Origin of the sequence: Streptomyces sichuanensis, assembly GCF_020328095.1 — a bacterium.
GTDB classification, from domain to species: domain Bacteria; phylum Actinomycetota; class Actinomycetes; order Streptomycetales; family Streptomycetaceae; genus Streptomyces; species Streptomyces cinnamoneus.
Map to the genome: position 1 here is coordinate 1 of NZ_JAIXMK010000054.1, position 57545 is coordinate 57545.

Here is a 57545-nt window from a genome sequence, read left to right on the forward strand (position 1 = left end):
CCCCCGGTGCCGCCACCGCCGCGGGCCCAGCCCCGGCAGCCGCCGGGCACGCCCGGCCGGGCCGCCCCCGCGTCCTGGCCGCGGTGGCCGGCACGCTGCGCGGCACCTCCCTGACCTGGCTCTGCCCGGGCGCGGTCGGCCTCATCGCGCTGTGGCTGTCCTGGCACGACCCCGACACCAGCATCCAGCTGTTCACCCTGCTGGTCCTGCCCATCGGCACCCTGGTGCTGGCCCTGGTGGCCTGGGGCGCCGCCGGTCAGGGCTGGCGTGCGGTCGCCTCCCGCACCACCGGTGCGGCCCGGCCGGCCCTGGCGCTCACGGGCGTCACGACCGGCATCGCCGCCCTGATGTCGGTGGTCATCGCCCTCGTCTACCTGGCGGCGGGCATTCCGGCCGGTCACGCCTGGCCCCTCGCGCTCACCGGCGCGGTGGTCGGGGCCATGCTCACCTCGTTCACCCTCTGGCTGAGCATCCGCACCTCCCAGTCGGTCGCGGTGGTCGTCGGGATCATCGGCATCCTCTTCGGCGTCCTCGTCGGCGGCACCGGCCTGCAGCAGACGCTCTGGCCGCTCATCCCCTACTCCTGGGCCAACTACCTCGACCTGCACCGCATGGCGCTGACGCTCCCCGTCGGCATCGCGGCCACGGCCCTGTTCACCTTCGGCATCACTCACGCGGCACGAAAGGCAGCGGAGAACTCATGACCCTTGCCACCCGCACGCCCCGGGCCCGCACGCTGATCACGGCCGTCGCCGGGCTGACCCTGACCCTGCTCATGACGGGCTGCTCCCAGGAGCGGGACGCCGTCCTGAAGTGGCCGGACGCGACGAGCAACCCCCAGCCGGTCACCGCCGACCAGTTCGGCGCCGCCTGGCCGCTCAAGCCCGACAAGGGAAAGGTGACCTGCAACACGACCCCCTACAGCGGCTTCGCCATCACCTTCACGGCACCCGACGGCAAGGTCTACGCCCTCAACAACGTCGCCCACGACGAGAAGGGCTACCCCAGCGCCGACACCATCAAGGGCTCCTCGGGGAAGATGTGGCGGCTGCGGACGTTCGGGATGCAGGTCTGCAGCGTCGACCGCGCCAAGCACGTGCAGTCCTCGCCCTCCCCCACCCCTTGAGCCCGGTTGCCGTACGCGATCAACCGCCTGCGCACGGCGACCGGGCCCAGGATGCAAAAGACCCCCTCCATCCTGCATTTCCGCAGGTCGGAGGGGGTTTTCCTTGTGGAGCCTAGGGGAGTCGAACCCCTGACATCTGCCATGCAAAGACAGCGCTCTACCAACTGAGCTAAGGCCCCGTCGGGCACCAGGGTACCCGGTGCCGGGGGTGTTTCCCGACCGGGTATCGCCGGGACCTGCCACTCTCCGTAGGATGCACCGCAAGATTCGCTGCAGCGAAGCGAAGGGGAGAGCTAGATGGACGCAGCACAGCAGGAAGCCACCGCCCGCGCACGAGAGCTGCAGAGGAGCTGGTACGGGGAGCCGTTGGGGGCGCTCTTCCGTCGTCTCATCGACGATCTCGGCCTCAACCAGGCCCGGCTCGCCTCTGTCCTCGGCCTCTCGGCCCCCATGCTCTCGCAGCTGATGAGCGGTCAGCGGGCGAAGATCGGCAACCCGGCGGTGGTGCAGCGGGTGCAGGCGCTCCAGGAGCTCTCCAGCCAGGTCGCCGACGGCAGCGTGAGCGCCGCCGAGGCCGCCGAGCGCATGGAGGAGGTCAAGAAGAGCTCCGGCGGCTCGGTCCTCAACTCCACGCAGACCACGGCCAGCAGCGGGGCCCCGACCGTGCGCCGCGTGGTCCGCGAGATCCAGTCTCTGCTGCGGTCGGTCGCGGGCGCCGGGGACATCATCGACGCCGCCGGGACGCTCGCTCCCAGCCATCCCGAACTGGCCGAGTTCCTCCGGGTGTACGGCGCCGGACGGACCGCCGAGGCGGTCGCGCACTACGAGGCGCACCAGAGCTGACCGTGCCGGGGTGGGGCCGGTGCCGACGGGGGCGGGGGCGACGCGCGCGACATGGGTGAGGTCTTCGCGGGGCGGTACGAGCTGGTGGACCCGATCGGGCGGGGCGGGGCGGGAGCCGTCTGGCGCGCCTGGGACCAGCGCCGGCGGCGCTATGTGGCGGCGAAGGTGCTGCAGCAGAGCGACGCCCACACGCTGCTGAGGTTCGTCCGCGAGCAGGCGCTGCGCATCGACCATCCCCATGTGCTGGCGCCGATGAGCTGGGCGGCGGACGACGACAAGGTGCTGTTCACCATGGAGATGGTGGGCGGCGGATCACTCGCCCATCTCATCGGTGACTACGGGCCGTTGCCGCCGCATTTCGTGTGCGTCCTGCTGGACCAGCTGCTCTCCGGTCTCGCGGCGGTGCACGCGGAAGGCGTGGTGCACCGGGACATCAAACCGGCCAACCTGCTTTTGGAGGCGACCGGTACGGGCCGGCCGCATTTACGCCTCTCCGATTTCGGGATCGCCATGCGCAAGGGCGAGCCACGACTGACGGACACCAACTTCGTTATGGGTACGCCCGGTTACTTCGCGCCCGAGCAATTGTCGGGCGAAGAGCCCGACTTCCCCGCGGACCTCTTCGCCGTCGGACTGGTGGCGCTGTATCTGCTCACGGGACGGAAACCGGACGCCGAGGCGCTCGTGGAGCTGTTCCGGGAGCAGGGCGTGCCGCACGCGCCGGTGGAGGTGCCCGAGCCCCTGTGGGAGGTGGTCGCGAGCCTGCTGCACCCGGACCCGTACACCCGCTTCCGTACGGCGACGGGGGCCCGGAAGGCCCTGGCCGCGGCCGTGGAGCTGCTGGACGACGAGCCGGCCGACCAGGAGCCCATCGAGGTCTTCGACCAGCTGGGGCCGCTGCCCCCGGGCTTCGGCCCGGACGGGCCCGAGCCCCACCCGCAGGCACGACCGCAGACCGCACCGCGGCCCGCATCACAGCCGGCGCCACGACCGGGACCGGAGGGGCCGCCGGAGGCCGGGGCCGTCCCGCTCGCGCCGCCCAGGCCGAACTATCCGCCCACGCGCCCCTACACGCCCCCTGAGCCCTTTCCGCAGCCCTTCCCGCGGCCTGTGCCGCCCCTGCCCGGCCGACGGCCCGTCACCGGCCCCGCCGCGGCCCGCGGGCGTGCCGGTCCGCCCGCCACAGTGGTGGTGCCGGTGCTGATCCTCGCGATGCTGCTGCTGACCCTGGGTGTGTGGGCGCTCACGCAGGGCTGAAGTTCACGTTCGCAATCATTTTATTTGCGATTGCAAGCAAATGGAGAAGGTCCCGGCCGCCGTGGCGACCGGGACCTTCTCCCAGCTCTTGTTACGGGCTCGACTCACACACCCGAACCTGCGGGCACGGAGTCGGTCGCCTCCGTCCACAGGTCCTGCTCGGCGCGATCCGCCTGGATCTGCCGGTACACGAGGAGCCCGCCGATGGCGGCCAGTGCGACCAGGAGCAGCTTCTTCACCGCGCGACCTCGTCTTTCCTTGACGTAAGGGGACCTCAGGGGGCCGATGATACACACCGGCCGATACCGATCGGTGACCTGCGTCCGCCTCCCCCGCCGGGCCGCGCCGGGCGCCGAACTCCCAAAAGCGATCGGCCCGGACGGAGAATTCCGTCCGGGCCGATCGTGCGAGTGGGGCTAACAGGACTTGAACCTGTGGCCTCTTCCTTATCAGGGAAGCGCTCTAACCGTCTGAGCTATAGCCCCTCGCGACACCGAAAGATTAGCGCACTTGGGGCCCAGTCCCAAAATCGTCCGGGCCCCAGGGCGGATCGGGGCGCTATTCGTCCTCGGCGAGCGTCAGCTCGACACCGCCCACGAAGCCGGCGGCGAGGTTGTAGACGAAGGCTCCCAGCGTCGCCAGAGCCGTGGCCAGCACCACGTCGATCACCGCGATGACCGTGGTGAAGAGCAGCACGTGCGGCAGCGACAGGAACGACTCCAGGTCGAAGCCGCCGCCGCTCTCGCCGGAGGCCGTGGTGGCATCGCTGATGGTGCCGCCGACCGCGGAGAAGACGCCCATGGCGTCCATGACGCCCCACAGCACCGCCGCGGCCACGATCGTGCACACGCCCAGCGCGACCGAGAGCAGGAAGCTGACCTTCATCACCGACCACGGGTCGGCCCTGGACACGCGCAGCCTCGCCTTGCGCGTACGCGGCGCCGTACGGGCCGCGGGGGACGCCGCGCGGGCCGGGTCCTCCCCGGCGGGCCGCACGGCCGTCCTGGCGGCCTTGCCGCCCTTGGGCTCCTCGGTCCCCTCGGCGGCCTTGGCCGCCTTCAGGCCCTTGGCGTCCTTGGCGGCCTCGTTCCTGGCGGCCTGGACGGCCTTGGCAGCCTTGTCGGCCTTCTCGGACTTCTCGGACTTCTCGGCCTTGGCAGCCGTGGCCGCCTTGGCAGCCTTGTCTTCCTTCGCCGTCTCGGCGGCCTTGCCGCCGTTCAGGCCCTTGCCACCCTCGGCGCCCTCGGCACCGTCGGCGGACTCCGGCGCGGACGCCTTCCCGGAACCGGAAGCGGAACCGGAACCGGAACCGGAACCGGAAGGAGTATCAGATGCGGAACGCTGCGCCGGAGGCTCGTACGCCTTCGGCGGGTGGTACGGCTGCGGTTCTCGGGTCTCCGTCATGGTCCTCCCCCTGCCGGCGGGCCCGGCACCCTCGGTCCCGGAGCCCGCGCCGTCCGCGTCGCCGGAGGCCGGGCCACGGGCCCCCGCCTTCTCTGATGCGGGCCTGGCGGAACCTCTCCGCCCGGCGCCCGCACCGCCGGTGGCGGTGCCCGTGGCTCGACTCACGACTTACTCCTCGGTGTCCTCGGCCGTGGGCTCCGCACCCCCGACCACCTCGGACCCGTCGCCCTCGGCTGCGTCGCCCAACTCCTCGACACCCTCAGCCTCGCGACCGGCCTCGGCGTTCCGGGCGATGCCCACGACGGCATCGCGCTTGCCCAGGTTGATCAGTTGGACGCCCATGGTGTCACGGCCCGTCTCCCTGACTTCGTTGACCCGGGTACGGATCACGCCGCCGCTCAGCGTGATGGCGAGGATCTCGTCCGTCTCCTCGACCACCAGGGCGCCGACCAGCGATCCGCGGTCCTCCACGATCTTGGCGGCCTTGATGCCGAGGCCGCCACGGCCCTGGACGCGGTACTCGTCGACGTTCGACCGCTTCGCGTAGCCACCGTCGGTGGCGGTGAAGACGAAAGTACCGGGACGGACCACATTCATCGAGAGGAGCTCGTCACCCTCGCGGAAGCTCATGCCCTTGACACCGGACGTCGCCCGGCCCATGGGACGCAGCGCCTCGTCGGTCGCGGTGAAGCGGATCGACTGGGCCTTCTTGCTGATGAGCAGCAGGTCGTCCTCGGCGGAGACCAGCTCCGCGCCGATCAGCTCGTCCTCGACGCCGCCGTCGGTCTCCCGGAGGTTGATGGCGATGACGCCGCCCGAGCGCGGGGAGTCGTAGTCCTTCAGCGGGGTCTTCTTCACCAGGCCCGACTTCGTGGCGAGCACCAGGTAGGGCGCCGCCTCGTAGTCGCGGACGGCGAGGATCTGGGCGATCTTCTCGTCCGGCTGGAAGGCCAGCAGGTTGGCCACGTGCTGGCCGCGCGCGTCCCGGCCGGCGTCCGGCAGCTCGTACGCCTTGGCCCGGTAGACCCGGCCCTTGTTGGTGAAGAACAGCAGCCAGTGGTGCGTGGTGGAGACGAAGAAGTGGTCGACGATGTCGTCCTGCTTCAGCTTCGTGCCCCGCACGCCCTTGCCGCCGCGCTTCTGCGAACGGTAGTCCTCGGTCTTGGTGCGCTTGACGTAGCCACCGTTGGTGATGGTGACGACGATGTCCTCCTCGGCGATGAGGTCCTCGATGGACATGTCACCGTCGAAGGGGATCAGCTGGGAGCGCCGGTCGTCGCCGAACTTCTCGACGATCGCCGCCAGCTCCTCACTGATGATCATGCGCTGCCGCTCGGGCGAGGCGAGGATGGCGTTGTACTCGTTGATCTTCGCCTGGAGCTCGTCGTGCTCGGCGGTGATCTTCTGGTGCTCCAGGGCCGCCAGGCGGCGCAGCTGCATCTCCAGGATCGCGTTGGCCTGGAGCTCGTCGATCTGCAGCAGCCCCATCAGGCCCGCACGGGCGACGTCGACGGTGTCGCTGCGCCGGATCAGCGCGATGACCTCGTCGATGGCGTCGAGGGCCTTGAGCAGGCCGCGCAGGATGTGGGCGCGCTCCTCGGCCTTGCGCAGCCGGAAGCGGGTGCGCCGGACGATGACCTCTACCTGGTGGGTGACCCAGTTGCGGATGAAGGCGTCCAGCGACAGAGTGCGCGGCACGCCGTCCACCAGCGCCAGCATGTTGGCGCCGAAGTTCGTCTGCAGGTCGGTGTGCTTGTAGAGGTTGTTGAGGACGACCTTGGCGACCGCGTCCCGCTTGAGGACGATCACCAGGCGCTGGCCCGTGCGCGAGGAGGTCTCGTCGCGGACGTCGGCGATGCCGCCGATCCTGCCGTCCTTGACCAGGTCGGCGATCTTCTGGGCGAGGTTGTCCGGGTTGACCTGGTAGGGCAGCTCGGTGACCACCAGGCACTGGCGGTTCTGGATCTCCTCGACCTCGACCACGGCGCGCATGGTGATCGAGCCGCGGCCGGTGCGGTACGCCTCCTCGATGCCCTTGCGGCCCACCACGAGGGCGCCGGTCGGGAAGTCGGGGCCCTTGATCCGCTCCATGAGCGCGTCGAGGAGCTCCTCGGGCGTCGCCTCCGGGTTGGCCAGGTACCACTGGGCGCCCTCGGCCACCTCGCGCAGGTTGTGCGGCGGGATGTTGGTGGCCATGCCGACCGCGATGCCCGCCGAACCGTTGATCAGCAGGTTCGGGAAGCGGGCCGGCAGGACCGTCGGCTCCTGGTTGCGGCCGTCGTAGTTGTCCTGGAAGTCGACGGTCTCCTCGTCGATGTCCCGGAGCATCTCCATGGACAGCGGCATCATCTTGCACTCGGTGTACCGCATGGCGGCGGCCGGGTCGTTGCCCGGGGAACCGAAGTTGCCGTTGGAGTCCACCAGCGGCATGCGCATCGACCAGGGCTGGGCCAGGCGCACCAGCGCGTCGTAGATCGAGGCGTCACCGTGCGGGTGGTACGTACCCATGACGTCGCCGACGACGCGGGCGCACTTGTAGAAGCCCTTCTCGGGGCGGTAGCCGCCGTCGTACATCGCGTAGAGCACGCGGCGGTGCACCGGCTTGAGGCCGTCCCGCACGTCGGGCAGCGCACGCGAGACGATGACGCTCATCGCGTAGTCGAGGTACGAGCGCTGCATCTCCGTTTCGAGCCCGACGGGCTCGACGCGCATGCCGACGCCCTCCAGGGGCGCGGGCGCACCCTCGGGCGTCACTTCGGGCACGGGAGCAGTGGGAGTCTCGGGAGTCTCGTCGGCCATTGCTGTTCAAAGTCCTTTCGCGCTGCGGCTGTTTCTCGTGGGCCGACAGGCTCAGATGTCGAGGAAGCGGACGTCCTTGGCGTTGCGCTGGATGAAGGAGCGCCGTGCCTCGACGTCCTCACCCATGAGCACCGAGAACAGGTCGTCCGCCTGCGCGGCGTCGTCCAGGGTGACCTGGCCGAGCACGCGGTGGTCGACGTCCATCGTGGTGACGCGCAGCTCCTCGGCGTTCATCTCGCCGAGACCCTTGAAGCGCTGGACCGAGTCGTCCTTGATCCGCTTGCCGTTCTCCCGGCCGAGCTGGATCAGGGCGTCGCGCTCACGGTCGGAGTACGCGTACTCGATCTCGTCGCGACCCCACTTGATCTTGTACAGCGGGGGGCGGGAGAGGTAGACGTGCCCGGCCTCGACCAGCGGCCGCATGAAGCGGAAGAGGAAGGTGAGCAGCAGGGTGTTGATGTGCTGACCGTCGACGTCGGCGTCCGCCATCAGGATGATCTTGTGATAGCGGAGCTTCGCGATGTCGAAGTCCTCGTGCACACCGGTGCCGAAGGCGGAGATCAGCGCCTGGACCTCGGTGTTCTGCAGGATCTTGTCGACGCGCGCCTTCTCGACGTTGAGGATCTTGCCTCGGATCGGGAGGATCGCCTGGTACTGCGGGTTCCGGCCGGACTTGGCCGAGCCGCCGGCGGAGTCACCCTCGACGATGAAGATCTCGCACTTGGTCGGGTCGTTCGACTGGCAGTCGCTGAGCTTGCCCGGCAGCGACGCCGTCTCCAGCAGGCCCTTGCGGCGGGTCAGGTCGCGCGCCTTACGGGCGGCCACGCGGGCGGTCGCCGCCTGGATGCCCTTGCGGATGATGTCCGCGGCCTCGTTCGGGTTGCGGTCCAGCCAGTCCGTGAGGTGCTCGTGGACGACCTTCTGCACGAAGGTCTTGGCCTCGGTGTTGCCCAGCTTGGTCTTCGTCTGGCCCTCGAACTGCGGCTCACCGAGCTTGACGGAGATGATCGCCGTCAGACCCTCGCGGATGTCCTCACCCGTGAGGTTGTCGTCCTTCTCGCGAAGCAGCTTCTTGTCGCGGGCGTAACGATTGATCAGACCCGTCAGCGCGGCGCGGAAGCCCTCCTCGTGGGTACCGCCCTCGTGCGTGTGGATCGTGTTGGCGAAGCTGTACACACCCTCGCTGTACTGGCTGTTCCACTGCATCGCGATCTCGACCGAGAGCATGCGCTCCTTGTCCTCGGCGTCGACGTCGATGACGGTCGGGTGGATCAGCTCGCCCTTGCGCGAGTTGAGGTACTTCACGAAGTCGACGATGCCGCCCTCGTAGTGGTAGTCCACCGTGAGGGGCTTGCCCTCCTCGTCGACGTGGTCGGCGCGGAGGTCCGTCAGCGAGATGCGCAGGCCCTTGTTGAGGAAGGCCATCTCCTGGAAGCGCCGCGAGAGCGTCTCGAAGGAGTACTCGGTGGTCTCGAAGATGTCGCCGTCGGCCCAGAAGGTGACGGAGGTGCCGGTCTCGTCCGTCGCCTCGTTCTGCTGCAGCGGGGCGGTCGGGACGCCGAGCTTGTAGTCCTGGGTCCAGCGGAAGCCGTCGGTCTTGACCTCGACCGCAACGCGCGTGGACAGGGCGTTCACGACCGAGACGCCGACGCCGTGCAGACCGCCGGAGACGGCGTAGCCGCCGCCGCCGAACTTGCCGCCCGCGTGCAGCACGGTGAGGACGACCTCGACGGCGGGCTTGCCCTCGGAGGGCACGATGCCGACCGGGATGCCACGGCCGTTGTCGATGACGCGCACGCCGCCGTCGGGCAGGATCGTCACATCGATGGTGTCGGCGTGGCCGGCCAGGGCCTCGTCGACGGAGTTGTCCACGACCTCGTACACGAGGTGGTGGAGGCCGCGCTCGCCGGTGGAGCCGATGTACATGCCGGGCCGCTTGCGGACCGCGTCCAGGCCCTCCAGAACGGTGATCGCACTGGCGTCGTACGACGTCTCACCCGCAGCGGCGCCGGTGGCGGCGTCCACTGCCTCGGAGGGGTTGGTGTTCTCGTTGGGGTTGCCGGAATCGGCCACGAAGCGCCCTTTCTGGCACAGCACAGACCTTCCCTGCTGCGGCGGGGGTTTCCGGGGCAGGCAGGAGGCTGCGTCGTTCAGCGGTTGTCCACGAGTCCCGCGATCCGGCGGGATTACTACCAGTGTACCGGTGGCGCTGACATGAATGGGGGTTTGGCGGTGCCTGAGTCCTCACGTGCCGCCCTGAACCGGCATCAGCCGACTCCCTATATGCGGCCAGGGGCTCCAAGAGGCTCACAGCGGCACTCAGCGCTTCGAGCTGTCAACCGCCCGCAACCGTGAGCGCAGTCTCAGCCGTCGGCAGGCGTCACTGGGGTCACCGGACCGCCGGTCCGGGGGCCGGTCCGGCCCCGGCCGGGGCGTCCCTGGGCCGCCGGATCACCCGTAGGTGTCGCCCGGTCCCCGGCTGCCGGGCGCCCGCAGGTGCCCGTAGCGACGCCCGGGGCCACCGGGACCCAGCACCTTGATCGTCTTGACGGTGCCCTGGCCGAGATCGTCGTTCAGCCGGGCCACCAGCGTGGGCGCCAGCAGGCGCAGCTGCGTCGCCCAGGCCGTCGAGTCGCACTGCACGGTGAGCACCCGGGCGTCCTCGTCGTACGACTGCGGCTCGCAGTGCAGCGCCACCTCCGGGCCCACCATCTGCGGCCAGCGGCCCATCACCCCGCCCACCGCCGCGGGCTTCTCCCAGCCTCGCTCGGTGATCAGCCGGTTGATCGCGGCACCCAGCGGCAGCGGGTCGCGCCCGTCGGCGCGCGCGCCGGAGCGCAGGCTGCCGCCGCGGCGCACCTGCTTCTTCTGCTGGGCGGCGGCGCCCCGCGCGCGGGCCTGCTCCTTGGCCGCCCGCAGCGCCACCCGCGCCAGGTCCACGCCGGAGGGCTCGGCGGTCTTCGCCGGCTGCCGGCCCTGCTCCGCTCCGGAGTGCTCGTTCATACGCGCTCGACCGTGCCGTCCGAGACCGCGTACCGGGCGCCCGTCAGCACGCCGGGCACGTCGTCGTCCACCGCCGCCGTCACCAGCACCTGCTCGCCCGGCGCGACCAGCTCCGCCAGCCGCTCCCGGCGGCGGGCGTCCAGCTCCGCGAAGACGTCGTCCAGCACGAGCACCGGCTCGTTGCCCTCCGAGCGCAGCAGCTCGTACGAGGCCAGCCGCAGCGCCAGGGCGTACGACCAGGACTCGCCGTGGCTGGCGTACCCCTTGGCGGGGAGCCGGCCGAGGCTGAGCAGCAGCTCGTCGCGGTGCGGGCCGACCAGCGTCACGCCACGCTCGATCTCCTGCTTGCGGGCCTCGCCGAGCGCCGCGAGCAGCGCTTCGTACAGCTCCTCGCGGGTGTGGGCGTCCTCGATGCCGGCGGGGCCGCGGTAGTCGAAGGAGACCGGGCCGCCGCCGGGGGCCAGCTGCTCGTACGCCTTGTCGGCCAGCGGGCGCAGGGTGGCTATCAGGTCCAGCCGGCGGGCGAGCAGCTCGGCGCCCGCGCGGGCCAGGTGCTGGTCCCAGATGTCGAGCGTGGACAGGTCCATGCCGCGGCCGCCGTGGCGGCGGGCCATGGCCGCGGACTTCAGGAGCGTGTTGCGCTGCTTGAGGACGCGGTCGTAGTCGGAGCGCACTCCCGCCATGCGCGGGGCACGGGCGGTGATCAGCTCGTCCAGGAAGCGGCGGCGCTCGCCGGGGTCTCCCTTGACCAGCGCCAGGTCCTCGGGTGCGAACAGCACCGTGCGGACGATGCCCAGCACGTCGCGCGGCCGGACCTGGGAGGAACGGTTGATCCGGGCCCGGTTGGCACGGCCGGGGTTGAGCTCCAGCTCGATCAGCTGCTGCCGCTCGTCCTGGACGACCGCGGCCCGGACGATCGCCCGGTCGGCGCCCATGCGGACCAGGGGCGCGTCCGAGGAGACCCGGTGGCTGCCGAGGGTGGCCAGGTAGCCGACCGCCTCGACGAGGTTGGTCTTGCCCTGGCCGTTGGGGCCCACAAAAGCGGTGACGCCCGGGTCGAGGGAGACCTCGGCCCGGGCGTACGAGCGGAAGTCGGCCAGCGACAGATGCGAAACGTGCATGGTGCGCCGACCTCCCCCGGCTGCTGCGGGTGTTACTTCTTGCTCTCGACCGCGTGGCCACCGAACTGGTTGCGCAGCGCGGCGATCATCTTCATCTGCGGCGAGTCCTCCTGACGGGAGGAGAAACGGGCGAACAGGGACGCCGTGATCGCGGGCAGCGGCACGGCGTTGTCGATGGCGGCCTCGACCGTCCAGCGGCCCTCGCCGGAGTCGGCGGCGAAGCCGCGCAGCTTGTCGAGGTGCTCGTCCTCGTTCAGGGCGTTGACGGCGAGGTCCAGCAGCCAGGAACGGATGACCGTGCCCTCCTGCCAGGAGCGGAAGATCTCACGGACGTCGGTGACGGAGTCGACCTTCTCCAGGAGCTCCCAGCCCTCGGCGAACGCCTGCATCATGGCGTACTCGATGCCGTTGTGGACCATCTTGGCGAAGTGGCCCGCGCCGACCTTGCCGGCGTGGACGGAGCCGAACTCGCCCTCGGGCTTGAGCGCGTCGAAGATCGGCTGGACCTTCGCGACGTTCTCGGCGTCGCCGCCGTACATCAGCGCGTAGCCGTTCTCCAGGCCCCAGACGCCGCCGGAGACGCCGCAGTCGACGAAGCCGATGCCCTTGGCGGCGAGCTCCTCGGCGTGCTTCTCGTCGTCCGTCCAGCGGGAGTTCCCGCCGTCGACGACGACGTCGCCCGGGGAGAGCAGCTCGGCGAGCTCGTCGATGGTGGACTGGGTCGCGCCACCTGCCGGGACCATGACCCACACCACGCGCGGACCCTTCAGGGAATCCACAAGCTCCTGCAGGCTGTGGACATCCGCGAGGTCGCGGTTGCGGTCGTATCCGATGACGGTGTGGCCTGCGCGGCGGATGCGCTCGCGCATGTTGCCGCCCATCTTGCCGAGGCCGACGAGACCGAGCTCCATCAGTGATCCTTTATGCCGTAGTCGTGCGGGGGCGTACCGGAGGTACCTGCTCCGAGCCTACGCCCGGGGGTCCGTGCACACCTGTGGACAGGGGGCGCTCATCGGGTGAGCGCCCCTGCGGCCTCCCGGAGGCGGCCGTCCGGCCTCAGCCGGACAGGCGCACCGGCATGATCAGGTACTTGTAGGCGTCGTCCGCCTCGGCGTCCAGCGCGGGCTTGCCGCTCAGCAGCGCGGGCTTGGTGGACGTGGTGAAGGACAGCTGCGCGACCGGGGAGTCGATCGCCGACAGGCCCTCCAGCAGGAAGCCGGGGTTGAACGCGATCGAGATGTCGTCGCCATCCAGCTGGGCGTCGACCCTTTCCACAGCCTGTGCGTCGTCGCTGGAGCCGGCCTCCAGGATGAGGACGCCCTGCTCGAAGCTGAGCCGGACCGGGGTGTTGCGCTCGGCGACGAGCGCCACGCGCTTGACGGCCTCGACGAACGGGGCGGTCTCGATCACGGCGACGGAGTTGAACTCGGTCGGGAAGAGCGTGCGGTACTTGGGCAGGTCGCCTTCGAGCAGGCGGGTGGTCGTACGGCGGCCGGCGCCCTCGAAGCCGATCAGGCCCTCGCCCGCGCCGGAGCCGGACAGGGCGATCGAGACGGTGTCGCCGCCGCTGAGCGACTTGGCGGTCTCCAGCAGCGTCTTGGCGGGCACCAGGGCGACGGCGGAGATGTCCGGCGTCTCGGGCTTCCACATGAACTCGCGGACCGCGAAGCGGTACCGGTCGGTGGAGGCCAGGGTGACGGTGTCGCCCTCGATCTCGATCCGCACGCCGGTGAGGACCGGCAGGGTGTCGTCACGGCCGGCGGCGATGGCGACCTGGGCGGCGGCCGCGGCGAAGACCTCGCCGGGCACGGTGCCGGTGGCGGTCGGCATCTGCGGCAGCGCCGGGTATTCCTCCACAGGCAGGGTGTGGAGTGTGAATCGCGAGGAGCCGCAGACGACGGTGACGCGCACGCCGTCGGTGGAGATCTCCACAGGCCGGTTGGGAAGTGCGCGGCAGATGTCGGCGAGCAGGCGGCCGGAGACGAGGACGGTGCCGTCCTCCTCCACATCGGCCTCGACCGAGACGCGGGCGGAGACCTCGTAGTCGAAGCCGGAGAGGCTCAGGGAGCCGTCCTCGGCCTTCAGCAGCAGGCCCGCGAGGACCGGTACCGGCGGACGGGCCGGGAGGCTGCGGGCCGCCCAGGCCACTGCCTCCGCGAGTACATCGCGCTCCACCCGGATCTTCACCGGAACCGCCTCCTGCTTGTTGCTGGCTCGCCCTGCTGGCTTCTTCGTCGGCTTCAGTCGCCGGAGACCAGTCTGACGCACGCCGCTGACAGTCGGTGCGGCTGGCGGTCAAGTCGAGGTCCGGGGCGTGGCGCGGCCCGAGGCCGAGTTGTGCACAGGACCCACTTCGAAACGAGTTCCCCGCTTGATCTCTGTGGTCGTAGTAGTAGGGCCTGTGGAAACCGTGGAAAACCTTCTTTGCGCAGGTCAGCCCGGATTTTTTGTCCACTGCCCCTGTGGGTGGGCACGGTGGAAAACCCGGGTGGTCTGTGGACCGCGAAAAGTTCTGCACACCCGGTGCACAGGCAGGGCGCACTTCTCCCCAGGGCTGTCCCCAGCTTTACCCACGTTGCCCACAGCCCAACCCGGCAGCTCGGTGTGACGCCTTTCACTCGGTGCGGTGACCACCGGCGTTTCGTTGCCGAACAGTGGACAGGGATGTGGAAAGGCTGTGTATAACACCGGTCCACCTGTGGGTGGCCGGTGGACAACGTCGGGGGCGGCTGTGGGCGCCCTGGCCGTCCACAGGCTGTGGAACCCCGTTTGCCACAAATCCACACCCGGCTGACCTCGCCTGATGGCATATCAACAGCCTGGACTGTGGACAGGTTCTGGATAACTCCGCGGTCCCCAGGGTGTGGATCGTGGATGGAGCCCGAATCTGTGGAGAACCGGCAGGTCAGAGCCCATATTCGAACAGACTGGGGGCGCGGCGGACGGCCCGGGGCCCCGGCCGGAGCCCTCGTTGGCCGTCGTGGGCCCTTCCGAGAGGACTTCCGGATCCTTCCGAGGCGGCCCCTGGAGCCCTCTCCGGCCGCATCCGGGCCCTTCTGCAGCGACTCCGGGGCCCCTCTCCGGCTGCCGTGGTGGCTGCCCCGGAGCGCCGCCCGTACCGCGCTCCGGCCGGCCCCGGGCATGCGGAAGGGCGCTCCGGGAAATGTCCCGAAGCGCCCTCAGAGGTCCTCACAGGGCCTGGCGGAGGCCCGGACGGGCGTCCGCCGGTCGGCCGTCAGCCGGCAGTCCGTCAGCCGTTCTTGATGCGGTTCGTCAGCTCGGTCACCTGGTTGTAGATGGACCGCCGCTCGGCCATCAGCGCGCGGATCTTGCGGTCCGCGTGCATCACGGTCGTGTGGTCGCGGCCGCCGAACTGCGCGCCGATCTTCGGCAGCGACAGGTCCGTGAGCTCGCGGCACAGGTACATCGCGATCTGCCGCGCCGTCACCAGCACCCGGCTGCGCGAGGCTCCGCACAGATCCTCGACGGTGTGGCCGAAGTAGTCGGCGGTCGCCGCCATGATGGCCGGCGCCGTGATCTCCGGCGAGGCGTCCTCGCCGCCCGGGATCAGGTCCTTCAGGACGATCTCGGTCAGCCCCAGGTCCACCGGCTGCCGGTTCAGGCTCGCGAAGGCCGTCACCCGGATGAGCGCGCCCTCCAGCTCACGGATGTTGCGCGAGATGCGCGAGGCGATGAACTCCAGGACCTCCGGCGGAGCGTTGAGCTGCTCCTGGACCGCCTTCTTCCGCAGGATCGCGATCCGCGTCTCCAGCTCCGGCGGCTGCACGTCGGTGATCAGGCCCCACTCGAAGCGGTTGCGCAGCCGGTCCTCCAGGGTCACCAGCTGCTTGGGCGGCCGGTCCGAGGACAGCACGATCTGCTTGTTCGCGTTGTGCAGGGTGTTGAAGGTGTGGAAGAACTCCTCCTGCGTCGACTCCTTGCTCGCAAGGAACTGGATGTCGTCGACCAGCAGGATGTCCATGTCGCGGTAGCGCTTGCGGAACGCGTCCGCCTTGCCGTCGCGGATGGAGTTGATGAACTCGTTGGTGAACTCCTCGGAGCTCACGTAGCGCACCCGCGTGCCCGGGTAGAGGCTGCGCGCGTAGTGCCCGATGGCGTGCAGCAGGTGCGTCTTGCCCAGGCCCGACTCCCCGTAGATGAACAGGGGGTTGTACGCCTTGGCCGGCGCCTCGGCCACCGCCACCGCCGCGGCGTGCGCGAAGCGGTTGGAGGCACCGATGACGAAGGTGTCGAACAAGTACTTGGGGTTCAGTCGCGCCGTCGGCTCGGCCGCCCCCGTGGAGGACGACCCCCCCGAGGACGAGGACGCCCCGGCCGGAGCCGAGGGCCGCTCGGAGCGCGGGCCGCCGGAGGCGCCGCCCGCGGGGCCGCGGGAGGGACCGTCCGGCAGCTCGCGGCGCTGCTCGTAGGACGGGCGCTCGGGCTGCGCGGGGGAGCGGTAGTCCTGCTGCTGCTCGTACTGCGTGGCGTAGGGGTCGCGCTCGCTCTCGGCGAAGCTGCCGAGACGCGGCTGCTGCCAGCCGTAGTCGCCCCGGTCGGACGCGCCCGGGCCGCCGGGAGCGGCGTGGCGCGGCCAGGCGCCGGGCTCACGGGGCTGCTGGTAGTCCGGGTAGGCGGGGCGCACGGACGGCAGGTCGTCGCCGCCGGGGCGGGTGCCGTAGGTCTCCCGGCCGTCGTAGCCGCCGTGGCCCTCGTAGCCCTCGTAGGCGTCGCGACCGCCCTGCCCCGGGGCCTGGTGCCGGCCGGGGTGCTGCTGGGGGCGCTCGGGGGCCTGCGGCGCCGGGGGCTCGCCGGCGGAGTCGTCGACGGTGATCGCGATCCGGATCGGGCGGCCGCACTCACGGCTGAGGGTCTCGCTGACGATGGGGGCGAGCCGGCCCTCCAGGACGCCCTTGGCGAATTCGTTGGGGACGGCCAGCAGGGCGGTGTCGGCCACCAGGGCGAGGGGCTGGCATCGCTTGATCCAGTGCTCGTCCTTGGTCTCCACGCCGCCGCGCCCCTCGCCGAGGAGCTGTTCGAGCACGCGCGGCCACACTGCGGCAAGATCGGCGGGCAGGTCAGCCACAGGGCACGCTCTCTCAGTCACGGGTCAGGGGGTCCCCCGGAGTCCCACGAATGTGTGGTTCTCGGGACGGGCGGGAAGGATTCGGAGTTCAGCCACGGTAGTCAGGCCGAGGTGCGTGGTTCAAGTCGTTGTCCACAGGGTGTGTACAAATGTGCCATGCCGTGGAGCCTCGTGTCGGCCCGGGCCCCGGGGAAGCTACGGTGTATCCCTGGTGCACTGCCGGTTTGACCGGATGGCGTAACCACGCGTACCGTGACCAGGTCGAGTTGTCGATGGCTGCTGCCGCCTGCCTCCGATGGGCAAAGATCACGACCCTATCAAGGTCGGGATTATGAAGCGGTGCACTCGGGCGTTGCGAGCTACTCGTGGGCGCACGGTGACAGCCAGGCGATGTCCCGCCATCAATTCATTTCTGGAGTCCCCGAGTGAGCAAGCGCACCTTCCAGCCGAACAACCGCCGCCGCGCGAAGACCCACGGCTTCCGCCTGCGCATGCGCACCCGTGCCGGCCGCGCGATCCTCGCGTCCCGCCGTGGCAAGGGTCGCGCCCGCCTGTCGGCCTGATCAGTCTGACGTCAAGGTCCATGACGTGCTGCCTTCCGAGTCTCGGCTGAGGCGGCGCGAGGACTTCGCGACCGCGGTTCGTCGAGGACGCAGGGCCGGCCGCCCGCTCCTCGTCGTCCACCTACGCAGCGGTAACACGGACCCGCACACACCTGGGGGAATCGCCCCTCCGGTGCGTGCGGGTTTCGTCGTGAGCAAGGCCGTCGGCGGTGCCGTCGTCCGCAATCGCGTCAAGCGGCGACTGCGCCACCTCATGCGTGACCGGCTGGATCTGCTGCCCGCCGGTAGCCTGGTGGTGGTGCGGGCCCTGCCGGGCGCGGGCGAGGCGGACCACGAGCAGGTGGCCCGTGATCTCGACACCGCGCTGCAGCGGCTGCTGGGAGGGGCGCCGCGAAGCAATCCCCCGGGGGGTGACCCCCGGAGCCCCGGTCACCCGGGAGGGAGCGCACAGTGAAGTACCCGCTGCTGTGGTTGATCAAGCTCTATCAGTGGACCATCAGCCCGCTGCTGGGGCCGGTCTGCAAGTACTACCCGTCGTGCTCGCACTACGGGTACACGGCCATTGATGTGCACGGCGCGGTCAAAGGAACGGTGCTGACGGCCTGGCGCATCCTGCGCTGCAACCCGTGGTCGCTCGGTGGCGTCGACCACGTCCCTCCCCGGAAGCGTCCGGTCTGGCACCAGCGGCTGAGGAGCCGCATGGGCGGAAACCCCACCGCGGGGACCGCCGCGCAGCCCGAGACTCAGCCCAACGCCCAAGGAGCCTGATTCGTGGACACGATCCTGAATCCTCTCTACTACGCCGTTTCCTGGATCATCGTCCAGTTCCACTCGTTCTTCAGCCTGATCTTCAACAAGGACAGTGGCGCGGCGTGGGGTCTGTCCATCGTCTCGCTGGTGGTGCTGATCCGTATCTGCCTGATCCCGCTCTTCGTGAAGCAGATCAAGGCCACGCGGAACATGCAGGCGCTCCAGCCGAAGATGAAGGCGATCCAGGAGCGCTACAAGAGCGACAAGCAGCGCCAGTCCGAAGAGATGATGAAGCTCTACAAGGAGTCGGGCACCAACCCGCTCTCGAGCTGCCTCCCGATTCTGGCCCAGTCGCCGTTCTTCATCTCGCTCTACCAGGTGCTGAACAAGATCGCCGGCGGCCACGAGGTCGGCGTGCTGGACCAGTCCCTGGTCGACAGCGCCCGTAAGGCGCACATCTTCGGCGCTCCGATCGCGTCCAAGTTCATGGACAGCGCGAGCAAGGTCGAATCGCTCGGCGCCACGCTGACCGACGTCCGCGTCGTCACGGTCATCATGATCGTCCTGATGTCGCTGTCGCAGTTCTACACGCAGCGCCAGCTGATGACGAAGAACGTCGACCTCACGGTGAAGACGCCGTTCATGCAGCAGCAGAAGATGCTGATGTACGTCTTCCCGATCATGTTCGCCGTCTTCGGCATCAACTTCCCGGTCGGTGTCCTCGTCTACTGGCTGACCACCAACGTGTGGACCCTGGGCCAGCAGATGTTCGTCATCCGCCGTAACCCCACCCCCGGCAGCCTCGCCTTCCAGCAGCGCCAGGAGCGCCTGCGGGCCAAGGGCAAGCTGAAGGAGGACCCGGCCGAGGCCGAGGCCCGGAAGGTCGCCGAGGCCGCCCGTGCGGCCCGCCAGCAGCCGAAGCGCCAGCCGAAGGCCAAGCGTCAGCTCGCGGGCACGGGCCAGCCTCAGGCCGGCACCGGCACGGCGAAGAAGACCACGCTGGAGAAGCAGCAGGACGAGCAGACCGGTGCTGCCAAGGGCAAGCAGGCCGGCTCCTCCCGCAGCGCCAAGTCCGGACAGCGCAAGGGCGGCCCGCAGCGGCCCAAGCACCCATCGAAGAAGTAATGAAGGAGTCCACCGTGACGGACACGCAGCCCCAGACCGCCGCCGAGGGCACCGACACGCTGTCCCGCCTGGAGCAGGAGGGCGAGATCGCGGCCGACTACCTTGAGGGGCTGCTGGACATCGCCGACCTCGACGGCGACATCGACATGGACGTCGAGGCCGACCGCGCCTCCGTGTCGATCATCAGCGACTCCACCAGCCGCGACTTGCAGAAGCTGGTGGGCCGCGACGGTGAGGTCCTGGAGGCCCTCCAGGAGCTGACCCGCCTCGCGGTGAACCGGGAGACCGGCGACCGCAGCCGTCTGATGCTGGACATCGCGGGCTTCCGGGCCCGCAAGCGCGAGGAGCTCGCGGGCCTGGGCGCCAAGGCCGCCCAGGAGGCCAAGAGCACCGGCGAGCCCGTCAAGCTGGACCCGATGACCCCCTTCGAGCGCAAGGTCGTCCACGACGCGGTGGCCGCCGCCGGCCTGCGCAGCGAGTCGGAGGGCGAGGAGCCGCAGCGCCGCGTGGTCGTCCTCCCCGCCTGACCTGTCCCACGTCCAGGTGTGTACGGCCCCGTCTGCTCGCAGGCGGGGCCGATCCTTGTCAGCCTGATATTCAGACTCCGGTACCGAGAGAGGGCGCCGGAGATCCACACAAACGTTGTACGGAAGGACGGTTCCCCGTGGAAGAGGCAGCGGAGCTCCCCCCGGCGCCCGCGGCGGCGCGGGCGGTATTCGGTGACCGCTTTCCGGAGGCCGTCCGCTACGCGGAACTGCTCGCCGACGCGGGTGTGAAGCGTGGTCTGATCGGCCCCCGTGAGGTTCCCCGGCTGTGGGAGCGGCACCTGCTGAACTGCGCGGTGCTCTCCGAGGCCGTGCCCGACGGCGTCTCGGTGTGCGATGTGGGCTCGGGCGCCGGACTGCCCGGCATCCCGCTGGCCCTCGTCCGCCCCGACCTGCAGATCACCCTGCTGGAGCCGCTGCTGCGCCGTACGACCTTCCTGCAGGAGGTCGTGGAGCTGCTCGGCCTGGACCACGTCACCGTGGTGCGGGGCCGCGCCGAGGAGATGCTCGGCAAGGTCGACCCGGTGCATGTGGTCACCGCCCGGGCCGTGGCGCCGCTGGACCGGCTCGCGGGCTGGGGCGTGCCGCTGCTGCGCCCCTACGGCGAGATGCTGGCCCTGAAGGGCGACACCGCGGAGGAGGAGCTCAACAGCGCCCGCGCCGCCCTGAGCAAGCTGGGGGTCGTCCGGACCTCCGTGCTGCAGGTCGGTGAAGGCGTGGTCGACCCGCTGTCCACCGTGGTGCGCGTCGAGGTCGGGGAGAGCCCCGGCGGCGTGCGGTTCGCGGCGAAGCGGGCGAAGGCCGCCAGGGCCGGACGGTCGCGCCGCCGGCGATGACGCCGGGGCGAATGCTCCATACAAGCTGGCAAAACTACCCATAACGGAGTGTCGCGGCTCGGTAGCGCGGCGTGCCATGCATCGTGTTTCACGTGAAACATCGCTCCCTGCTGCATGGAATCATCGGCCGCAGCCGTGCGGCCGCCGCGCCGCGCGACCGCCGACCGGTCGAGAACGTGGGTTCATCCACAGGCCCACGGGATTCATCCACAGGAGAACGGGCCTCGCTGGTTCACGACCCCGAAAGCATGGCAGGCTCTGTGCATTGCGAGCCTGATGTCGAGGAGAGTGAATCCTTGCGGTCCGACGCCAATATTGCGGGGCCGATGACCGACCCGGTCCCCGGCCCCCGCCCCGCTGACTCCGAACCAGTGGCTGTCCCCGCCCCCGTGCCCGCGGGCCTTCCCGTTTCACGTGGAACGGTGGCACACCCGATGCCCAGGCCGGAGCAGACCCGGGTCATGGTCGTCGCCAACCAGAAGGGCGGGGTCGGTAAGACCACGACCACGGTGAACCTGGCGGCTTCTCTGGCGCTCCACGGCAACCGGGTCCTGGTCATCGACCTCGACCCCCAGGGCAACGCCTCGACGGCACTGGGCATCGACCACCACGCCGACGTGCCGTCCATCTACGACGTCCTCGTCGACAACAAGCAGCTCTCGGACGTGGTGCAGCCGGTGACGGAGGTGGAGGGCCTCTTCTGTGCCCCCGCCACGATCGACCTGGCCGGCGCCGAGATCGAGCTGGTCTCGCTCGTGGCCCGGGAGAGCCGGCTCGACCGGGCGATCAAGGCATATGAGCAGCCGCTGGACTACATCCTCATCGACTGCCCGCCGTCGCTCGGCCTCCTGACGGTCAACGCCCTGGTCGCCGGCGCAGAGGTGCTCATCCCCATCCAGTGCGAGTACTACGCGCTGGAGGGCCTGGGCCAGCTGCTGCGCAACGTCGAGCTGGTGCGGGGGCACCTCAACCCCAAGCTCCATGTGTCGACGATCCTGCTGACGATGTACGACGGCCGGACGCGGCTCGCTTCCCAGGTGGCCGACGAGGTGCGCACCCACTTCGGCCAGGAGGTGCTGCGGACCAGCATTCCGCGGTCGGTCCGTATCTCCGAGGCGCCGAGCTACGGCCAGACGGTTCTCACCTATGACCCGGGCTCCAGCGGTGCGCTGTCCTACCTGGAGGCGGCCCGGGAGATCGCGCTGCGGGGGATCGGTGTCCACTACGACGGCACCAGGGCTCACACGGTGGGCCGCCAGCAACAGCAAGACCAGCACAGTATGTCGGAGGGGCTTCAGTGAGTGAGCGACGTAGAGGACTGGGCCGGGGGCTCGGTGCGCTGATCCCGCCGGCGCCGAAGGCGGCGGAGAAGAGCGGACCGGCGGTCGGGCCCGGTACGACGTCCCCCACCGCGGTGCCGGTGCTGACGGCCGACCGGGGACCGGCCACCGGAACGGTGACCACGCTGCCCGTGAACGAGGCCACTCTCACGCGGTTGGGCGAGGCCGAGAACGCTGCTTCCGTTTCACGTGAAACGGAAGCAGCCGCGGGGGCGGCCCGCGATGCGGCCCTGCAGGAGGTGGCAGGGGCGCACTTCGCCGAGCTGCCGCTGGACTCCATCACGCCCAACCCGCGGCAGCCGCGGGTGGTGTTCGACGATGACGCACACGCCGAACTGGTCGCCTCCATCCGCGAGGTGGGACTGCTGCAGCCCGTCGTGGTGCGCCGCCTGACGTCGGACCGCTATGAGCTCATCATGGGTGAGCGCCGCTGGCGGGCCTGCCGGGAGGCCGGGCTGGAGCGGATCCCCGCGATCATCCGGGCGACCGACGACGAGAAGCTTCTGCTGGACGCGCTGCTGGAGAACCTGCACCGGGCCCAGCTGAATCCTCTGGAAGAAGCAGCCGCCTACGACCAGCTGCTCAAGGACTTCAACTGCACCCATGACCAGCTGGCGGACCGCATCGGGCGCTCGCGTCCGCAGGTCTCCAACACGCTGCGGCTGCTGAAGCTGTCGCCGACGGTCCAGACGCGGGTGGCTGCCGGGGTGCTCTCCGCCGGCCATGCCCGGGCCCTGCTCTCCGTGGACGATGCCGAGGAGCAGGAGCGGCTCGCCAAGCGGATCGTGGCCGAGGGGCTCTCGGTCCGGTCGGTGGAGGAGATCGTGACCCTCATGGGGTCGCGGACCAAGAGCTCGGGCAAGTCCAAGGGCCCGCGGGCCGGCGCCCGTGTCTCCCCCGCGCTGACGGATCTGGCCTCGCGGCTGTCGGACCGCTTCGAGACCCGGGTGAAGGTGGACCTGGGGCAGAAGAAGGGGAAGATCGTCGTCGAGTTCGCCTCGATGGACGATCTGGAGCGGATCCTGAGCACGCTGGCTCCCGGCGAGGGGCGCGTGCTGGAGCAGAAGCTCTCCGGCGACGAGGACACCGCGCAGTAGAGCAGTGACGGCATCGCCCGGGGCGGGTCGTGTTTCACGTGGAACCTTGCGTGGACACAACCCGCCCTTTGCCTTGTCGCGCTATCCGCCTGATCCACCGGCCGATACGATGCGTTGAGGTATGGCACATCCACGTTGGACTCGGTTCACGGAGGGGCGGGGCCATGCGAACGGTGAGCCGGACCGGACTGGTGGCCGCGGGCCTGAGCCTGGGAGCAGTCGGCGGATTCGTCGGCAGTCTTCTCAAGGAGTTCGGCGCGCTGAACGCCGCCCGGAGCGTGGCACGCGACGGAAGTGAGGAACTGGCTGCATGGGGCGTCGGCTCGTACCGCTCACGCTGGACAACCTCCCGGACCTCCCCAAGCGCTGCCGCTCCTGCGTCTTCTGGGAGCTGGACCCCGTCAGCGGCGAAGCCGCGCTGAGAGCGGGCCGCCCGGAGCTGGAGAAGGAAGCCTGGCTCTCCGCCGTGCTCCTGGAGTGGGGTTCCTGCGGCCGGGTGGTCTACGTCGACGAGGCACCGGTCGGCTTCGTGCTCTACGCGCCTCCCGCCTATGTGCCCCGCTCCACCGCGTTTCCCACCAGCCCGGTCGCTGCGGACGCGGTGCAGCTGATGACCGCCTGGCTGACGCCCTCCTATCAGGGGCAGGGGCTGGGCCGGGTGATGGTACAGACCGTGGCCAAGGATGTGCTGCGTCGAGGGTTCAAGGCGATCGAGGCGTTCGGGGACGCCCGCTGGAAGGAGCCGGCGTGTGTACTGCCGGCCGACCATCTCCTGGCCGTCGGCTTCAAGACCGTGCGGCCGCACCCGCGCTATCCACGGATGCGGCTGGAGCTGCGTACGGCGCTCTCCTGGAAGGAGGACGTCGAGCTGGCTCTCGACCGGCTGCTGGGGGCGGTGCAGAAGGAGCCCGCGCTCCGGCCGTTGTAGGGCATGAAAAAGGCGCGCTGTTTCACGTGAAACAGCGCGCCTTTTTCGAGTCCGCTCAGGCGTGGATGAAGTCCGTGAGCTCGCGCTCCAGGGCGGCCTTGGGCTTGGCGCCGACGATGGTCTGCACGACCTCGCCGCCCTTGTAGACGTTGAGCGTCGGAATCGACATCACGCCGTACTTGGCGGCAGTGGTCGGGTTCTGGTCGATGTTCAGCTTGACGATCTCGATCTTGTCGCCGTGCTCGGCGGCGATCGCCTCAAGCGAAGGAGCGATCTGGCGGCACGGGCCGCACCACTCGGCCCAGAAGTCCACCAGGACGGGCTTGTCGCTCTTGAGGACGTCCTCGTCGAAGGACGCGTCGGTCACGGTCTTGAGAGCCACTGAGGTCTCCTTGAATCTGCTCTGCGTGGGGAGGGGGTGGGGTGGGTCAGGGGGTCTTCTCGGGCTCCCGGACGCTCTCGCCATCGGAGAGCGCGGCGAGGTAGCGCTCGGCGTCGAGCGCGGCGGAGCAACCCGTACCGGCGGCGGTGATCGCCTGGCGGTAGGTGTGGTCCACGACGTCACCGGCGGCGAACACACCGGTGAGGTTGGTGCGGGTCGAGGGGGCGTCGACCTTCAGGTAGCCCTCGTCGTCGAGCTCCAGCTGGCCCTTGAACAGCTCGGTGCGCGGGTCGTGGCCGATGGCGATGAACAGACCGGTCACCGGAAGCTCGGAGGACTCACCGGTCTTGAGGTTGCGCAGGGTCAGGCCGGAGAGCTTGTTCTCGCCGTGGATCTCGGCGACCTCGCTGTCCCAGATGAAGGAGATCTTCGGGTCGGCGAAGGCGCGCTCCTGCATCGCCTTGCTGGCGCGCAGGGTGTCGCGGCGGTGGACCACGGTGACGGACTTGGCGAAGCGCGAGAGGAAGGTGGCCTCCTCCATCGCGGTGTCGCCACCACCGATGACGGCGATGTCCTGGTCCTTGAAGAAGAATCCGTCGCAGGTGGCGCACCAGGACACACCACGGCCGGACAGCTCGTCCTCGCGGGGCAGGCCCAGCTTGCGGTGCTGCGAGCCGGTGGTGACGATCACTGCCTTGGCGCGGTGGACGGTGCCGGCGGAGTCCGTGACGGTCTTGATCTCGTCGCTCAGGTCGACGGCGATGATGTCGTCAGGGATCAGCTCGGCGCCGAAGCGCTCGGCCTGGGCCCGCATGTTGTCCATCAGGTCGGGGCCCATGATGCCCTCACGGAACCCGGGGAAGTTCTCCACATCGGTGGTGTTCATCAGCGCACCACCGGCGGTGACGGCGCCCTCGAAAACCAGCGGCTTCAGGGAGGCACGGGCGGTGTAGAGCGCGGCCGTGTAGCCCGCGGGCCCGGAGCCGATGATGATCACGTTGCGGACGTCGCTCACGGGTGTCTTCCTTGTCTCTGCCGACAGCTGTTTGGTCCTTGCTGGGTCTCACCCCACCCAACGGATCCTACGGGGCGAGCATTCCCGGCCGGGACGACAGCACGTACGGGGCAAGGGTCAGTCGCGCGAGAAACTCTTGTTCATCAGCACCTTTCCCGGCGCCGAAGGCGAGGTCGTGTCGCACGCGGCCGCGACCATATAGGCGTCAACGAGCGAGGCGTCGGTGGGATGCGGAAGGACCACGAGGTAGGCGTCCTCGCCCTGGTACTTCTCCTGGCGGGTGGCCAGGGCCTGCTCCGTTCGTCCGATGCCCTCCAGGACGCAGCCCGGGGCGATCACACCGGAGCCACGCAATGTCGTCTCCGGCGAGCTCTGGGCACTCATGCCGCGGGATTCGGCACCCTTGGAGGACCGCAGGAGATCCCGTACATGTGCTCCGAGGTCGCCGACGGCAAGGGTGGACGGAGCCGACTGACTGCTGCCCGGTGCGGGTGAGCCGGCGCTGGGGTCGTCGTCTCCGCTCTGCTGCAGGAAGAAGCCGCCCACACCGATGACGGCGGCCGCACAGGCGGTGCCGAGCAGCGCCCGGGGCCAGCGGCGTGTTCGACCGGGCCGAGGACGCGGGCCGGCGGCCAGGGGCGCCTGCTTGCCCGGGCCGGTGGTGGCGCGGGGGCGCCCTGCGGGGCGACCGGGGGTCGCGCGAGGTGCGGTTTCACGTGAAACAGCGGCGCGGGCGGACGGTGCCGCGACTCGTGCGGTGGATTCCTGCGGCGCCGTTTCACGTGAAACATCGGCGGTGGTCTCCGGCGCCGTTGCGTCGAGCAGGGCCTCTGCCGCCAGGGCGGCGTCGATGCGTCCCGCAACGTCGGCCGGCATGCGTACGGGCCCGGGCAGCGTGCCCAGCATTCCGCGGATCTCGTCCAGCGAGCTCCGTACGTCCTCGCACAGCTCGCAGTCCGCGAGGTGCTCACGGACGTCCGCCGTCCGCGCAGGGGAGAGGACACCTTCGGTCAGTGCGGAGATCTCCGCGACCTCCGGGTGTCCATCCGTGCCGGTCCTCGAAGTCACGCTCGCCCACCTCCGCCCTTCACTGGATCTGCATCGCTCTGTCCTGCCGGTGGTGGGACGGACGTCCCCTGCGACCGGTTCCTTTCCCTGTCAAGAGGGGGGCTACCCCTGCGATCCGGGCGCAGATGGGTGAGCATCGGCAACAGCCGGGCCCGCCCCCGGGCGCATCTGCTCTTCACAGTGCCGGTCGGCACGTCCAGCACGGCGGCTGCCTCGGCGACCGGATAGCCCTGCATGTCGACGAGGACCAGAGCGGCCCGCTGGTCCGGCGGCAGCTTTGCCAGCGCCTGAATCAGCTCCCGGTGGAGGTCGCCGCGCTCGGCGGGGGCGTCGGCGGCTTCGTGGGGTTCGAGGAGTTGCTCAAGCCGCTCGGTCTCGGCGAGCGGTGCCGTTCGGCGGGAGGCGGCCTTGCGGGCCCGGTCCAGACAGGCGTTGACCGTGATGCGGTGCAGCCAGGTGGTGACGGCGGACTGACCGCGGAAGGTGTGGGCGGCCCGGTAGGCGGAGACCAGGGCGTCCTGCACGGCGTCCGCGGCCTCTTCCCGGTCCCCGAGGGTGCGCAGCGCCACCGCCCACAGCCGGTCGCGGTGGCGCCGCACTATCTCGCCGAAGGCGTCGGGGTCGCCCTTGATGTGCAGGGCGAGGAGCTCGGCATCGCCAGTGCCGGCATGCGTGACGTCGTCCAACGTCGAGCCCTCCCCCTGAGCGACGCGCCCTCGGTCAGCCGGTGATCTTCACTTCTTTGATGGCCTGCTTGTACCCGTCCCCGCTGTACGTTTCGTTGTCGTGCGGCGAGTAGGGCATCGCAGTGATCCACACAAGGACATATCGCGCCTCCGTCGGCTTGGCGACGGAGAGCTTCAGCGTTTTCTCGGACGTGCTGCCTTCCGCCAGCTTCCGCATGCTCGACGGCGACCCCTTGGGCCTGAGCGAGTCGGCAGCGTAGAGCGTGGCGCTGGTGCGGTCGCCGCCGTACCGAAGGTCCAGCGTGGCAGCACTGACCTTTTGATTCGTCCCCAGGTCGTAGACGATCCCGATGCCGCTCTTGTACTTGGTGATCACCGGCCCGTCGGTGAAGGACCGCGTGCGCCAGTGAGATGCGGCGATGCCGTCGTACGTGTTGCTGACGGGGTCCTTGTCCTGGGGATTTCCGTCAGGCGAGTACTCGGCTCCGTTGATGATGCGGATCGGCTTGTTCGTGGGCCTCAGCGCATTGTCGTCCCCCGAGGACTGCGAACGCGGGGTGTCCTTCTCGCCGTCCTTCAGGAGCGTGTCCGCGAGCTGCCAGCTGCCCAGGCCCAGCGCCGCGATGAGCAGGGCCGAGACGCTCCACTTCAGGGCGCGACCGGTGCGGCTCTGCAGTGGGGGCGGCGGCACCACGGGCGGGGGCACCGGGCCGCCGTTGCGGACGCCCGGGGGCCGCGGATAGGGCGGCGGGGTCGTGAAGTCCGGCTCCGGTGGCCTGATGCGCGGCATCGCGGCGACGGCCTTCGCCAGCTCCTCCGGCGTGGTGCAGGGCTGCTCCTGCCGCGAGGCGGTGGCCCCGTCGTTGACGAGGGCGCGCATGGCGAGCTCGGAGAGGCCCCGGTGCACTCCGGCGCGGACCTGGTCGGGAGCGATGAGCCCGACGCCCTTCGGGAGGCCGGAGAGGCCGTGGGCGTTGCTGTCGTACGGCCAGCGCTGGGTGAGCGCGGCGTACAGGAGCGCACCGATGGCCTCGGTGTCGGTCCGCTGGGGGTGTTCGGAGGTGATGCCGCGGAGCGCGGCCATCACGGCGAGACCACGAATGCGGTACTGACCGGTCCCGGTGCGCAGGACGGATCCGGGGTTGAGGCGGAGGTGCGCCAGGCCCTCCCGGTGGGCCGCGGCCATGGCCTGGGAGACCTGGCTGACGAGCTGGTACGCCTCGTGGGGCTCCAGCGGGCCGGAGGCCAGGACCGGCGTCAGCTCGGTGGCGTCGGGCAGCCACTCGTGGACGACGTAGACGAGCTCGTTCTCCTCGACGGCGTCGAGGACCTGAACGAAGCGCGGGTCACCCAGGAGGGCGGCGGAGCGGGCGGCGGCGAGGACCTGACGGGCCCGGGGGTGGTCGGCGGGGAGCAGGTGGACGCCGACCGCGCGCCGCAGCTTCTCGTCGACGGCGCGCCAGCTGCTGAATCCCTCCAGACGGGTGACGCACTCCTCCAGGCGGTACCTTCTGGCGAGCTTGTGGCCGCTGTGCAACTCGGGCGGGTGTGCGTCGCGCGCGGTGCTTTCGCTTCCCGCGCGCTCGGTGTTCTTGTGCGTGCTGACCCTTTTACCGGCCGCCGCCCCGTCGGTCGTGGCCTTGTCCGCCGCGGCGGTCAGTGGCTGCTCGCCGCTGTTGTCGGCCACGTCGACGGCAGCCGTGCTCCGTTCCGCCACCGTCGTCCCTGCCTCCCCATCCGTTGCGCACTGTCCACAGCCAAGACAATTGTGCCCACAGTCCGGCGCTATGCACGACACGCGGCAGCGGGCGAAGGTTGTGCTCCGGTCAGCGACCGAGCCGACCGCGGACCATACCGACCATGGCGGTCAGCTCCTCGATCCGCATCCGCTTCGCCGCGATGTAGAAGACAGCGATCAGGACGAGTCCGCCACCGACAAGCGCAGCGAGCGATCCGGCGATGCCGCTGCCCAGAACCTGACCGATTCCGTAAGCGACGGCGCCGGCGGCGAGGGCGGCGGGGATGCACGCACCGGTGAGACGGGTGTAGGTGCGGATGACGCGCGAGCCGTCCAGGTCACCGCCCAGCCGGGCCTTGAGACGACGCCAGGCGACGCCCACGCCGACCGCGTAGCCCAGGCCGTACGCGGCGGCCATGCCGGCCACGGCCCAGCGGGAGGGCAGGATGAAGAAGCTCAGGGCCGAGACGCCCGCGTTGACGGCGGCGACGATCACCGTGTTGTAGAAGGGGGTGCGGGTGTCCTCGTAGGCGTAGAAGCCACGGAGGATGACGTACTGCGCGGAGTACGGAATCAGGCCCAGGCCGAAGGCCATGAGGATGAAGCCCATGTTGGTGGCGGCCGCTTCCCCCGATCCGCTGCCGAACATCAGCGTGGTCATCGGAACGCCGAGCGCCACGAAGATGAAGGCGCACGGCACGATGGCGACGGCCGAGGTGCGCAGACCGTGGGAGAGGTCGTCCCGCACGGCCGAGACGTCGCCGTCGTGGGCGGCGCGCGAGATGCGGGGCAGGACGGCGGTCATGACCGAGACGGTGATGATGGCCTGCGGCATCTGCCAGAGCTGGAGTGCGTACTGGTAGGCGGCGAAGCCGGTGCCCTCGTAACCCGCCTTCTCGGCGAGCGCGCCCGCCTTGGTGGCGAGCTGGGTGACGACGACCAGGCCGAGCTGGTTGGCCAGGACGAAGAAGAACGTCCACTTCGCGAGCCCGGCGGCCTTGCCGAGGCCCTGGCCGCGCCAGTCGAAGCGCGGCCGGATCCGGAAGCCGGCGTCCCGCAGGTAGGGCAGCATCGACAGGGCCTGTACGACCAGTCCCAGCAGCGTGCCGATGCCGAGCAGCCGGACGCCCTCGGGCGTGATGGTGGCAGAGCTGACGTGGCTCTGCGACGCGGGGCCGAAGGCCCAGATGAAGGCGCCGAACGTGGCGATGATGATGATGTTGTTGAGGACCGGGGTCCACATCATCGCGCCGAACCTGCCGCGCGCGTTGAGGATCTGGCCGAGGACGACGTGCACGCCCATGAAGAACATGGTGGGCAGGCAGTAGTGCGCGAAGGCGACCGCCACGTCCATCCGCGCGGGATCGGCGGCGATGGTCGGCGACATCATCTGGATGAAGAGCGGCGCGCCGAGCACACAGACGGTGGTCACGCCCGCGAGGAGCACCACAACGAGGGTGAGGAGCCGGTTGGCGTATGCCTCGCCGCCGTCGTCGTCGTTCTTCATCGCGCGCACCAGCTGCGGGATGAAGACGGCGTTGAGGGCACCGCCGCCGACCAGGATGTAGATCATCGTCGGCAGGGTGTTGGCGACCTGGTAACCGTCGTTGAGCGTGCCGACGCCGATCGCGGCCGCCATGACGAGGTTGCGCCCGAAGCCCAGGATGCGGGAGACCATCGTGCCCGCGGCCATGAGCGCACTGGACTTCAGGATGCCTGCCGCCTTGCCGCCCTTCGCCGCGGCGGGCGCCGGGGTCTCGGGGACGGCTGCCTCCGGCTCCGTCGCGGGCTCGGTCGCCGGTGGCTGGACGGGCGGCGGCACGTACGGGCCCGGCGGCGGGAACTGCCGGTCCGACGGGCGCTGGGGCTCGTACGGCTGCTGCTGGTCGCGGAAAAGGTGCGCGAAGGCGTCCCGCTGGGGCTGCTCGCCCGGTGCGGGGACCGTCGGTCCGCCCATGACGTCGTTCACGCCCATGAGCTGCGTGGCGTCGTTGTCGCCGTACGGGCGGCCGTGGGCCTGGTGCTGCGGTGTCTGCGGCTGCTGCGGCGGGTAGGGCTGCTGGCCCGGCGCCTGCGGCGCCTGGGGCTGTGCCCACATCCGCGGATCGGAGGCGACCGGGGGCGCAGGCGGCTGCTGGTAGGCGCCGGGCGGCGGCGGAGGCGTGGCGCGGTCGTAGAGCGCGTCGGTCACCGGATTCTGCGCGGACGGGTCGTGCGCGGCGTAGGGATCGGACGCGTAGGCATCACGGAGGTAGGGGTCCCGGGGGTACGGGCCCTGGTGCGCCGGGTCGGGCACGGGCGGGTTCGCCGGGTACTGACCCCGCTGTTCACCGCCCGCGCCCTGACCGCGGTCACCGTCGTACGGCGCGCTCATCGCTACCCCACCTCATCGTCCGCGGCCTGCCGGCCCCACAACACGTCAACGTTCCACTTTCTCACCTGAGCCGGACGGGTCACCGTTCCGCGCTCCGGTTTCCGCGGCCGGATCACCCGGCTGCTCGGGTCGGCCGTCGTCCGGCCCACCGTCGTCGCCCGAGTCTCCCCCGTCTTCGTCGTCAGGTCCGCCACCTGCGGCTTTACGGGCTGCTGCCCGCTTCCGCTGGATGTAGATGCGCAGACCTGCGAGGACGAGGAGGAGGACACCACCGGCGATGACCAGGAGCACCATAGGGGTGATGGACGTGACATGCACAGTGAAGGTCATCGACTCGCCGTAGGGCTGGCCGTCGTCCGCATAGAGCTGGGCCGTCACCTGCACCGGACCGTTGGCGTTGGCGCGGGTCTCGAACTTCACGGACTGCTGTCGGCCGCCCGCCACCTCGACCGGCTGCGAGGCGTCGATCTTCAGACGGTTCGGCTGGCTGGAGGTGAGGACGAGCCGCAGGCCCTGCACTCCCTGCAGCAGGCCGTTCTGCACCGTCACGGGGATCGTCGCACTGCGGCCGGAGAGCGTCGCGTCCGACTTCTTGATCAGGTGCACCTGGCGGGTCAGCTGGTCCAGGTAGGACTGCACGGCGTCCCGGAAGGCCGCGGCCCCCTTGGGGTTGCCGCGCCACGAGGTCGACATCTCTCGCATGATCGCGCTGCCGAAAGGCGTCACGACCCGGTCCTGCGCGGTCAGGATGACCTTGAAGGCGTCCAGGCTGCTCTGGGTCCGCTGGATGGCCTGGAACGCCTCGGTGGTCAGCTCCTGCGAGCGCAGGGAGTCCGGGTACGCGCCGGGGCCGGGCACCTGCTGGTTGGCAGCCGGGTCGGGCTGTGCCCTGGCCGCGTCGCCGAGGTCGAGGGGCTGGGTCCAGCGGCCGTCCGACAGCGCCCGCAGAGCCGTCGCCATGGCCTGGGCCTGGCTCGACGTGGGCATGCGCTGCGGGGCGACGACGATGCTGCGCTCGTTCTCGGGAGCCTGCTTGGTCACCATGAGGCTCTGGGCGAGGAACCGCTGCACGGCGAGCGAGGAGTCGTCGCCCCGGACCGTTTCGCCCTGGAAGGCGGTCGACAGCCGGGCGTCCGCGACGACGGCCGTGTTGCCGCCGCCGATCTGCCGGGCCGCCGTCGGGGCGTAGGGGGAGCCTCCGGGCTCGCGGAGGCTGTCGCTGCGGGCGATGACGTTGTGGGCCCCGGCGGACGTGGCCACATCCACGATCGAGGTGTCGACGGCGCCGTCCACCGGCCAGGCGAAGTCCGTGCGCGGCTTCACACCGAGGATCGTGTCCACGGTGGTCGCGGCGAGCTCGGTGGAGGACTGGAGGTGGCTGAGGGCACCGGAGACGTCCTTGCCCCGGTGGGCCAGCGAGGCGAGGTCGGGGTCACCGAAGGGCAGCGCCACCACTTGGCGGCCGGTGACGGCCTCCTGGAGCTGGTTGAGCCACTGCTTGGCGACCGCCTGGCCCTTGCCGGGGGTGGTCTGCTCGTTCGGCCCGGCGATGCTGTAGCTCTTCGTCATCGCCTCGACCGTGGCCAGCAGGTCCGGGTCGATCACCCAGGTGACCGGCAGCCCCTTGCCCAGCGTCACCAGCTGCTGCAGCCGGCCGCCCGGGGCCAGCTCCGCCGCCAGGGCGTCGTTGGGGAAGATCGGCGTCTGCTGCTGGTTCGACTCGGTGCGGGCGGTGAGGTGCGTGGCGGACACCAGCGGCCACAGGAACGTCAGCTGCGTCTTCTTGCCCTCGACCGCGGACGGCTGCCAGGGCAGCAGCGTCCGCCGGATTCCCAGCACCTGCTCGTACGACTGGCCGCCGGACTGACCGGAGAGCGTGACGCCGAGCTGATAGACGCCGTCCTTGCCCAGGGAGAGGTCCTTGACCGGGACCGTCAGCGTGAAATCACGACGGACGCCGGGGGCCATCGGGTCGAGCTTCTGTGCGTGGTTGCCGCCCACCTCGGAGCCGTCGGTGCCCGGGGAGAAGGCCGTCCGGTCGCCGAGGTCGTCGATGTCACTGCGCGTGGTGATCTGCGGACCGACCCGCAGGCCCACATGGGCGCCGGTGATCGTCGACTTCCCGTTGTTGGTGACCGTGCCCGAGACGGTCAGGGTGTCGTCCTGCTTGGGCGCGACGGGCGTCACCGTGTCGATGGAGACGTCGGCCGTGCGGGGGCCGGCCGAGTCGGCGTGAGCGGCGGGGGCCGTCGGCACCTGGACCAGACCCATGAACACCAGCACCCCGGCGAGGAGCACTGCGACGTGCCGGAACCACCGGCAGGCAGGAGCGGGCACTGTCCCCTCGAAGGCCCCCTGGACCTCTGCCGCCTCGGCCACGCGCTCGCCCGTCCCTCGTCGTCGTCAGTGGTCGTCGGATGGTGCGTCCACGAATGGTAACGAGGCCCGCTGTGACGAAGTGCTGCGGACCGCACTACAAGATCGCCGTCGGCTCCGTTGTCCGGGCTGCGCCTGCTTTGTGAGAGCTGTCGCGAAGCGCCCGATAACGAGGAGGCCCGGGCCCGCGCGGACACGTACCCTCTTCTGTTGTGCCGAACGCCAACAATGACAGCCACACCCCGCCGTCGACGAACGAGCTCACCCAGGTGCAGCGCCGTGCCGTGAGCGAGCTCCTGCGGGTGTCCCCCGTAGCCGACGATCTCGCTCGCCGATTCAAGGACGCAGGCTTCACGCTTGCTCTGGTCGGCGGGTCGGTGCGGGACGCGCTGCTCGGCCGGCTCGGCAACGATCTGGACTTCACCACGGACGCCCGTCCGGAGGACGTGCTGAAGATCGTGCGTCCGTGGGCGGACGCCGTCTGGGAGGTCGGCATCGCCTTCGGGACCGTGGGATGCCGCAAATCCGACTTCGACATCGAGGTCACGACATACAGGTCGGAAGCGTACGACCGGACCTCCCGCAAGCCGGAGGTCTCCTACGGCGACTCCATCGAGCAAGATCTGGTCCGCCGCGACTTCACCGTCAACGCCATGGCCGTCCTGCTGCCGGAGAAGGAGTTCGTCGACCCCCACAACGGCCTGGAGGACCTGGCCGCCCGCGTTCTGCGCACCCCGGGCACCCCTGAGGAGTCCTTCTCCGACGACCCGCTGCGCATGATGCGAGCCGCACGCTTCGCCGCGCAGCTGGACTTCGAGGTGGCGCCCGAGGTGGTCACCGCCATGACCGAGATGGCCGATCGCCTGGAGATCGTCTCGGCCGAGCGGGTCCGCGACGAGCTGAACAAGCTGGTCCTCTCCGACCACCCCCGTGAGGGGCTCAAGCTTCTGGTCGACACCGGGCTCGCCAAGCTGGTCCTCCCGGAGCTGCCGGCGCTGCGCCTGGAGCGCGACGAGCACCACCGCCACAAGGACGTCTACGAGCACACGCTGATCGTTCTTGAGCAGGCCATCGACCTGGAGGAGAACGGACCCGACCTCGTGCTGCGGCTGGCCGCCCTCCTGCACGACATCGGCAAGCCGAAGACACGCCGCTTCGAGAAGGACGGCCGGGTCTCCTTCCACCACCACGAGGTGGTGGGCGCAAAGATGACCAAGGCTCGGATGACCAAGCTCAAGTACTCGAACGACCTGGTCAAGGACGTCTCGAAGCTGGTCGAGCTGCACCTGCGCTTCCACGGCTACGGCACCGGCGAGTGGACCGACTCGGCCGTGCGCCGCTACGTGCGCGATGCCGGCCCGCTGCTGGACCGGCTGCACAAGCTCACGCGCTCCGACTGCACGACGCGGAACAAGCGCAAGGCCAATGCGCTCTCCCGGGCCTATGACGGGCTTGAGGAGCGCATCGCCCGCCTGCAGGAGCAGGAGGAGCTCGACTCCATCCGGCCCGACCTGGACGGCAACGAGATCATGGAAATCCTGGGTCTCCGCCCCGGCCCGCAGATCGGCAAGGCGTACAAGCACATGCTGGAGATGCGGCTGGAGCACGGCCCGATGGAGCGGGACGCCGCCGTTGCCGTGCTCAAGGAGTGGTGGGCCCAGCAGCAGGGCTGAGGGACCACGGTGATGTTTCACGTGAAACATCACCGGAGGGTGGATATGGCGAAGGGCGGTGTTTCACGTGAAACACCGCCCTCGGCACGTCCGGTCTGTCGCGCTCGCTACTTCTTGCTGCTGCCCAGGCAGAGCGTGAAGCTGTCCGAGCGCTCCTTCCACGTGAGCGCCGCAATGGTGCCGTCGACGTTGGTGCATGCCAGCTGCGCAAGGGTCGAGCCGTCCACCTTCTTCAGCACCTTGTGCGTGGCCTTGGCGTCGGTGCAGTCCAGCTTCTCGATCGACGGCTTGGTGGAGGTGCCGGTGTTCTGCAGGCAGTCGCCCACCGCCAGCTTGGTGGTGTCGTCCCCCTTGCCGAACAGCCAGGCCCCGCCCGCCACTATGAGACCCAGGATCGGCAGCACGATGTTCCGGAGGATCTTCTTCACGGAGCGACGCGGGGCGGGCGGCGGCACGGGTGCCTGCTGCCAGCCGCCGGGCTGGCCGTACGGCGAGGCGGGCTGCTGGCCGTAGGGAGCCGCCGGCGGCTGCTGACCGTAAGGGCCGGGCTGCTGGCCGGGTGCGGGCGGCTGCTGGCCCCACGGGTTGCCGCCCTGGGGGGCGTACGGGTTCTGGTTGGGCGGCGGAGTGGTCACGGGAAACCCTTCGGACTGAGCGAGATCCGGTCGTGAAATGCAGCCCGTAACGTATCCGGTGTCCATGACATTTCTGCAGCTCATGGCCGCCCTGTGGCCTTGATGTAACACTTATCGGCGGCGAAAACAGGCCATAGCAGCAGTAATTGCTGCGTAGATAACGGCCACCGTTACCACCAGCCCCACCGACCGTCCGTCCGGCGGAAGCATCAGGGCGGACACCGCCGCGGCGCTCACGAAGGCGACGTTGAACAGCACGTCGTAGAGCGAGAAGACCCTCCCCCGGAAGGCATCGTCCACTGACGCCTGCACCACGGTGTCCGTGGCGATCTTGGCGCCCTGGGTCGTCAGTCCCAGGACGAAGGCGCCGGCCAGCATGGGCTCGGGCTCGAAGGGCAGCCCGAGGGTGGGTTCGAGTACCGCCGCGCTCGCCGCGCAGACCGCCATCCAGCCCAGCCGCCCCCACCGCTCGACCGCCCAGGGGGTGACCAGGGCCGCCGCGAAGAACCCCGCCCCCGACGCGGCCACGGCGTAGCCCAGCAACCTCAGGCCCTCCGCGTCGTCGTCGGCCCAGGCGTACCGGCAGAGCATCAGCAGAGTGACCGTCAGCGCGCCGTAGCAGAAGCGCATCAGCGTCATCGCGGCCAGCGCCCGGGCGGCGGTGCGGCGCTCCGCCAGATGGCGCAGCCCCTCAACCAGGCCCCGCGTCGTGACCGTCAGTGCCGTACGCACCCGGGTGCGGGGTACCGAGGCGTCAGGGCCCAGCAGCCCGACGGGAATGCGCAGGGAGGCGAGGCCGGCGCACAGGTAGAGCACCGCGCCCAGGAGGACGACCCAGGCGTCGGCCCCGCCGCCCCGGGGAGCGGCCAGGCGCACGGCGAAGGCGAGGCCGCCTCCCGCCGTTGCCGCGAGGGTGCCGGCGGTCGGGGAGAGGGAGTTGGCCATGACCAGACGGTCGGGGGAGTCGACGACGCGTGGCAGGGCCGCCGAGAGCCCGGCGAGCACGAAGCGGTTCACGGCGGTGACCGAGAGGGCGGAGGCGTAGAAGAGCCAGTCGGGCACCCGGGCGACGATGAGCAGCGCCGTGCCGGTGGCCAGCGCGGCCCGCAACACGTTGCCGTGGAGGAGGACCTGCCGGCGGCGCCAGCGGTCCAGCAGGACGCCCGCGAAGGGGCCCAGCAGGGAGTAGGGCAGGAGGAGCACCGCCATGGCGGAGGCGATGGCCGTGGGTGACGTCTGCTTCTCGGGGGAGAAGACGACGTACGCGGCGAGCGCGACCTGGTAAACGCCGTCGGCGGCCTGGGAGAGGAGTCTGACGGTCAGCAGACGGCGAAAAGCGCGCAGTGCCAGCAGAACGCGAAGATCACGCACAACAGGCATGCTCCACAGCCTCACACAACACACTGGTCCCCGGGTGGATGACCCGGGGACCAGTGGTGAGGCGCAGGGGCTTCTTCAGCCCCGAGCGAGCGTGATCAGCGCTCGACCTCGCCCTTGATGAACTTCTCGACGTTCTCGCGGGCCTCGTCGTCGAAGTACTGCACCGGCGGCGACTTCATGAAGTACGAGGAAGCGGAGAGGATCGGGCCGCCGATGCCGCGGTCCTTGGCGATCTTCGCGGCGCGGACGGCGTCGATGATGACACCGGCGGAGTTCGGGGAGTCCCAGACCTCCAGCTTGTACTCCAGGTTCAGCGGGACGTCGCCGAACGCGCGGCCCTCAAGGCGCACGTAGGCCCACTTGCGGTCGTCCAGCCAGGCCACGTAGTCGGACGGGCCGATGTGGACGTTCTTCTCGCCCAGCTCGCGGTCGGGGATCTGCGAGGTGACGGCCTGCGTCTTGGAGATCTTCTTGGACTCCAGGCGGTCGCGCTCCAGCATGTTCTTGAAGTCCATGTTGCCGCCGACGTTCAGCTGCATCGTGCGGTCCAGGATGACGCCCCGGTCCTCGAACAGCTTGGCCATCACGCGGTGCGTGATGGTGGCGCCGACCTGCGACTTGATGTCGTCACCGACGATCGGGACGCCGGCCTCGGTGAACTTGTCCGCCCACTCCTTGGTGCCCGCGATGAAGACCGGGAGGGCGTTGACGAAGCCGACCTTGGCGTCGATGGCACACTGCGCGTAGAACTTCGCAGCGTCCTCGGAACCCACCGGGAGGTAGCAGACCAGGACGTCGACCTGCTTGTCCTTGAGGACCTGGACGACGTCGACGGGGGCCTCGGCGGACTCCTCGATGGTCTGGCGGTAGTACTTGCCGAGGCCGTCGAGGGTGTGGCCGCGCTGGACGGTGACACCGGTCTGCGGCACGTCGCAGATCTTGATGGTGTTGTTCTCGCTGGCACCGATGGCGTCCGCGAGGTCGAGGCCGACCTTCTTCGCGTCGACGTCGAAGGCAGCGACGAACTCGACGTCACGCACGTGGTAGTCGCCGAACTGCACGTGCATCAGACCCGGCACGCGGCCGTTCGGGTCGGCGTCCTTGTAGTACTCGACGCCCTGCACCAGCGAGGCGGCGCAGTTGCCCACACCGACGATCGCTACGCGAACCGAACCCATTCCGGTTGCTCCCTGTTTGTACTCGACGAAGCTCTGCGGAGTGCAGAGCTCACTGGTCCGGACCGTTGCGCTTGTCACGCCCGGCCCGCTCGCTCTCGATCAGCTCGTTCAACCAGCGGACCTCGCGCTCCACGGATTCCATGCCGTGGCGCTGAAGTTCGAGGGTGTAGTCGTCCAGCCGCTCCCGGGTGCGGGCCAGGGAGGCGCGCATCTTCTCCAGACGCTCCTCCAGACGGCTGCGGCGGCCTTCCAGCACCCGCATCCGCACGTCCCGCGAGGTCTGTCCGAAGAACGCGAAGCGGGCGGCGAAGTGCTCGTCCTCCCACGCGTCCGGACCCGTGTGGGCGAGCAGCTCCTCGAAGTGCTCCTTGCCCTCTGCCGTCAGGCGGTAGACGATCTTCGCCCGCCGTCCGGCCAAGGACGCCGCCCGGGCGTCCTCCGGAGCGTTCCCGGGCTCCTCGACCAGCCAGCCGTTCGCCACGAGGGACTTCAGGCAGGGGTAGAGGGTGCCGTAGCTGAACGCACGGAACACCCCGAGTGAGGTGTTCAAGCGCTTGCGCAGCTCGTAGCCGTGCATCGGGGACTCTCGGAGCAGGCCGAGGACGGCGAATTCGAGGATGCCGGAGCGTCTGCTCATTTTTCGCCTCCTTGTCCCCCACAGCCTAGTCCTTGTGATCCCTAATCCTTATTGGTCCCTTATGCCGACCTGATGTGTCGGGCTGATGTGGCGAGCTGATGTATCGACTCGATACATCCAGACGATAGAACGGGCGTCCCGCCGCGACAAGAGGGGGCACGGTGAACGAGGTCACATCACCGATTCGTGGGACACAAGCGGCCTGATTTGGAGTGAACATCCGCAGTGGGCGTGATTTGGCCGTGCGTAGTCTGTGCGCCATGCAAATCACTGGGAACCGGGTGACGTCCTGGGGCGTCCTCGTCCCGTATGCAGTGCGGCCCGTGGCTCGGGGGGACAGCCGGATCGCACGTCGGGGGGACCGCAAGCCACCTGCCGCTGTCAGGCGATAGCGCCTGCCCGAGGAGTAGTCGTTCGATGAGCGAGCACCGCCGCAAGCCGCCGCCGCCTCAGGGCGGCGGACGTTCCGCGGCCCGTCGTGCCGGCCAGCAGCCCATGTCCGGCCGCCGCGCCGCACCATCAAGCAACAACCCGGCCGGACCGGGACACGGCCGGGGCGAGGAGTCCCGGCAAGGGAGCCGGACCGACACCCGCCGCGCGGTTCAGCGCAGCGCGGGCGCCGGCGGCCGCAGACGATCGCCGGACTCCGGTCCCGGGGGGCCGGGCCGGGGGCGCAGGGACAACGGCCGCCCGGCGACGAAGCGGTTCATCGACTACCCGCGCGCGGGCAAGACCGGTGCGTGGCGCTGGATGCCGTCCTGGAAGCTCGTCACGGGCCTGACCGTCTCGCTCGTGGGACTGGTCCTGGGCATCGTGGGCGTGGCGCTCGCGGTCGTCCAGGTCCCGAGCGCGCAGAAGGCGTCGGTCGTCCAGAAGAACGTTTATTACTGGGCCGACGGCAAACAGATGGTCGTCGCCGGTGGCGGCAGCCTCAACCGGCAGATCGTGCAGATCTCCCAGATCCCGAAGTCCATGCAGAACGCGGTGATCTCCGCCGAGAACGCCAGCTTCGAGAAGGACTGGGGCGTCGACCCGATGGGCATCGCCCGGGCCGTCGTGAAGATGGCGCAGGGCGGCGAGACGCAGAGCGGTTCGACCATCACCCAGCAGTTCGTGAAGAACACGTACCTGAGCCAGGAGCAGACGCTCAAGCGCAAGGCCACCGAGCTGCTGATCTCCGTGAAGGTGGGCGCCACCAAGGACAAGGACTTCATCCTCGCCGGCTACCTCAACACCGCTTACTACGGACGCGGCGCCTACGGCATCCAGGCGGCGGCGCGGGCGTACTTCGACAAGGACTGCGAGGACCTGACGCCGAGCGAGAGCGCGTTCCTGTCGGCCACGCTGAACGGTCCGAACCTCTACGACCCGTTCGGCGGCCAGGGTCCCGCGGCGACCCCGGAGAAGAACACCAAGCGGGCCACCGAACGCTGGAAGTGGACGCTGGACCGTGAGGTGCAGGTGGGCCGCATGGACGCCGCCGAGCGCGACAAGTGGGTCCAGCAGGGCTTCCCGAAGGTGCAGAAGCCCAAGCCGGCGACCAACCGGGCCGGGCAGATCGGCTACCTCACCGACCTCGCCGACAACTACATCGTCGCCCACTCCAGGATCAGCAAGGCCGAGCTCGACAAGGGCGGCTACCAGATCCACACCACCTTCGACCGCGACAAGGTGAACGCGCTGGCGAAGTCGGTCGAGGATGTGCGCAAGGCGAACATCAAGCCGCAGGTCCGCGAGGTCGACCAGTTCGTCCAGTTCGGCGGCGCCTCGGTGGAGCCCAAGACCGGCAAGATCGTCGCCATCTACGGCGGTGAGAACGCGCTGGAGCACTTCACCAACAACTCCGACTACACCGGTGTGCAGGTCGGCTCCACGTTCAAGCCGTTCGTCCTGGCGGCCGCGATGACGAACGGGAAGCGCAATCCGCGCCTCGGGCCGCAGCAGAGCCTCAGCCAGCGCACCATCGTGTCGCCGGAGAGCATCTACAACGGCAACAACAAGCTGACGCTGAGGGACTACAGCGGCAAGGTCTGGCACGACCAGAACGGCCAGGAGTGGCACCAGCCGAACGACGGCGACGAGGACAAGGGCCTCGTCAGCCTCCGGACGGCCATGCAGTTCTCCACGAACACGCCCTTCATCCAGCTCGGCATGGACGTCGGCACCGACCTGGTCCGGGAGGCCGCGCTGAAGGCCGGCCTGGACAAGGACCAGCTGGCCTCGATCACCCCCACCTTCTCGCTCGGCACATCGGCGCCCAGCGCGATCCGGCTGGCGGGTGCGTACGCGACGTTCGCGGCGAGTGGCAAGCAGGTCGACCCCTACTCGGTCGAGAAGGTGGAGAAGGACGGACGGACCGCCTTCCAGCACGAGGAGAAGAGCGCCCAGGCATTCGACGCGAACGTCGCGAACAACGTGACGGACGTGCTGAAGACCGTCGTCGAGTCGGGCACCGGCACCTCGGCGAAGCTCCCCGACCGCCCGGCGGCGGGCAAAACGGGTACGACCGACGGCAACCGCTCCGCCTGGTTCGCGGGCTACACCCCGCAGCTGTCGACGGCGATCGGCATGTACCGCGTCGACCCCAATGCCAAGAAGCAGGAGTTCCTGTCGATGCGCGGCGTGGGTGGCAAGCCGACGATCCACGGTGCGTCGTTCCCGGCGGACATCTGGGCCGACTACATGGGCAAGGCGCTCAAGGGCCAGCCCGTGCTGCAGTTCGACGCGCCGCAGCCGATCGGTGAGAAGGTCTTCGGTGACGGGGCGAGCCCCGCGCCCAGCGCCGCGCCGTCGGCCTCGACCTCTCCGTCGCCGTCGGCCTCGACCTCGCCCTCCCCGTCGAAGTCTCCCTCCGGCACCCCGTCCCCGAGCCCGAGCTGCGGTTTCTTCGACCGCAAGTGCAAGCCCGGCGGCACCGGCGGCGGCAACGGGGGCAAGCCCGGCGGTGCGGGAAGCAACGGCGGTACGGGTGGTGATCCCGGTGAGTCGCCGACGCCCGGGCCGACCCGGCCGGCGGGTGGCGGACTGTTCGGCGGCCCCGGCGGCTGATCATCGTATGAATCCGGTGCAGACCGGTTGAGCAGGGCTTTCCGAGGGCCGCTCCGCATTCGTGCGGGGCGGCCCTCGGGGTTTTCCACAGGCTCCGCCGGGTCCTTGGCGGGTACGGCAGGATGTGGCCATGAGGAGCGTGCGGGACGACCAGCTTGTACGGCCCACCCTGGAGGACGAGGTGGCCGCTGCCGGCAGCGAGCTCATCGGCGGGCCGGCGGGGCGGCGTGCGCTGCTCGGGGCGAGCTGGTGGACGCCGGTGCGGGTGATCGCGCTCGTGGCGATCGGCATGTTCGCGCTCGGGATGGTGCAGAAGCTGCCGTGCTACGACCACGGCTGGTTCTTCGGCGCCACCACGCAATACACCCACGCCTGCTATTCCGACATCCCGCACCTCTACAGCGGCCGTGGTTTCGACCAGGGCCTCCTTCCGTACTTCGACCGCATCCCGCAGTCCCTCTCCGGAGGCATGGACTATCTGGAGTACCCGGTCCTGACGGGGCTGTTCATGGAGATCGCGGCCCTGCTCACGCCGGGCGGCGGGACCCTCCAGCACCGCGAGCAGCTGTACTGGCTCATCAACGCCGGGATGCTGCTGGCCTGCACGGCCGTCATCGCCGTGTGCGTGACCCGCACCCACCGCCGCCGGCCCTGGGACGCGCTGCTGGTCGCCCTCGCGCCGGCTTTCGCCCTCACGGCCACCGTCAACTGGGACCTGTTCGCGGTGGCTCTCACAGCCGCGGCGCTGCTGATGTGGGCCCGTGGGCGCACGTTCTGGGCGGGAGTGCTGATCGGCCTGGCAGCGGCCGCGAAGCTGTATCCGGCGCTGCTGCTGGGGCCGCTGTTCATCCTGTGTCTGCGGGCCGGGCGCCTGCGGGCGTTCGTCACCGCCGCCGCTGCCGCGGTCGGTGCCTGGCTCGTGGTCAACGTGCCGGTCATGCTCACCCATGAGGCCGGCGGGTTCCACATCCGGCCCGGATGGGCGAAGTTCTACACCTTCAGCCAGGACCGGCCCGTCGACTTCGGCTCGGTCTGGCTCTTCATCTCACAGCGCACGGGCGACCCGCTGGACGACGCCAACACCTACGCGACGCTGCTGATGATCCTGGGGTGCCTGGCCATAGCGGTACTCGGGCTGCGGGCCCCCCGCCGTCCGCGCTTGGCGCAGCTGGCCTTCCTCGTGGTGGCGCTGTTCATCCTCGTCAACAAGGTCTACTCGCCGCAGTACGTGCTGTGGCTGGTCCCGCTCGCGGCGCTGGCCCGTCCCAAGTGGCGCGACTTCCTGATCTGGCAGGGCTGCGAGGTCCTGTACTTCCTGGGCATCTGGTTCTACCTGGCGTACACGGGAAGCGGCGACAAGCACCAGGGGCTGCCGCCGGAGGGCTACCAGCTGGCGATCGTGCTGCACCTGCTGGGCACGCTGTACCTGTGCGGGCTCGTCGTGCGGGACATCCTGCTGCCCGAGCGCGACGTGGTCCGCCGTGACGGCTCGGACGACCCCTCGGGCGGCGTCCTCGACGGGGCGCCGGACATATGGGTGCTGGGCCCCGCGGGCCGCCGTGAGCGGCCCGCGGAGGTCAGTGACGTCGCACGCGTCCAATGGGGCACCGGGAGCCGTACGCCCTAGTCACGGCTCCCCGCCCCGCACCACGGGGGTGGAATCAAGTGGAATCAGTGGTCGAGAACGCGGTCGAACTGCGTGGTGGTGTGCCGCAGGTGCGCCACCAGTTCGTCGCCGACCTGCGGTGCCGGGGCGTCGCCCGGCACGAAGAGGATGGAGACCTGCATGTGCGGGGGCTCCGCGAACCAGCGCTGCTTGCCCGCCCAGACGAAGGGCGAGAGGTTGCGGTTCATGGTCGCGAGGCCCGCCCGGGCCACGCCCTTGGCGCGCGGCATCATGCCGTGCAGCGCCTTCGGCGCCTCCAGGCCCACGCCGTGCGAGGTGCCACCGGCCACCACGACCAGGTAGCCGTCGCCGGTGGCCTTCTGCTGCCGGTAGCCGAAGCGGTCGCCCTTGGCGACGGGCGTGACGTCCAGCACCGCGCCCCGGTAGTGGGTGGCGTCGTGGTCGCCGAGCCACAGCCGGGTGCCGATGCGGGCGCGGAAGCGGGTCTGCGGGAAGCGCTGCTGCAGCTGGGCGAGCTCGTCGGACTTCAGGTGGCTGACGAACATGGTGTGCAGCGGCAGGTGGGCGTTGCGCAGCCGCTCCATCCAGGCGGACACCTCGTCGACCCCGTTGGTGCCGTCGGCGCGGTCCAGCGGCAGGTGTATCGCGAAGCCCTCCAGGCGCACGTCCTCGATGGCGGCGTGCAGCTTGGGCAGGTCCTCCTCGCTGATGCCGTGCCGCTTCATGGTGCTCATGACCTCGATGACGACGCGCGCGCCGTCCAGGCCGCGCACGCCCTCGACCGAGGAGACGGACCGGATGGCCCGGTCCGGCAGCGGCACGGGTTCCTCGCCCAGCCGGAAGGGGGTCAGCACGAGCAGGTCACCGCTGAAGAAGTCCTTGATGCGGGCCGCTTCGTAGGTGGTGCCGACGGCGAGGATGTCCGCGCCCATGCGCGTCGCCTCATCGGCGAGCCGCTCGTGGCCGAAGCCGTAGCCGTTGCCCTTGCAGACCGGGATGATGCCCGGGAACTGCTGGATGACGGACTGCTGGTGTGCCCGCCAGCGCGCGGTGTCGACGTACAGCGTGAGCGCCATGGCCGGTCCCGGATCCTTTCCCTGTTCCTGCTGAGTGAGGTGGTGTGCCTTCCGGCACTGCTTCGTGGACGGTCGGCAGGATCAGCGGCGGGACATGTACATGTCCAGAGCCTTGTGCAGCAGCTTGTTGAGCGGGAAGTCCCACTCGCCGAGGTACTCCGCCGCCTGGCCGCCGGTGCCCACCTTGAACTGGATGAGGCCGAAGAGGTGGTCGTTCTCGTCCAGCGAGTCGCCGATGCCGCGCAGGTCGTAGACGCTGGCGCCCAGCGCGTAGGCGTCGCGCAGCATCCGCCACTGCATGGCGTTCGACGGCCGGACCTCGCGCTTGTGGTTGGCGGAGGCTCCGTAGGAGTACCAGACGTGCCCACCGACGATCAGCATCGTCGCGGCCGCCACGGCCTCGCCCTCGTGCACGGCGAAGTACAGCCGCATGCGGTTGGGGTCCTCGGAGTTGAGGGCCGTCCACATGCGCTGGAAGTAGCTCAGCGGGCGCGGACGGAACTTGTCGCGCTCGGCGGTGATCTCGTACAGGTGCTGCCAGGTGGCCAGGTCCTCGTAGCCGCCCTGGACGACCTCGACGCCGGCCTTCTCGGCCTTCTTGATGTTGCGGCGCCACAGCTGGTTGAAGCCCTTGTGGACGTCCTCCAGGGAACGGTTCTCCAGCGGCACCTGGAAGACGTAGCGCGGCTGGACGTCGCCGAAGCCGGCGCCCTCCTCCTCGCCCTGCTGCCAGCCCATCCGGCGCAGCTGGTCGGCGACCTCGAAGGCGCGCGGCTCGATGAAGGTGGCCTCGACGTCGCGCAGGCGCTTGGCGTCGGGGTCGGCGATGCCCTTCTTGATCGCGTCGGCGTCCCAGCGGCGGATGACGACGGGCGGGCCCATCTTCACGGAGAAGGCGCCCTGCTGCTTGAGGTGGGCCAGCATGGGCTCCAGCCAGTCGCGCAGGTTCGGGGAGTACCAGTTGATGACCGGGCCCTCGGGCAGGTAGGCCAGGTAGCGCTTGATCTTGGGGAGCTGGCGGTAGAGGACCAGGCCGGCACCGACCATCTGGCCGGTCTTGTCGAACCAGCCCAGGTTCTCCGAGCGCCACTCGCTCTTCACATCGGCCCACCCCGGCACCTGCATGTGACTGGCCGCGGGCAGGCTCTGGATGTACGCCAGATGCTGCTCTCGGCTAATTGTCCTCAGGGTCAGGCTCATGCGGGGCGCTCCTCGGCAGGTGTGTCCCCATGGTCGGGGCTCCGGCTCACGCGCCGAAGCCTACTGCGACCGGGGAGCGCCCCGATTGGGCGTACGGCCCGCTATCCGATCACACCCCCGAAAAGCCCCCCGTGCGCCATGCCCAGGAAGAAGCCGAAAGCGGACGCTCCGAGCCCGATGATCAGCAGGAATCGTTCGCCGGTGGTGGCGGAGATGAACTGGCCCCAGGCCCCCGTGAGGATGCCGAGCAGCCCGCTCCACGAGGTGAGGAGATGCAGGCCGGTCCATAGTGAGGAAACGGCCGCGAGCACGCCCAGCACCACCGTTACCGCGGTAAAGGTGTTTTCGACGGGATGGGGCTTCCCGTCGCTGTTGAGCAGCGCACGGAGTCCACGGGGCTGCCGAACCGCCTGTGTCATGGAGCCACCTCCTGAAGGCAGGTGCAATGTAACGCCGGTCACATCCGGTGCGTCCAGATTGAGGGGCCGGGCGGTCGGATTTCAACCGGACGCCGGAGTGCAGGTACTCTGTACGGTCTGCACCGGTGTCTGCCCGGACCCAGCTTCGGTCCCAGGGGCAACCCAGGGACTTTCCGCTGATTGTCAGTGTCCGCCGATACCGTTGTTCACGCATCACGACCCTCCTGCCACGGATCGACCGTGGCCGCTGAGTCCAAAGGAGGTGGGTTCCACATGCGTCACTACGAGGTGATGGTCATCCTCGACCCCGATCTGGAGGAGCGCGCTGTCTCCCCCCTGATCGAGAACTTCCTCTCCGTCGTCCGTGAGGGCAACGGAAAGGTCGAGAAGGTCGACACCTGGGGCCGTCGTCGTCTGTCGTACGAGATCAAGAAGAAGCCCGAGGGCATCTACTCGGTCATCGACCTGCAGGCCGAGCCTGCGGTCGTCAAGGAGCTCGACCGCCAGATGAACCTGAACGAGTCGGTCCTCCGGACCAAGGTCCTCCGTCCCGAGACCCACTGAACCCCAGCGGTTCAGAGGTAATCGGGCTGCATCGCAACGAGTAGCAAGCAGCCAGCAGCACACCCGCCGAGAGGTTCATCCATGGCAGGCGAGACCGTCATCACGGTCGTCGGCAATCTCGTCGACGACCCCGAGCTGCGCTTCACCCCCTCCGGTGCGGCGGTCGCGAAGTTCCGAGTCGCGTCCACTCCCCGCACCTTCGACCGCCAGACCAACGAGTGGAAGGACGGCGAGAGCCTCTTCCTCACGTGCTCGGTGTGGCGTCAGGCGGCGGAGAACGTCGCCGAGTCGCTCCAGCGAGGCATGCGCGTCATCGTGCAGGGCCGGCTGAAGCAGCGGTCCTACGAGGACCGTGAGGGTGTCAAGCGCACGGTCTACGAGCTCGACGTCGAAGAGGTCGGCGCCAGCCTGAAGAACGCCACGGCGAAGGTCACCAAGACCGCGGGTCGCGGTGGCCAGGGTGGCTATGGCGGCGGCAGCGGTGGTGGCCAGGGTGGCGGCTGGGGCTCCGGTCCCGGCGGCCAGCAGGGCGGCGGCGGGGCTCCCGCCGACGACCCCTGGGCCACCGGCGCTCCGTCCGGCGGCCAGCAGGGCGGCGGCGGAGGCGGCTGGGGCGGCGGCTCCGGCAACTCCGGCGGCGGCTACTCGGACGAGCCGCCCTTCTAGGTCCGGCAACGGGCCCGGGCCGCGAGGCCCGAAGGGCGACAGCACAAAAACTTCTTGATTCACAGGAGAGAGACAATGGCGAAGCCGCCCCCGCGCAAGCCCAAGAAGAAGGTCTGCGCTTTCTGCAAGGACAAGACCGCTTACGTGGACTACAAGGACACGAACATGCTGCGGAAGTTCATTTCCGACCGCGGCAAGATCCGTGCCCGCCGCGTGACCGGCAACTGCACCCAGCACCAGCGTGACGTCGCCACGGCCGTGAAGAACAGCCGTGAGATGGCGCTGCTGCCCTACACCTCGTCCGCGCGATAAGGGAAGGGTGACCAACTAATGAAGATCATCCTCACCCACGAGGTCTCCGGCCTCGGCATTGCCGGTGACGTCGTCGACGTCAAGGACGGCTACGCCCGCAACTACCTGGTCCCGCGCGGTTTCGCGATCCGCTGGACCAAGGGTGGCGAGAAGGACGTCGCGCAGATCCGTCGTGCGCGCAAGATCCGCGAGATCGCCACGATCGAGCAGGCCAACGAGGTCAAGGGCCAGCTTGAGGCCGTCAAGGTCCGCCTTGGCGTCCGCGCCGGCGAGGCCGGCCGTCTGTTCGGCTCCGTGACCCAGGCCGACGTCGCTTCCGCGATCAAGGCTTCCGGTGGTCCCGAGGTCGACAAGCGCCGCGTCGAGCTGGGCTCGCCCATCAAGACCCTGGGCGCCCACCAGGTGTCCGTGCGTCTGCACGCCGACGTCGTTGCCAAGCTCGGCATCGAGGTCGTCGCCGCCTGACGGCTGCGACAGGCATAGCCTGACGGAAGGGCCGCACCCCGCACGGGGTGCGGCCCTTCCGCCGTACCGGACCCCGGTCAGATCCGTACGGCCCCCGTGACGAGCCAGCGGCCGGACCGGGCGCGTATCCACAGGGTCACCAGGCGGACCGTCATCATCAGTGTCATCGCCCACCACAGGGCCATGAGGCCGCCGCCCAGCCCGGGGATCAGCAGGGCGAGGGGTGCGAAGACGGCCAGGACCACGAGCATCGCCCAGGCGAGGTACGTTCCGTCCCCGGCGCCCATCAGCACCCCGTCCAGGATGAAGACGACCCCCGCGAGGGGCTGTCCCAGAGCGACCACCAGCAGCACCGGCATCAGCGTGTCCCGTACGGCGGGGTCGGTGGTGAACAGCGGGATGAACAGGGGCCGTGTCGCGACCACCAGCGCCCCCAGGACCACGCCCGAGGCGATGCCCCACTGCACCATGCGCCGGCACACCGCCCGCGCCCCGTCGGCGTCCCCGGCGCCCAGGTAGCGGCCGATGATCGCCTGCCCGGCGATGGCGATGGCGTCGAGGGCGAAGGCCAGCAGGCTCCACAGGCTGAGCACGATCTGGTGGGCGGCGATGTCGGTGTCGCCCAGCCGTGCCGCGACCGCGGTGGCGATCATGAGGACGGCCCGCAGCGAGAGCGTGCGGACCAGCAGGGGCGCACCCGCCTGGGCGCAGGCCCGGATGCCGGCACGGTCGGGCCGCAGCGAGGCCCCGTGCCGCCGCGCTCCGCGGACGACGACGGCCAGGTAGACGGCGGCCATGGCCCACTGGGCCAGCACCGTTCCCCAGGCGGAGCCGGCGATGCCCAGGCCGGCGCCGTAGACGAGGGCGACGTTGAGCCCGGCGTTGGCCGCGAAGCCGCCGACGGCGACGTAGAGGGGCGTCCGGGTGTCCTGCAGTCCGCGCAGGACGCCGGTGGCGGCGAGCACGATGAGCATCGCGGGGATGCCCAGGGCGCTGACCCGGAGATAGGTGGCGCCGTAGGGGGCGGCGGTCGGCGAGGCGCCGAAGAGCTCGACGAGGACGCGGGCCGTGGGCAGGACGCCCACGGCGACCACCGTGCCGAGCACGACCGCGAGCCAGATGCCGTCCATGCCCTGCCGGATGGCGGCCTGGAGGTCCCCCGCTCCGACCCGGCGGGCCACGGCCGCGGTGGTGGCGTAGGCGAGGAAGACGAAGACGCTGACGGCCGTGGTGAGCAGCGCGGCGGCCACGCCGAGACCCGCCAGCTGACGGGTGCCGAGGTGGCCGACGATGGCGCTGTCGGCCATCACGAACAACGGCTCCGCCACGAGCGCGCCGAAGGCGGGCACGGCCAGGGCGAGGATCTCGCGGTCGTGCCGGCGGGCACCGGGCGGCACGTGGGCGCGGGCCTGGGTCACGGGGGCCCCTTCCAATCTTCCACAGGTAATCTGTGCTCCTAGCTTACGACCCTTACTTCGCCGGGTTGTGTGTGATCTTCTCTGCGCCGTTTGTCGCGATCGCGGGCCGAGTGGGAAAGTTTTTCTCCTCAACAGCCCGTGGATGACAAAGCTGCAGGTCATAAGGGTGTGGCGCGGGCGACTGTGTGTTTGTCCACAGTGCTTTCCCCCGGCCCGTGCACAGGTTGAGGGCGGTTCTCCACAGGCTGGGGCCGCTCATCCACATGCCCTGTGGATAACCAGATTGGCTGACGGTGCCGGGCGCCCTACCGTGGACCGGCGCCTGCCGTCTGTTCCCGCCCCGTCCGGGCCCCCGCGGACCTTACGAGATCGACACGAACTCGCCGCGAACTCGACGCGTCATAACCGGAGTCGGGCGTCCTATTTGTCAGAGCCGTGCCGTAAGAAAGAGTGGCACGGCGAGGTCCGCGTCGCGGACGGGAGGAGGTGGCCCGGGTGAGCGTTCCCGAGCCCATGGACGACCCCTGGGGCGACAGCCCCAGCGACCGGCTTCCCTTCCCCCGTTCCCGCCGTGGCGACGGCAAGGGACGTGGCGAGCAGCACGACCGCGGCGGCGAGGAGGGTGGCTCCTGGGACCGGGGCGGCAGCGGCTTCGAGCGCGTACCGCCGCAGGACCTGGACGCCGAGCAGTCCGTCCTCGGCGGCATGCTGCTGTCGAAGGACGCCATCGCCGACGTCGTCGAGGTCCTCAAGGGCCACGACTTCTACCGCCCGGCGCACGAGACGATCTACCAGGCCATCCTCGACCTCTACGCCAAGGGCGAGCCGGCCGACCCGATCACTATCGCCGCCGAGCTCACCAAGCGCGGCGAGATCACCCGCGTCGGCGGTGCCGCGTACCTCCACACGCTGGTCCAGTCCGTCCCGACCGCGGCCAACGCCGAGTACTACGCCGAGATCGTCCACGAGCGCGCGGTGCTGCGCCGCCTGGTCGAGGCCGGCACGCGCATCACGCAGATGGGATACGCGGCCGACGGAGACGTCGACGACATCGTCAACAAGGCCCAGGCCGAGGTCTACGCGGTCACCGAGCAGCGCACGAGCGAGGACTACCTCCCGCTCGGCGACATCATGGAGGGCGCGCTCGACGAGATCGAGGCCATCGGCTCGCGCAGCGGCCAGATGTCCGGCGTGCCCACCGGCTTCACCGACCTGGACGCCCTGACGAACGGCCTGCACCCCGGCCAGATGATCGTCATCGCGGCCCGTCCCGCCATGGGTAAGTCCACCCTCGCGCTGGACTTCGCCCGCGCCTGTTCCATCAAGAACAACCTGCCGAGCGTGATCTTCTCGCTCGAAATGGGCCGTAACGAGATCGCGATGCGCCTGCTGTCCGCCGAGGCGCGCGTCGCCCTGCACCACATGCGCTCCGGCTCCATGACCGACGACGACTGGACCCGGCTGGCCCGCCGCATGCCGGACGTCTCGGCCGCCCCGCTGTACATCGACGACTCGCCCAACCTGTCGATGATGGAGATCCGGGCCAAGTGCCGGCGCCTCAAGCAGCGCGCCGACCTCAAGCTCGTGATCATCGACTATCTGCAGCTGATGCAGTCCGGCGGCAACAAGCGTGCCGAGAGCCGCCAGCAGGAGGTCTCGGACATGTCCCGAAACCTCAAGCTGCTGGCCAAGGAGCTGGAGCTCCCGGTCATCGCGCTCTCCCAGCTGAACCGTGGTCCCGAGCAGCGCACGGACAAGAAGCCGATGGTCTCCGACCTCCGTGAGTCCGGCTCCATCGAGCAGGACGCGGACATGGTCATCCTGCTGCACCGCGAGGACGCCTACGAGAAGGAGTCGCCCCGCGCGGGCGAGGCGGACATCATCGTCGGCAAGCACCGTAACGGCCCCACGGCCACCATCACGGTCGCCTTCCAGGGCCACTACTCCCGCTTCGTGGACATGGCCCAGACCTGATCCGCCTCAGCGGGAGGGCCGGGCGCGGCGCGGCGCCGGCGCGGTGAAGCGGACGTCCGCGGCGCCGGCGACGATCTCGACGCCGTCGCCGAGGGCCCATTCGGCCGTCCGCGAGACCATCGCCGCCGGGACGGCGCCGCTGATGCCGGCGGCCGGCGGGATGTCGTAGGTGGCGTGGGCGTCGTGCGGCATGACGACCCGGTATCCCAGCTCCATGGCCGTACGCGCCGTCGCACTGACGCACATCTCGGACATCACCCCGCAGACGGCGAGCGACCGCACCCCTGAGCGGGTGAGCAGGCCGTTCAGGGGCGTCTCGTAGAAGCCGTCGTCCTCCGTCTTGCCGATCACGATCTCGGCCGGGCCTTCTTCGACGGGCAGGTGGAGCCGCCAGCCGGGCGTGCCCGGCTCGTCGCTCGCGCCCGGCGGCCCGTCGTTGCGGAGGTGGACGACGAAGGCGCCGCTCGCGCGGGCGGCGGCTATCAGGTGCCCGACGCGGTCCAGGAGCCGGGCCGCGTCGGGCACCGCCTCCGCACCGGAGACGAAGGCGGACTGGACGTCGACGACGAGCAGGGCGTGAACGGGCGGCACCGCATGGTCAGGGGTCATGGCGGCATCGTGCCCGATGGCGTGCGAGACGCGCAGGGCCCAAGGGGCGCACAGGGCGTACGGGGCGCACGGGACCTGACGATCCTTCTGGTTAGGGTGCGGGCATGACTGCCTCGTACGACGCCGGAAACGCCGCGGACGCCGCGGAGTTCGCCGAACTGCTCCCCGCCACCCGCCGTGCCCTCCTGCACCGTGTCGCCACCGGACAGGCGGAGGGCCGTACGCCCTCCCTCGTGGGGGCGGTGATGCGGGACGGACGGATGGTGTGGTCCGCGGGGCGCGGCAGCGTCGGCGAGGAGGTGCCGGGGGCGGACACCCAGTACCGGATCGGCTCGATCACCAAGACCTTCGTCGCCGTTCTGGTCCTGCGGCTGCGCGACGAGGGCCTGCTCGACCTGGACGATCCGCTCGGCAAGCACCTCGACACCCCGGAGGGCGGCACCGCGACCATCGCCCAGCTCCTCGCACACACCTCCGGGCTGGCGGCGGAGTCGCGCGGCCCGTGGTGGGAGCGCACGGACGGCTCCCTGCGCCCCGAGCTCGCCGACATCTTCGGCGAGCGCCCCCAGCGCCATGCCGCGGGGCGCCTGCACCACTACTCCAACCCCGGTTACGCGCTCCTGGGCGCGCTCGTCGAGCAGCTCCGCGGGGAGAACTGGTACGACGTGCTGCGCCGGGAGGTCCTGGAGCCGCTCGGGATGCACCGCACGACGCTCCACCCCGAGGCCCCGCACGCCGAGGGCCACGCCGTGCACCCCTGGGCGGACGTCCTGCTGCCCGAACCGGCGGTGGACACCGGCGTGATGGCACCGGCCGGACAGCTGTGGTCCACGGCGGCCGACCTCTGCCGCTTCGCCGCCTTCCTGCTGAACGGCGACGACCGTGTGCTCGGCGCGGAGTCGGTGGCCGCGATGCGGGTCCCGGAGACCGAGCCGCAGGCCCCGGACCGGATGGGCGCCTACGGCCTGGGCCTGCAGGTGGCCTGGCGCGACGGCCGGTTCGTCTGCGGCCACGGCGGTTCGATGCCGGGGTTCGTGGCCACGCTCTGGGCGTGCCCGGAGGAGGGCACCGCGGCCGTCGTCCTGGCCAACGTCACCTCCCTCTTCAGCATCGGCGCCATAGCGACGGACATGGTGCGCACGCTCGCCGAGCACGAACCGCGGATCCCCGCGCCGTGGCGTCCGCTCGACGCCGCGGACCCGGCACTGCTGGAGCTGACCGGCCCCTGGTACTGGGGAGCCGCGCCCTTCGCGGTGCATCTGCGCGCCGGCCGGGCCCTGAACCTGCAGCCGCTCGGCGCCGGGGGCCGCGGCGCCTCGTTCCGCGCCGAGGAGGACGGCACCTGGACCGGCCTCGACGGCTACTACGCGGGCGAGACGCTGACGGCCGTGCGCGGCGCGGACGGGACCGTGAGCCACCTGGACATCGGCACGTTCGTCTTCACCCGCGAGCCGTACGGGCCCGGGGACGTGGTGCCCGGTGGCGTCGACACGGGCGGCTGGCAATAGTCCTATGGTCGGCACGGGCGGGGGGCGGACGTAGAGTCGACGGGAGACTGGCGGGCGCCGCAAGCGCGGCGCGATACCACCCGGAAGGCACCGTGACCGCGAACACCGCACCGGCCCTGCTCGACCTCGCGCCCCTCGGCGCCGGTCACTTCGCCCGCATCGAGGACAAGGTCGCGGCGCTGATGCGCACCCGCGAGACGGTCGTCGCGATGCAGGGCGAGGCGCTGCTGCCGCTGGAGGCGTGCATCCGCTCGGCCGTACGGCCCGGCAGCACCGCCCTCAACATCATCACCGGTCCGTACGGCGAGACGTTCGGCGGCTGGCTGCGCTCCTGCGGCGCCGAGGTGATCAACGTGACGGCACCCTTCAGCGGCGCCGTCACCGCCGCCCAGGTCGCCGACGCACTGCGCGCGCACCCGGCCATCGACTTCGTCAGCCTCGTCCACGCCGAGGCGGCCACCGGCAACACCAACCCCGTCGCCGAGATCGGCGCGGTCGTCCGTGCGCACGGCGCGCTGCTGATGCTGGACGCGGTCGCCTCGGTGGCCGCGGAGCCGCTGCTCACCGACGAGTGGGGCGTCGACCTGTGCGTCATCGGCGGCCAGAAGGCCATGGCGGGCCCGGCGGGCGTGTCGGCCGTCTCCGTCAGCGCCCGCGCGTGGGAGCGGATCGCGGCCAACGAGCAGGCTCCCCGCCGCTCGTACCTCTCCCTGCTCGACTGGAAGGAGCGCTGGATCGACGGCGGCCGGACCGTGCTGCCGCACGCTCCGGCGCAGCTGGAGATGCTCGCCCTGGAGCAGGCCGTGGACCGCATCGAGGAGGACGGTCTGGACGGCGTCATCGCCCGCCACCGCGCCGCCTCCGCCGCCACGCGGGCGGGCGTACGGGCGCTGGGGGCCGTGGCTCCCTACGTCGTACGGGACGAGGACGCCGCCCCCGTGGCCACCACTCTGCGCGCTCCCGTCGGTAAGGACGCCCGCGACGTGGTGGCGGCGGCCCTGGCTGCGGACGCGTCGATTCCGGTCCAGGCGGCCGGGGGAGCGCTCGCCAAGGAAATGATCCGCGTCAACCACTACGGACTCGACGCGGACCGCGAGACCGTTCTGGGCACGCTCTCGGCTCTCGCCGAGGGCCTGCAGGCGCTGGGCGTGCCGGCCGGGGACCGGGACGAGGCCCTGGCGGCGGCGGGCAAGGCGTGGGACGCGGTGATCACGGGCTGAGCCTCCGGAGCGGCTTTCCCACGGCCGCCGTCGGCGCTTTCGGGCGCCGACGGCGGCCTTTTTGTGTGCTCTTTCCGGATTGAGGCACTTATCCCGGTATGGCGAGGGCGGGGCCTCGCTCATCCGCCCGGATAGAATCGGAACCCACAGCCCGTTTCGTTCCCGAGCCCTTGGAGACCGTCGCTCATGGCACGGCGCAGGAAGCCCTCGCCGCCACCGGCGGGCTCCTCACAGCAGCGGGCCGACGCCCGGCGCAACCGCGTCCTCGTCCTGCAGGCGGCCCGATCGGCCTTCGAGGAACGGGGGTTGGCCGTTCCGCTGGGGGAGATCGCCCGCCGCGCCGGGGTCGGGACGGGGACCGTCTATCGCCATTTCCCCACCAAGGAAGCGCTGTTCAGAGCCACCGTGGTGGACCGGGTGCGGCTTTTCACCGACACCGCACGGGAGTTGGCCCAGGCGGACGACCCCGGTCCGGTGTTCTTCCGCTACCTGGCGGCGGTGGTGCGCCTGTCCGTGCGCAACAAGGGGCTGTGCGACGCTCTGGAGGGCAGTTTCGAGCCCTCTCCCGGCGTCGAGAGGGACTTCCGGGCGGCGCTGTCCGTCCTGCTCGAACGGGCCCAACAGGCTGGCGCGGTACGGAAGGACGTGGCGATCGGCGATGTGATGGCCCTGCTCGTGGGCTGTCTGTCGATGGAGCAACGGCGGGGCCCGGACGTGGCGCCCGGCCGGCTGACGGCCCTGGTGTGCGACAGCCTCCGCCCAGGGCGGCGTGTGACGAAACTCCCCCGGAATCCGGCGGCCGGGCGTAACGAAACGTCGTGCGCCGTGTGCGGCGGGCCGGTGGCGTCCGCTCGTACGGGCCGGCCCGCGCGGTACTGCGGTGCGGCGTGCCGGCAGAAGGCGCACCGGGAACGGGCCCGGGTCCGCGCGGATGCATCAGAGGTGCTGGGGGAAGCCGGGGCGTGAGCCCTCGGGGCTCAGCTGCCCCGTAGGAGCGAGGCGAGGGATCTGCGCGACCCCGGCGGCGCTCACGACGCCGGGGCGAGGGACTCCACGGCGGCGACGAGGGGGGCCAGCTCGGAGCGGTGCGACGCCTCGTGCAGCGCTTCGCGCAGGGCGGCGTCGTTGGTGGGCCGGGCGTCCTCCAGGAGCGCGCGGCCGGCGTCGGTGACGTCGGTGTAGATGCCCCGGCGGTCGGTGAGGCAGAGGTAGCGGGTCAGCAGACCGCGGTCCTCCAGACGGTTGACCAGGCGGGTCGTCGCACTCTGGCTGAGGACGACGGCGTCGGCGACCTCGTTCATCCGCAGGTGACCGCCCTCGCCGTCGTGCTGGCGGTTGAGGACGTCGAGCACGGAGAACTCGCGCACGCTCAGTTCGTGGTGGGCCTGCAGCGCGCGCTCTATGTGCGCCTCGATCCGGCTGTGCAGGGCGGACAGGGCGCACCAGCCCTGTGCCAGGCCGACCAGTGCGGGGTCCGGGGTGCGGGACATGGGCCGAGCCCTCCTTCGGAGTCGTACGCGCGCGTCGTTCGGTGCCGTACGGACAGGATATCTCCCCCGCGCAATAGCCCGCGCTTGCAAGTAGATGCGTCTGCAATTATTGTGGAGGCCGGTAAAAGTCTGCCGCAAGGAAGTGTGGTGGGCGATGCCGACTGTCTTCCCCTGTCTGAAGGACCTCCGTCATGCCTCTCGCCCTGCTGGCGCTCGCCATCGGCGCCTTCGGTATCGGCACCACCGAGTTCGTCACCTCGGGCCTGCTCCCCGAGGTGGCGGACGACTTCGGCGTCTCGATCCCCACCGCCGGCTACCTGACCACCGGATACGCCCTCGGCGTCGTCGTCGGAGCCCCGATCCTCGCCATCCTGGGCAGCCGCGTGCCGCGCAAGCGGATGCTGATGGCCCTGATGGGCCTGTTCGTCGCGGGCAACGCCCTCTCCGCGGCCGCCCCCGTCTTCGCCCTGATGCTCGCCGGGCGCATCGTCGCCTCGCTCGCGCACGGCGCGTTCTTCGGCATCGGCGCGATCGTCGCCGCCGGGCTCGTGGCACCGCAGAAGAAGGCCGGGGCGATAGCCATGATGTTCACCGGCCTGACGGTCGCCAACGTCGTCGGCGTGCCCGCGGGCACCCTCATCGGCCAGAGCGCGGGCTGGCGGATCACGTTCTTCCTCATCGCCGGCCTCGGTGTGCTCGCCGTGCTCGGCATCGCCGCCCTCGTCCCGGAGCAGCCGCGTCCCGAGCGGACCCGGGTCTCCGGCGAGCTGGCCGCCTTCCGCAACCCGCAGGTGCTGCTCGCCATGGCGATGACGGTCCTCGGCTTCGGCGGCGTCTTCACCATGAGCACCTACATCACGCCGATGATGACCGACGTCACCGGCTACGCCCCCTCCTCCGTCACCTGGCTGCTCGTCCTCTTCGGCCTCGGCCTGGTCGGCGGCAACCTCATCGGCGGCAAGTACGCCGACCGCGCGCTGATGC

The 57545-nt window shown here is 70.1% G+C and carries 51 protein-coding genes and 2 tRNA genes (1 of these 53 running past the window's edge); 25 read left to right on the plus strand and 28 right to left on the minus strand.

From position 1 onward, the window contains the following. Both LE181_RS17365 and LE181_RS17370 read left to right on the plus strand, forming a co-directional pair. A partial coding sequence (locus tag LE181_RS17365; RefSeq protein WP_225662207.1) for an ABC-2 transporter permease family protein occupies positions 1-704 on the plus strand: 704 nt, incomplete at its 5' end. Next, complete coding sequence (locus LE181_RS17370; RefSeq protein ID WP_225662208.1) at positions 701-1126, plus strand: hypothetical protein; 426 nt, start codon at positions 701-703, stop codon at positions 1124-1126. The genes LE181_RS17365 and LE181_RS17370, both read left to right, overlap by 4 nt. A 106-nt stretch (positions 1127-1232) precedes the next feature. Here the strand turns inward: LE181_RS17370 and LE181_RS17375 are convergent. Further along, a tRNA-Ala gene (locus LE181_RS17375) sits at positions 1233-1305 on the minus strand. Between the two features lie 118 nt (positions 1306-1423). Between LE181_RS17375 and LE181_RS17380 the strand changes: the two genes are divergently transcribed. After that, entirely contained in the window at positions 1424-1969 is a 546-nt protein-coding gene (locus LE181_RS17380; RefSeq protein ID WP_190108173.1) for a helix-turn-helix domain-containing protein, read from the plus strand. A 51-nt stretch (positions 1970-2020) separates the two neighbouring features. Beyond that, a complete protein-coding gene (locus tag LE181_RS17385) occupies positions 2021-3226 on the plus strand; it encodes a serine/threonine-protein kinase (protein WP_225662209.1) in 1206 nt (401 codons plus the stop codon). A 104-nt stretch (positions 3227-3330) separates the two neighbouring features. Here LE181_RS17385 and LE181_RS17390 read toward each other — a convergent pair whose 3' ends face one another. The 10 genes from LE181_RS17390 to dnaA all read right to left on the minus strand — a co-directional run bounded on the left by LE181_RS17390 (position 3331) and on the right by dnaA (position 16639). Continuing rightward, entirely contained in the window at positions 3331-3465 is a 135-nt protein-coding gene (locus LE181_RS17390) for a DLW-39 family protein (RefSeq protein WP_003958712.1), read from the minus strand. 172 nt (positions 3466-3637) lie between these two features. Beyond that, positions 3638-3711 (minus strand) — tRNA-Ile (locus LE181_RS17395). Positions 3712-3784: 73 nt separating this feature from the next. Next, positions 3785-4630, minus strand: a complete 846-nt coding sequence (locus LE181_RS17400; RefSeq protein WP_225662210.1) for a DUF3566 domain-containing protein — start codon at positions 4628-4630, stop codon at positions 3785-3787. Positions 4631-4798: 168 nt separating this feature from the next. Then, a complete protein-coding gene (gyrA, locus tag LE181_RS17405) occupies positions 4799-7429 on the minus strand; it encodes a DNA gyrase subunit A (protein WP_308103147.1) in 2631 nt (876 codons plus the stop codon). A gap of 51 nt (positions 7430-7480) precedes the next feature. Then, positions 7481-9526, minus strand: coding sequence for a DNA topoisomerase (ATP-hydrolyzing) subunit B (gyrB, locus tag LE181_RS17410; protein ID WP_308103148.1), 2046 nt, complete (start codon positions 9524-9526; stop codon positions 7481-7483). A gap of 354 nt (positions 9527-9880) precedes the next feature. Continuing rightward, positions 9881-10432, minus strand: a complete 552-nt coding sequence (locus tag LE181_RS17415; RefSeq protein WP_225662211.1) for a DciA family protein — start codon at positions 10430-10432, stop codon at positions 9881-9883. Beyond that, positions 10429-11553, minus strand: a complete 1125-nt coding sequence (gene recF, locus LE181_RS17420; protein ID WP_225662212.1) for a DNA replication/repair protein RecF — start codon at positions 11551-11553, stop codon at positions 10429-10431. The genes LE181_RS17415 and recF overlap by 4 nt, the downstream gene beginning before the upstream one ends. A 32-nt stretch (positions 11554-11585) precedes the next feature. Then, positions 11586-12464 (minus strand): phosphogluconate dehydrogenase (NAD(+)-dependent, decarboxylating), encoded by an 879-nt coding sequence (gene gnd / locus LE181_RS17425; RefSeq protein WP_225662213.1) that lies wholly within the window; start codon positions 12462-12464, stop codon positions 11586-11588. Positions 12465-12609: 145 nt separating this feature from the next. Continuing rightward, positions 12610-13740: a DNA polymerase III subunit beta gene (gene dnaN, locus LE181_RS17430; RefSeq protein WP_225662214.1), complete on the minus strand. Its 1131-nt coding sequence runs from the start codon at positions 13738-13740 to the stop codon at positions 12610-12612. 1063 nt (positions 13741-14803) lie between these two features. After that, positions 14804-16639 (minus strand): chromosomal replication initiator protein DnaA, encoded by a 1836-nt coding sequence (dnaA, locus tag LE181_RS17435; RefSeq protein WP_225662215.1) that lies wholly within the window; start codon positions 16637-16639, stop codon positions 14804-14806. A 425-nt stretch (positions 16640-17064) separates the two neighbouring features. Between dnaA and rpmH the strand changes: the two genes are divergently transcribed. From rpmH to LE181_RS17480, 9 genes are all read left to right on the plus strand, one after another. Beyond that, positions 17065-17202, plus strand: coding sequence for a 50S ribosomal protein L34 (gene rpmH / locus LE181_RS17440; RefSeq protein ID WP_003949374.1), 138 nt, complete (start codon positions 17065-17067; stop codon positions 17200-17202). 25 nt (positions 17203-17227) lie between these two features. After that, positions 17228-17656 (plus strand): ribonuclease P protein component, encoded by a 429-nt coding sequence (gene rnpA / locus LE181_RS17445; RefSeq protein ID WP_225662216.1) that lies wholly within the window; start codon positions 17228-17230, stop codon positions 17654-17656. Continuing rightward, a complete protein-coding gene (yidD, locus tag LE181_RS17450; protein ID WP_225662217.1) occupies positions 17653-17970 on the plus strand; it encodes a membrane protein insertion efficiency factor YidD in 318 nt (105 codons plus the stop codon). The genes rnpA and yidD overlap by 4 nt, the downstream gene beginning before the upstream one ends. Positions 17971-17973: 3 nt before the next feature. Next, positions 17974-19077, plus strand: a complete 1104-nt coding sequence (gene yidC / locus LE181_RS17455) for a membrane protein insertase YidC (protein ID WP_225662218.1) — start codon at positions 17974-17976, stop codon at positions 19075-19077. After that, the gene (locus LE181_RS17460) at positions 19077-19604 is read left to right on the plus strand and encodes a Jag family protein (RefSeq protein WP_225662219.1); all 528 of its coding nucleotides are present in this window, start codon (positions 19077-19079) and stop codon (positions 19602-19604) included. The genes yidC and LE181_RS17460 overlap by 1 nt, the downstream gene beginning before the upstream one ends. 137 nt (positions 19605-19741) lie before the next feature. After that, positions 19742-20458 carry a 16S rRNA (guanine(527)-N(7))-methyltransferase RsmG gene (gene rsmG / locus LE181_RS17465; RefSeq protein ID WP_190108160.1) on the plus strand — a complete coding sequence of 239 codons (717 nt, stop codon included), beginning with the start codon at positions 19742-19744 and terminating at the stop codon, positions 20456-20458. A gap of 248 nt (positions 20459-20706) precedes the next feature. After that, positions 20707-21759, plus strand: coding sequence for a ParA family protein (locus tag LE181_RS17470; protein WP_225662220.1), 1053 nt, complete (start codon positions 20707-20709; stop codon positions 21757-21759). Then, positions 21756-22895: a ParB/RepB/Spo0J family partition protein gene (locus LE181_RS17475; protein ID WP_225662221.1), complete on the plus strand. Its 1140-nt coding sequence runs from the start codon at positions 21756-21758 to the stop codon at positions 22893-22895. The genes LE181_RS17470 and LE181_RS17475 overlap by 4 nt, the downstream gene beginning before the upstream one ends. A 310-nt stretch (positions 22896-23205) precedes the next feature. Continuing rightward, a complete protein-coding gene (locus LE181_RS17480) occupies positions 23206-23823 on the plus strand; it encodes a GNAT family N-acetyltransferase (protein WP_225662222.1) in 618 nt (205 codons plus the stop codon). A 55-nt stretch (positions 23824-23878) separates the two neighbouring features. Here the strand turns inward: LE181_RS17480 and trxA are convergent, their stop codons facing one another. The 7 genes from trxA to LE181_RS17515 form a co-directional block, all read right to left on the minus strand. Then, entirely contained in the window at positions 23879-24205 is a 327-nt protein-coding gene (trxA, locus tag LE181_RS17485; RefSeq protein ID WP_225662223.1) for a thioredoxin, read from the minus strand. Between the two features lie 46 nt (positions 24206-24251). Further along, the gene (trxB, locus tag LE181_RS17490) at positions 24252-25220 is read right to left on the minus strand and encodes a thioredoxin-disulfide reductase (protein WP_225662224.1); all 969 of its coding nucleotides are present in this window, start codon (positions 25218-25220) and stop codon (positions 24252-24254) included. 117 nt (positions 25221-25337) lie between these two features. Next, positions 25338-26288 carry a zf-HC2 domain-containing protein gene (locus LE181_RS17495; RefSeq protein WP_225662225.1) on the minus strand — a complete coding sequence of 317 codons (951 nt, stop codon included), beginning with the start codon at positions 26286-26288 and terminating at the stop codon, positions 25338-25340. Continuing rightward, a complete protein-coding gene (gene sigM / locus LE181_RS17500; protein ID WP_225662226.1) occupies positions 26285-26974 on the minus strand; it encodes an RNA polymerase sigma factor SigM in 690 nt (229 codons plus the stop codon). Before sigM ends, LE181_RS17495 begins: the two co-directional genes overlap by 4 nt. A gap of 34 nt (positions 26975-27008) precedes the next feature. Next, a complete protein-coding gene (locus LE181_RS17505; RefSeq protein WP_225662227.1) occupies positions 27009-28691 on the minus strand; it encodes a protein kinase family protein in 1683 nt (560 codons plus the stop codon). Positions 28692-28800: 109 nt separating this feature from the next. Then, positions 28801-31086: a murein biosynthesis integral membrane protein MurJ gene (murJ, locus tag LE181_RS17510; protein WP_225662228.1), complete on the minus strand. Its 2286-nt coding sequence runs from the start codon at positions 31084-31086 to the stop codon at positions 28801-28803. A gap of 45 nt (positions 31087-31131) precedes the next feature. Continuing rightward, a complete protein-coding gene (locus tag LE181_RS17515; protein WP_225662229.1) occupies positions 31132-33465 on the minus strand; it encodes a DUF6049 family protein in 2334 nt (777 codons plus the stop codon). A 209-nt stretch (positions 33466-33674) separates the two neighbouring features. On the opposite strand from LE181_RS17515, the gene LE181_RS17520 reads away from it, so the two are divergent. Then, the gene (locus LE181_RS17520) at positions 33675-35135 is read left to right on the plus strand and encodes a CCA tRNA nucleotidyltransferase (RefSeq protein WP_225662230.1); all 1461 of its coding nucleotides are present in this window, start codon (positions 33675-33677) and stop codon (positions 35133-35135) included. 107 nt (positions 35136-35242) lie between these two features. Here the strand turns inward: LE181_RS17520 and LE181_RS17525 are convergent, their stop codons facing one another. The 4 genes from LE181_RS17525 to LE181_RS17540 form a co-directional block, all read right to left on the minus strand. Beyond that, positions 35243-35770, minus strand: coding sequence for an LppU/SCO3897 family protein (locus LE181_RS17525; protein WP_225662231.1), 528 nt, complete (start codon positions 35768-35770; stop codon positions 35243-35245). Positions 35771-35881: 111 nt separating this feature from the next. After that, entirely contained in the window at positions 35882-37150 is a 1269-nt protein-coding gene (locus LE181_RS17530; protein WP_225662232.1) for an MFS transporter, read from the minus strand. A gap of 95 nt (positions 37151-37245) precedes the next feature. Further along, a complete protein-coding gene (locus LE181_RS17535) occupies positions 37246-38328 on the minus strand; it encodes an inositol-3-phosphate synthase (protein ID WP_225662233.1) in 1083 nt (360 codons plus the stop codon). Between the two features lie 49 nt (positions 38329-38377). Continuing rightward, the gene (locus tag LE181_RS17540; RefSeq protein ID WP_225662234.1) at positions 38378-38965 is read right to left on the minus strand and encodes a PadR family transcriptional regulator; all 588 of its coding nucleotides are present in this window, start codon (positions 38963-38965) and stop codon (positions 38378-38380) included. Between the two features lie 417 nt (positions 38966-39382). Here LE181_RS17540 and LE181_RS17545 point away from each other — a divergent pair, with 417 nt between their 5' ends. Continuing rightward, the gene (locus tag LE181_RS17545) at positions 39383-42013 is read left to right on the plus strand and encodes a transglycosylase domain-containing protein (RefSeq protein WP_225662235.1); all 2631 of its coding nucleotides are present in this window, start codon (positions 39383-39385) and stop codon (positions 42011-42013) included. 130 nt (positions 42014-42143) lie between these two features. Beyond that, positions 42144-43640, plus strand: coding sequence for a glycosyltransferase family 87 protein (locus LE181_RS17550; RefSeq protein WP_225662236.1), 1497 nt, complete (start codon positions 42144-42146; stop codon positions 43638-43640). A gap of 44 nt (positions 43641-43684) precedes the next feature. On the opposite strand, the gene LE181_RS17555 is transcribed toward LE181_RS17550, so the two are convergent. From LE181_RS17555 to LE181_RS17565, 3 genes are all read right to left on the minus strand, one after another. Further along, positions 43685-44716, minus strand: coding sequence for an alanine racemase (locus LE181_RS17555; RefSeq protein ID WP_225662237.1), 1032 nt, complete (start codon positions 44714-44716; stop codon positions 43685-43687). Between the two features lie 81 nt (positions 44717-44797). Beyond that, on the minus strand, positions 44798-45916 hold the full coding sequence (locus LE181_RS17560) for a lipid II:glycine glycyltransferase FemX (protein WP_225662238.1): 1119 nt from the start codon (positions 45914-45916) through the stop codon (positions 44798-44800). Positions 45917-46017: 101 nt separating this feature from the next. Continuing rightward, positions 46018-46335: a hypothetical protein gene (locus LE181_RS17565; protein ID WP_225662239.1), complete on the minus strand. Its 318-nt coding sequence runs from the start codon at positions 46333-46335 to the stop codon at positions 46018-46020. 273 nt (positions 46336-46608) lie between these two features. Here LE181_RS17565 and rpsF point away from each other — a divergent pair, with 273 nt between their 5' ends. The 4 genes from rpsF to rplI all read left to right on the plus strand — a co-directional run bounded on the left by rpsF (position 46609) and on the right by rplI (position 48342). Then, complete coding sequence (rpsF, locus tag LE181_RS17570; RefSeq protein WP_006604399.1) at positions 46609-46899, plus strand: 30S ribosomal protein S6; 291 nt, start codon at positions 46609-46611, stop codon at positions 46897-46899. 81 nt (positions 46900-46980) lie between these two features. Beyond that, on the plus strand, positions 46981-47565 hold the full coding sequence (locus tag LE181_RS17575) for a single-stranded DNA-binding protein (RefSeq protein ID WP_190108139.1): 585 nt from the start codon (positions 46981-46983) through the stop codon (positions 47563-47565). 75 nt (positions 47566-47640) lie between these two features. After that, positions 47641-47877 (plus strand): 30S ribosomal protein S18, encoded by a 237-nt coding sequence (rpsR, locus tag LE181_RS17580; RefSeq protein ID WP_004950692.1) that lies wholly within the window; start codon positions 47641-47643, stop codon positions 47875-47877. An 18-nt stretch (positions 47878-47895) separates the two neighbouring features. Further along, positions 47896-48342, plus strand: a complete 447-nt coding sequence (gene rplI, locus LE181_RS17585; protein WP_225662240.1) for a 50S ribosomal protein L9 — start codon at positions 47896-47898, stop codon at positions 48340-48342. A gap of 77 nt (positions 48343-48419) precedes the next feature. Here the strand turns inward: rplI and LE181_RS17590 are convergent, their stop codons facing one another. After that, the gene (locus tag LE181_RS17590; RefSeq protein WP_225662241.1) at positions 48420-49760 is read right to left on the minus strand and encodes an MATE family efflux transporter; all 1341 of its coding nucleotides are present in this window, start codon (positions 49758-49760) and stop codon (positions 48420-48422) included. 495 nt (positions 49761-50255) lie between these two features. Here LE181_RS17590 and dnaB point away from each other — a divergent pair, with 495 nt between their 5' ends. Beyond that, the gene (gene dnaB / locus LE181_RS17595; protein WP_225662242.1) at positions 50256-51734 is read left to right on the plus strand and encodes a replicative DNA helicase; all 1479 of its coding nucleotides are present in this window, start codon (positions 50256-50258) and stop codon (positions 51732-51734) included. 6 nt (positions 51735-51740) lie between these two features. Here the strand turns inward: dnaB and LE181_RS17600 are convergent, their stop codons facing one another. Next, positions 51741-52343: a cysteine hydrolase family protein gene (locus LE181_RS17600; RefSeq protein ID WP_225662243.1), complete on the minus strand. Its 603-nt coding sequence runs from the start codon at positions 52341-52343 to the stop codon at positions 51741-51743. Between the two features lie 104 nt (positions 52344-52447). On the opposite strand from LE181_RS17600, the gene LE181_RS17605 reads away from it, so the two are divergent. The 3 genes from LE181_RS17605 to LE181_RS17615 all read left to right on the plus strand — a co-directional run bounded on the left by LE181_RS17605 (position 52448) and on the right by LE181_RS17615 (position 56037). Beyond that, positions 52448-53851, plus strand: coding sequence for a serine hydrolase domain-containing protein (locus tag LE181_RS17605; RefSeq protein ID WP_225662244.1), 1404 nt, complete (start codon positions 52448-52450; stop codon positions 53849-53851). A 92-nt stretch (positions 53852-53943) separates the two neighbouring features. Then, complete coding sequence (locus LE181_RS17610; protein ID WP_225662245.1) at positions 53944-55071, plus strand: pyridoxal-phosphate-dependent aminotransferase family protein; 1128 nt, start codon at positions 53944-53946, stop codon at positions 55069-55071. A gap of 186 nt (positions 55072-55257) precedes the next feature. Then, a complete protein-coding gene (locus tag LE181_RS17615) occupies positions 55258-56037 on the plus strand; it encodes a TetR/AcrR family transcriptional regulator (protein ID WP_225662246.1) in 780 nt (259 codons plus the stop codon). Positions 56038-56099: 62 nt separating this feature from the next. Here LE181_RS17615 and LE181_RS17620 read toward each other — a convergent pair whose 3' ends face one another. Then, the gene (locus tag LE181_RS17620; protein ID WP_225662247.1) at positions 56100-56561 is read right to left on the minus strand and encodes a MarR family winged helix-turn-helix transcriptional regulator; all 462 of its coding nucleotides are present in this window, start codon (positions 56559-56561) and stop codon (positions 56100-56102) included. A gap of 191 nt (positions 56562-56752) precedes the next feature. Between LE181_RS17620 and LE181_RS17625 the strand changes: the two genes are divergently transcribed. Next, positions 56753-57545: the 5' portion of an MFS transporter gene (locus LE181_RS17625; RefSeq protein WP_225662248.1), read on the plus strand. The gene runs 428 nt beyond the window's last position; 793 of the gene's 1221 nt are visible here — the first part of the coding sequence; it begins with the start codon at positions 56753-56755; its stop codon lies off the right edge, out of view.

What these genes read in the sequence shown, in the direction of transcription:
- LE181_RS17615 (WP_225662246.1), top strand. Translation starts at nt 55,258, where the DNA reads ATGGCACGGCGCAGGAAGCCCTCGCCGCCACCGGCGGGCTCCTCACAG.
- LE181_RS17600 (WP_225662243.1), bottom strand. Translation starts at nt 52,343, where the DNA reads ATGACCCCTGACCATGCGGTGCCGCCCGTTCACGCCCTGCTCGTCGTC.
- LE181_RS17620 (WP_225662247.1), bottom strand. Translation starts at nt 56,561, where the DNA reads ATGTCCCGCACCCCGGACCCCGCACTGGTCGGCCTGGCACAGGGCTGG.
- LE181_RS17545 (WP_225662235.1), top strand. Translation starts at nt 39,383, where the DNA reads ATGAGCGAGCACCGCCGCAAGCCGCCGCCGCCTCAGGGCGGCGGACGT.
- LE181_RS17380 (WP_190108173.1), top strand. Translation starts at nt 1,424, where the DNA reads ATGGACGCAGCACAGCAGGAAGCCACCGCCCGCGCACGAGAGCTGCAG.
- LE181_RS17540 (WP_225662234.1), bottom strand. Translation starts at nt 38,965, where the DNA reads ATGAGCAGACGCTCCGGCATCCTCGAATTCGCCGTCCTCGGCCTGCTC.
- rpsF (WP_006604399.1), top strand. Translation starts at nt 46,609, where the DNA reads ATGCGTCACTACGAGGTGATGGTCATCCTCGACCCCGATCTGGAGGAG.
- LE181_RS17530 (WP_225662232.1), bottom strand. Translation starts at nt 37,150, where the DNA reads ATGCCTGTTGTGCGTGATCTTCGCGTTCTGCTGGCACTGCGCGCTTTT.
- LE181_RS17460 (WP_225662219.1), top strand. Translation starts at nt 19,077, where the DNA reads ATGAAGGAGTCCACCGTGACGGACACGCAGCCCCAGACCGCCGCCGAG.
- LE181_RS17480 (WP_225662222.1), top strand. Translation starts at nt 23,206, where the DNA reads ATGGGGCGTCGGCTCGTACCGCTCACGCTGGACAACCTCCCGGACCTC.
- gnd (WP_225662213.1), bottom strand. Translation starts at nt 12,464, where the DNA reads ATGGAGCTCGGTCTCGTCGGCCTCGGCAAGATGGGCGGCAACATGCGC.
- LE181_RS17535 (WP_225662233.1), bottom strand. Translation starts at nt 38,328, where the DNA reads ATGGGTTCGGTTCGCGTAGCGATCGTCGGTGTGGGCAACTGCGCCGCC.
- LE181_RS17560 (WP_225662238.1), bottom strand. Translation starts at nt 45,916, where the DNA reads ATGAGCCTGACCCTGAGGACAATTAGCCGAGAGCAGCATCTGGCGTAC.
- LE181_RS17415 (WP_225662211.1), bottom strand. Translation starts at nt 10,432, where the DNA reads ATGAACGAGCACTCCGGAGCGGAGCAGGGCCGGCAGCCGGCGAAGACC.
- LE181_RS17400 (WP_225662210.1), bottom strand. Translation starts at nt 4,630, where the DNA reads ATGACGGAGACCCGAGAACCGCAGCCGTACCACCCGCCGAAGGCGTAC.
- LE181_RS17605 (WP_225662244.1), top strand. Translation starts at nt 52,448, where the DNA reads ATGACTGCCTCGTACGACGCCGGAAACGCCGCGGACGCCGCGGAGTTC.
- rpsR (WP_004950692.1), top strand. Translation starts at nt 47,641, where the DNA reads ATGGCGAAGCCGCCCCCGCGCAAGCCCAAGAAGAAGGTCTGCGCTTTC.
- LE181_RS17550 (WP_225662236.1), top strand. Translation starts at nt 42,144, where the DNA reads ATGAGGAGCGTGCGGGACGACCAGCTTGTACGGCCCACCCTGGAGGAC.
- gyrA (WP_308103147.1), bottom strand. Translation starts at nt 7,429, where the DNA reads ATGGCCGACGAGACTCCCGAGACTCCCACTGCTCCCGTGCCCGAAGTG.
- LE181_RS17470 (WP_225662220.1), top strand. Translation starts at nt 20,707, where the DNA reads ATGGCAGGCTCTGTGCATTGCGAGCCTGATGTCGAGGAGAGTGAATCC.
- LE181_RS17370 (WP_225662208.1), top strand. Translation starts at nt 701, where the DNA reads ATGACCCTTGCCACCCGCACGCCCCGGGCCCGCACGCTGATCACGGCC.
- LE181_RS17575 (WP_190108139.1), top strand. Translation starts at nt 46,981, where the DNA reads ATGGCAGGCGAGACCGTCATCACGGTCGTCGGCAATCTCGTCGACGAC.
- LE181_RS17385 (WP_225662209.1), top strand. Translation starts at nt 2,021, where the DNA reads ATGGGTGAGGTCTTCGCGGGGCGGTACGAGCTGGTGGACCCGATCGGG.
- LE181_RS17565 (WP_225662239.1), bottom strand. Translation starts at nt 46,335, where the DNA reads ATGACACAGGCGGTTCGGCAGCCCCGTGGACTCCGTGCGCTGCTCAAC.
- recF (WP_225662212.1), bottom strand. Translation starts at nt 11,553, where the DNA reads ATGCACGTTTCGCATCTGTCGCTGGCCGACTTCCGCTCGTACGCCCGG.
- rplI (WP_225662240.1), top strand. Translation starts at nt 47,896, where the DNA reads ATGAAGATCATCCTCACCCACGAGGTCTCCGGCCTCGGCATTGCCGGT.
- LE181_RS17555 (WP_225662237.1), bottom strand. Translation starts at nt 44,716, where the DNA reads ATGGCGCTCACGCTGTACGTCGACACCGCGCGCTGGCGGGCACACCAG.
- murJ (WP_225662228.1), bottom strand. Translation starts at nt 31,086, where the DNA reads ATGAGCGCGCCGTACGACGGTGACCGCGGTCAGGGCGCGGGCGGTGAA.